Genomic DNA, 57,141 nt, shown 5'->3' on the forward strand with positions numbered 1-57,141 from the left:
GTTTGCAAGAGCGCCAGGCCGAGATGCTGCGCGAGAAGATCAAGGGCCTGGAGCACCGCATCATGGACATGGTGCGCAACAGCACCGAAAACGCCGCCATCGCCCACAAGGTGCACCAGTGGACGGGCGCGCTGCTGCAGATCAAGGACCCGATCGACCTGCCCCAGGCCGTGGCCGAGGGCGTGCGCACCCTGTTCGACGTGCCCCAGGCCGCCGTGCGCGTGTGGGACGTGGCGGGCCCCTACATCGACGCAGACTTCACCCGTGGCGCCAGCGAGGATGCACGGGCATTTGCCTCGTCGCTCACCATGCCGTTCTGCGGCCCCAACCTGGGTTTCGAGCCCGCAGGCTGGTTGGCTGGCGAGGCGGGCGAGCCTGCCCAGTCGTTGGCCCTGCTGCCGCTGCGCGAAGGCGCCATCGACAGCGCCACACCCGCCTTTGGCCTGCTGGTGCTGGGCTCGCACGACCCAGAGCGTTTTGAAGCCACCATGGGCACCGACTTCCTGGCCCGCATGGCCGAGCTGGCGAGCGCCGCGCTCTTGAGACTCAAATAAGGTGATGACGCCCGACCCGCAGGTGCTGCGCTATCTGGAGCATGTGCGGGTCGAAAAGCGGCTGGCGGCGCGCACGCTCGCGCTCTACACCCTGGACCTGGAAAAGCTCGCGCAGTTCGCTGCGGGCGTCAACCTGCCTTTGCTGCAACTGACGAGTGCGCACATCCGCCGTTTTGTGGCGCAGATGCACAGCGGCGGGCGCAGCGGGCGGGGCATTGCGCTCATTCTTTCGGGCTGGCGCGGCTTTTTTACCTGGGCCGGGCGGCAGGGGCTGATTCCGCACAACCCCGTGCAAGACGTGCGCGCCCCCAAGGCGCCCAAGCCGCTGCCCAAGGCCCTGGGGGTGGACGACGCGGTGCGCCTGGCCGAGTTCGACCACACCGGCGCCGACCCCTGGCTGGAGGCGCGCGACGCGGCCATGGTCGAGCTGCTGTACGGCTGCGGCCTGCGCGTGGGCGAGCTGGCGGGGCTGGATGCCCTACCCAATGCCGACACCCAGCGCCAGGGCCGGGGCTGGGTGGATTTGCAGGCGGGCGAAGCCCATGTGTTCGGCAAGGGCAGCAAGCGCCGCAGCGTGCCCGTGGGCCGCGCAGCCACCGAGGCGCTGCAGGCCTGGCTGCAGCTACGGGCCACGCCGTTTGGTGGCGAGGGCTCGGCGCGGCTCGATGCCGCGCTGTTCGTCGGCCAGCGCGGCAAGCGGCTCACGGCGCAGTCGATCTGGCTGCGCCTGCGCCAGCGCAGCCAGCAGGCCGGGCTGACCACGCCGGTGCACCCACACATGCTGCGCCACTCGTTTGCCAGCCACCTGCTGCAAAGCAGCGGTGACCTGCGCGCCGTGCAGGAGCTGCTGGGCCACGCCAACATCACCACCACACAGGTCTATACGCGGCTTGATTTTCAGCACCTGGCCAAGGTGTATGACGTGGCGCATCCCAGGGCTCGGCGCAAGCCCGATTCAAAGTAGGTCAGGTGGCGGTCGCAGGCTGCGCGGCAATAAATGCCGCCACGGCCGCCAGGTCCAACGGCCGGGCAAAGTAGAAGCCCTGCCCGGTTACGCAGCCCAGGCGCTGCAGCAGGCGGGATTGCTCGGCGGTTTCGATGCCCTCGGCGGTGGTCTCCATGTGCAGCGCCCGCGCCAGCTCGATCACCGTGAGCACGATCGCCTCCGATTCGGGGCTGCTCTGGATTGGTGCGATGAAGGACCGGTCGATCTTGAGCCGGTCGAAGGGGAAGCTGCGCAGGTAGGCCAGCGAGGAATAACCGGTGCCGAAATCGTCCAGCGCGATGCGCACACCCGCATGGCGCAACCGGTGCAGCGTGGCCATCACGTCGTCGGTGTCCTGCAAAAAGACCGATTCGGTGATCTCCAGTTCCAGCCGCGATGGCGGCAGGCCAGAGCGCTCCACGACCGCAAGGATTCTGTCGGCCAGCAACGCGTCGTCGAACTGGCACACCGAGAGGTTGACCGACATCACCAGCCCAGCCGGCAATTCGCGCGCTGCCAGGCAGGCACGCTCCAGCACCCACAAGCCGATGTCGCGGATCAGGCCTGCTTCCTCGGCCACCGGGATGAACTCCGCTGGCGATACGCTGCCAAAACGCGGGCTGTTCCAGCGCAGCAGGGCCTCCAGCCCCGTCACCCGGCCCGATGTGAGGTGCCACTGGGGCTGGAAGGCCAGGTGCAACTCGTCGTGCGTCAATGCGTTGCGCAGCCCGTCTTCCAGGGCAATGCGCCGGTGGGCGCGCTGGTCCATCTCGAGCGAGAAGAACTGCGCCTGACCGCGCCCGGCCAGTTTGGCTTCGTAGAGGGCCAGGTCGGCGTGATGCAGCAGGGCATCCACATGGTTGCCGTCGCGTGGCAGGAAGGCGATGCCGATGCTCAGGTGCGGCGTGACGGCCATGCCAGAGAGGTTGCAGGGCTGGTCAACGGCGCGCATCAGGCGGTCGCAAAACACCTGCACCTCGGCGCGGGTGCTCGCCCCGTCGAGCAGGATGGCAAATTCGTCGCCGCCCAACCGGGCCACCAGGTCGCGGCTGCGCACCTGCTGGGCCATGCGTTGCGCCACAGTTCTGAGCAACAGGTCGCCGTTGCCATGGCCGTAGGCATCGTTGACGCGCTTGAAATTGTCCATGTCCAGGCACAGCAGGGCCGCGCTGCTGGCCCCCACGCCGTCGAGCGCACATTGCTGCTGCAAACGGTGCTGGAAGTGGCGGCGGTTGGCCAGGCCGGTCAGGGAATCGAAGTGCGCCAGCCGGTGCATTTCGTCTTCTGCATGCTTCTTGAGGGTGATGTCCACCCCCACGCCGCGCCAGTCCTGCTGGGTCTGGTCCAGCCGCCAATTGGGCTTGGCCGTGAGCGCCCACCAGCGCAGCTGGCCTGCGATCACGATGGGAACGAGCAGGTCGCGAAACGGCTGCGGCCCTTGGAGCGCCGTTTGTAATGCTTGCAGATGGGAGGCCGGGTCCACGCCGTGGGTGGCGCCGTGGTGGGTGCGTGCTATCAGGTCCACCAGGCTGCGCTGCGCATCTTCGCTGCGGCGGTAGTTCAGGGCATGGTCCAGCCGGCTCGACGAATGGCGCAGCAGTCCTTCGCGGGAGACCTCCCAGAGAAAGTCGCTGGTGTTTTCTTCGAAGTCGCGCAGCAGCAGGCCCACGATTTGTTGCTGGTGGGCGGCCTCGGCCTCGGCGGTCAGGCGCGAACCATAGGAGCGTGCCATCACGCGCACCGAGGCGATCACCACCAGGCTGTAGGCCACCAGCAGCACCAGCAGGGTGACCGAGCCCTCTTGATTCAGCGCTCTTGCCAGGCCCGTGGCCGCGCCCCCTGTCAGCAGCGCTACGTAGCTCAGCGCCGCCTCGGGAACGGTGACCAGGGCAAAACCACCGGCACAGGTCATGCCGCAGCAGATCGCCACGATCATCAACTGGTCTGGGGCCGTTGCAGTGGTGTAGAGGGCTGCAGGCACCACGCCCCACAGCAGGCCCAGCAAGCCCGCATGGCGTGCTGCACGGTGAATCGCTTTTTTCGACGCCAGCGGACGGGGTGGTTGGTGGCGGGCACGCTGCCAGGCGCGCAGCCCTTGCACCGCCACGAACAGCAGTGCCAGCATCCAGGCCCAGAGCCAGGGGGCGTCATCCGTCAGGCTCCAGGTAACGACGCCGCCATTGAAGACATTGACGACCATGGACAGCGGCGTCAGCCGCAGAATGGCCTGTAGCTGCTGTGCGCGAAAGCTCGCGGCCAGCGGCTCATCTGCCTCGTACGGGGCCAGCCATTGCTGCAGGCGCGCGGGTAGGAGTGTCAAAAGGCGGGGTTCTGCCATGCAGGCGGGTCCGTTAGGGGGCAGCCACCGGCTCCATGGGCTCGGGTGGTTGCTTCGTCACACAGGGTTCGGCAAAACACACTTTGCAACCATTGTGCACTCTCGGCTGTGCGCCTGCCCAGGGGCCAAGCCTGGGGCTATGGCCGTCCGGCGCGCCGACCGATCGTGCGGCGCACGCATTGCCAACTGGGAACCTTTGGCCCCATGGCGGGCTCCGAGCGGTGTGTCCGTGCGGTGCAGGGACGCACCCAAAACCGTTCAAGAGACAACCCGAGGAGAAGAACCGATGGGACGCTGGATCAAGGCCAACAAGGGATTTTTGGTGCTGCTGATGTGCTTCGGCCTGTTTCGCACGGCTGTGGCGGACTGGAACCCCATTCCATCGGGCTCCATGCGGCCCAATCTGGTCGAGGGTGACGTGGTGTTCGTCAACCGCCTGGCCTACAACGTGAAGATTCCGCTGACCGACGTGGTGTTGGCCCAGATCGGTGAGCCACGGCGCGGGGATGTGGTGACCTTCTCTTCGCCGCAGGATGGCACGCGCCTCATCAAGCGCCTGGTTGCGGTGCCCGGCGATACGGTGGAGATGCGCGACGAAGTGCTCATCATCAATGGCGAAGCCGCCCGCTACGAGGCACCGCAGGCGCTGCAGGAGGCCGTGAGTCTGGGCCACACCGTCGACGCCACGCGCCTGACCGAGCAAGTGCTGGGCCATGAGCGCCGCGTGCAGTGGCTGCATGGCGTGACGGCGCGCAGCAGCTTTGACCCCGTGACCGTGCCCGAGGGCGAATACCTGGTGCTGGGCGACAACCGCGACAACAGCGCCGATTCGCGCTACATCGGCCTGGTGCCGCTCCACCTGCTGATCGGCCGGGCCGTTGGCGTGCTGGTGTCGGCCGATACCGACCGCTACTTCATGCCGCGTTTCGAGCGCTTCGGCCAAAAGCTGTAATCGAGCCGCTTGTTGGGCGGGGGGCGGGTGCCAACGGCGCGACAATCGGGACCATGAAAACCCTTCGTCTTCGCCCTGGCAAAGAGCGCTCGCTCTTGCGCCGCCATCCCTGGATCTTTGAATCGGCCATCGCCAAGGGCGGCGGCGACAGCGGCGAGACGGTGCGCGTGGAGTCGCACGAGGGCCAGTTTCTGGCCTGGGCCGCGTTCAGCCCCAGCTCGCGCATCCGCGCACGGGTGTGGAGCTTTGACGAGGCACAGCGCATTGATGCTCCTTTTTTTATAGCTGTTTGCGCACGTTCTATCATCGCCAGAGCCCGTTTTGATGTGCAAAGCGATGGCGTGCGCCTGGTGCACGGCGAATCCGATGGCCTGCCCGGCCTCATTGTGGACCGCTATGGCGACACGCTGGTGGCGCAGTTCACCAGCGCGGGCACCGAGCGCTGGAAGGATGTGATCGCCGACGCGCTGCTGCGCGAGACGGGCCTTGCCAAGCTGTACGAGCGCTCGGACGCCAGCGTGCGTGCGCTCGAAGGGTTGCAGCCCGCGACGGGCTGGCTGCGCGGCGGCACACCCGCCCAGGCGGGTGAAGGGCCGCCCCCGCTGGAGCTGACCATCCAGGAGCACCAGTGGCGCCTGACGCTCAACATCGCCGAAGGCCACAAAACCGGCTTCTACTTGGACCAACGCGACAGCCGCAAGCGCTTTGCCGACTACGCCCGGCGCCTGGGTTTTCAGCGCGTGCTCAACTGCTTTTGTTACACCGGGGGCTTCAGCGTGGCCGCGCTGGCGGGCATGCGAGCCGCTGAGGCAGCCTCAGGTGTGGCGGGTGGGCAGGTGATCTCGATCGACTCGTCGGGCCCGGCGCTGGAGCGGGCGCGCAACCATGTGGCGCTCAACGGGTTTGATCTGAACCGGGCCAGTTTCATGGATGCGGACGTGAACGCCTCGCTGCGCCAGTTCCTGAAAGAAGGCCAGCGTTTTGACGCCATCGTGCTCGACCCGCCCAAGTTCGCCCCCACGGCGGCGCATGCCGATCGCGCCGCGCGGGCCTACAAGGACATCAACCGGCTGGCGCTGCAACTGCTGTCGCCGGGCGGCGTGCTGTTCACCTTCTCGTGCTCGGGCGGCATCAGCGCCGACCTGTTCCACAAGATCGTGGCCTCGGCCGGGGCAGATGCAGGCGTGGACGGCTTTGTGCTGGAGCGCCTGGGCGGCGCGCCCGACCACCCGATGACGCTGGAGTTTCCGGAGGGCGAGTACCTCAAGGGCTTGGTGGTGATGCGCAAGGGCTGAGTTTTCTGGCCCCTGCAGGGGCTTGACAGCCTCGGTACACTGAAAAAGCGCCCCCTTGTGCGGGGCCCTGCAGCCTGCAGCGCAAGTATTTGATCCCCTTGAAAGACAGATTTATGGCATTGATCCCCGTCACCATCCTTACCGGCTTCCTGGGCTCGGGCAAAACCACTTTGCTCAAGCGCCTGCTCTCCGAAGCCCATGGCCAGAAGATCGCCGTGATCGAGAACGAGTTTGGCGAAGAAAACATCGACAACGACATCCTCGTGACCGAGTCCAAGGAGCAGATCGTGCAGATGAGCAATGGCTGCATCTGCTGCACCATCCGCGAAGACCTGCGCGAGACGCTGCAACTGCTGGCCTCCAAGAGGCGCAAGAACCTGCTGGAGTTCGACCGCATCGTGATCGAGACCACCGGCGTGGCCGACCCCGGCCCGGTGGCGCAGACCTTCTTCATGGATGAAGAAATCGCCGAGACCTATCTCATCGACTCCATCATCACCCTGGTGGACGCCAAGCATGCGCCCCAGCAGCTCAACGACCGCCAGGAGGCGCGCCGCCAGGTGGGCTTTGCGGACCAGATTTTTCTGTCCAAAACCGACCTCGTCTCCAAGGAGGAGACCGAGGCGCTGATCCATCGCCTGAAGCACATGAACCCGCGCGCGCCCATCAAGGCCGTGCATTTCGGCGAAGTCCCCCTCAAGGAGGTGCTGGACCTGCGCGGCTTCAACCTCAATGCCAAGCTGGATATCGACCCCGACTTCCTCAAGGAAGAAGGGGATGGCCATGGCCACGAACATGACCACCACGACCATGACCACGAGCATGGCGAGCACTGCAACCACCCCTCGCACCAGCACGGCCACGGGCATGGCCACCACCATCACCACGACGATGATGTGAAAAGCTTCGTCTTCCGCTCGGACCGCCCGTTCGACCCCGCCAAGCTGGAAGATTTCCTCGGAGCAATTGTTAACATTTATGGCCCGCGCATGCTGCGTTACAAGGGCGTGCTTAATATGAAGGGCACGGAGCGCAAGGTGATCTTCCAGGGAGTGCACCAATTAATGGGCAGTGACCTGGGGCCACAGTGGGCTGAAGGCGAGGTGCGCACCAGCAAGATGGTCTTCATCGGCATTGATTTGCCCAAGGACATCTTTCTGCAAGGGCTGGAGCAAAGCCTGGTCTGATTTGTCCGCCGGTGTTGGGGAGCTGGTTTGACTCGATCTGTGTTGTATCCGCAACGTTTCTGTTTGTAGCAGTCCAGGTCGATACAATCGCGCCCCGGTAAAACCCCGGAAGGCTTGCCACCCGCCCTTGGCTGCGAACGCGGCTGGGGCCCGCCCGTACAGCGAGGAGACCAGGAAGTGAAAGCCGACACCAGCAAATCCAAGGGAGCCGCCAAGGCAACCCCTGCCGCGGCCAAAAGCGCCGCAGCCCCCGCAGCGGGATCAAAAACGGCTGCAAAGGCGGCCGCGGCCCCCAAAGCTGCTGTGGCCCCCAAGGCAGTCGCCGCATCCAAGGCTGCCTCAGCCAGCCCCGCAGTGGCGCCACCCCCTCCGGCACAGGTGCTTCAAGCGGGTTCACAGGTACCCGTGCGCACAACCCGGCCTTCTTCCCGATTGGCCCAATTGACCGTACCATCCATGGCACAGGCAGTGGCTTCAACCGCTGCCAAAGCCAGTTATTTACATACCATGCCCACGACCGTGCAAGCGCAGCCCACCTTTACGGCTGCCAAAAAAGACCCCAAGCTGGCGAACAACTGGAAAACCAAGTCCGCCGCTGAGTTGACCGACGCTGAAGTCATGGCCATGCCTGACAGCGAGTACATGAACGACAAGCAGATGGCGTTTTTCCGCCTGAAGCTCGTTCAGCTCAAACAAGAAATCCACAACAGCGCGGGCGAGACGACCGAACACCTGCGTGAAGACACCGTGGTGGTGCCCGACCCCGCAGACCGCGCCACGATCGAGGAAGAACACGCCCTGGAGCTGCGCACGCGTGACCGCGAGCGCAAGCTGCTCAAGAAGATCGAGCAATCCATCGCACGCATCGATGCAGGCGACTACGGCTACTGCGACGAAACCGGCGAGCCCATCGGCGTGGGCCGCCTGATTGCCCGCCCCACCGCCACGCTGTCGCTGGAAGCGCAGCAGCGCCGTGAACTCAAGCAGAAGATGTTCGGGGATTGATCTGGCCACGGTCTTGCGATCACCACCACGCGCACCCCTCTGCACCTGAGCCATGAGCAAGGAAGAAACCCCTCCCGCAGGCTTGTTGTCCAAGGTGGTTCGGTTCGTGAAGAATCCCACGGTCAACTGGACGGAGCTCGACTCCCTCGGGGACGACCGGGAGAGCCAATACAGCAAGCAGATGCTCAAGGAGATGATCGAGCGCAAGCGCCGCAACGACTTCGTGCGGCGCCGCGAGTTCGATCAACTGCGCAAGCTGCGCCAGCGCGAGGTGCTGCAAGGCCATCGTGTGGAAGACGCGGCAGGGCGCCCTTCGTTCTTTCAAAGCAGCATGGCCTCGCCCGACGAGCGCGCCGTCACGCTCAAAAAGATCGACGAGATCGAAGCGCAGATGTCGCAGCAGTGGTGGAAGAGCAAGCAGGCAGGGGGCGACGCGCCCACCCAGCCCGGCGTGCTGCCCGAATCGAAGGCAGAGCCGTCAGAGTCGGCCCATGCCAGGGCCTATGCCCCCACGGCACCCGGCAGCCTGCCTACGCCGCTGGACAATAAAGCTCCAGTTCAGCCGCTGTTTGCCGATGACAGTATGGCCATTGGCAAATTTGGTGGCACTGATGCGCAGATGCTCCCAGGCACCACCCCCCACGTGGAAGCATCCTTCAGCCCTGAGGCCGCCGCGGCACAGCCCGCGCCCGCATTCGAACCGGAGGAATTTGTGCACGAACCCGATCTAGAAGAGGCCGCCATCCGGTTCGCCAATGGAGACCAAGCGGGCGCGGAGTCTGGTCTGCTGGACGTGCTGGCCCAGCACCAGCAGGATGAGCCCGAGCAACAGCTCGAAATCTGGATGACGCTGTTCGACTTGTACCGCGCCACCGGACAGCACGACCGATTCGATGCGCTGGCCATTGATTTCGCGGCCCAGTTCAGCCGTTCGGCACCCCTGTGGTTCTCGATGCCCGAACTATTGGGCCTGGCCGTTGCCGCGCCGGCAGCCAGTGGTGGTGCCCAGGCAGCGCCCGAGGCGCCCATGCGCCGCGATTTCAGCTGGAACGCACCCCCAACCCTGGCCGTGTCGTCCGTGGCGGCGCTGCAGGCATCACTGGCGCGTGCAGCCGCGCCCTGGACGCTGTCCTGGTCGCGCCTGACAGCGATCGAAGATGCGGCCGTGCCCTTGCTTGCAGACCAGATCACCCATTGGGCCGACCTGGACGGCCAAATCGTGTTTTCCGGGGTGGAAAAGCTCAACGTTCTGCTTGAAGCCAAAACCCAGTCCGGCGACCGCTCCAGCAGCCCCGAATGGTGGCGCCTGCGCATGGCTGCGATGCGGCTCATGGGCAAGCCCGACGAATTTGAGCTGGTGGCGCTGGATTACTGCGTGACTTACGAGGTGTCGCCCCCCTCCTGGGTGTCGCCGCGTTGCGGGTATTCCGACAACGAGGGCGTGTCCTCCGGTACTGCCCCTCTGGCGGCCGACAGCGACTTCATGGCCTCCGATCTGGGCGAGCTTTCGGCCCCCGCACCGCTGGATGCGGGGCCGGTGGCGGAACTGAGCGGCCATGTCGATGGCGATGCCACACCGCTGCTGCAGCCGTTTGAGGCCTTCCTGCGCCCTGGGGTGCCCTTGACCATTGCCTGCGACAAGCTCATCCGCGTGGATTTTGCTGCAGCGGGATCGGTGCTCAACTGGGCAGCCGAACAGCAGGGCCATGGCCATGTGATCCAGTTCCACAACCTGCAGCGGTTGGTGGCGATTTTCTTCAACGTGATCGGCATCAACGAGCACGCCTGGGTCGCCCCCCGCAAGAACTAGCCGGGCGGTGGTGCTGCGATGCAGGGAGGTGCTTGCAAAACGCATTGCCGCCCCCACATGCCGCAGCTATGGACTCCTCATCTCAAGACACCCCGGTGTTTCACGGCACCACCATCCTCAGCGTGCGCCGCCAGACGCCTGAAGGCATCCAGGTCGCCATTGGCGGCGACGGCCAGGTCACCCTGGGCCACATTGTGGTCAAGGGCACGGCGCGCAAGGTGCGCAAGCTCTACCACGGCAAGGTGCTGGCGGGCTTTGCGGGCGCCACGGCCGATGCGTTCACGCTGTTCGAACGCTTTGAGGCCAAGCTGGAAAAGCACCAGGGCCACCTGACCCGCGCCGCCATCGAGCTCACCAAAGACTGGCGTACAGACCGCGTGCTGCGCCGCCTCGAAGCCATGCTGGCCGTGGCCGACGCGAGCGCCTCGCTCATCATCACGGGCAACGGCGACGTGCTGGAGCCCGAGCAGGGCATCGTGGCCATTGGGTCGGGCGGTGCCTATGCGCACTCGGCCGCCAAGGCGCTGCTGGTGAACACCGACCTCTCCGCGCAGGAGATCGTCAAAAAGTCGCTCGAGATCGCGGGCGAGCTGTGCATCTACACCAACATGAACCACACCATCGAGACGCTGTGAGCGTGGCGGCGGGTGCGGGCTGCGCGTTTTGATGCTGTTTTGCTTCGTTTTTTATAGCTGCTAGCGCTTTATGAATAAGCGCTAGAGCCATTTTTGATGCCAAAGGGACTGCTATGTCGTCCATGACCCCCCAGGAAATCGTCTCCGAACTCGACCACCACATCGTGGGCCAGGCCAGCGCCAAGCGCGCCGTGGCCATTGCGCTGCGCAACCGCTGGCGCCGCCAGCAGGTCGAAGGCAGCCTGCGTCAGGAGATCACGCCCAAAAACATCCTCATGATCGGTCCCACGGGCGTGGGCAAGACCGAGATCGCGCGGCGCCTGGCGCGCCTGGCCGATGCACCCTTCATCAAGGTCGAGGCCACCAAGTTCACCGAGGTGGGCTATGTGGGCAAGGATGTGGACGCCATCATCCGCGACCTGGCCGAGATGGCCGTCAAGCAGACGCGCGAGGCCGAAACAAAAAAGGTGCGCACCCGCGCCGAGGACGCCGCCGAGGAGCGCATCCTGACCGTGCTGGTGGGCAATGCGGTCCCCGACAGCTCCGCACGCCAGGTGTTCCGCAAGAAGCTGCGCGAAGGCGAGCTGAACGACAAAGAGATCGAGATCGACGTGGCCGAAGCCCGTGCCCCGCTGGAGATCATGGGTCCGCAGGGCATGGAGGAAATGACCGAGCAGCTGCGCGGCATGTTCAGCCAGATGGGCCAGGACAAGCGCCGCACGCGCAAGCTCAAGATCGCCGAAGCCATGAAGCTGCTCACCGACGAAGAGGCGGGCAAGCTGGTGAACGAGGAAGAGATCAAGACCCGCGCCATCGCCAATGCCGAGCAGAACGGCATCGTCTTCATCGACGAGATCGACAAGGTGGCCACGCGCCAGGAGAGCAGCGGCTCCGACGTGTCGCGCCAGGGCGTGCAGCGCGACCTGCTGCCGCTGGTGGAGGGCACCACCGTGTCCACCAAATACGGCATGATCAAGACGGACCACATCCTGTTCATCGCCTCGGGCGCGTTCCACCTGTCCAAGCCCAGCGACCTCATCCCCGAGCTGCAGGGGCGCTTTCCGATCCGGGTGGAGCTCGACTCCCTGTCGGTCCAGGATTTCGAGGCCATCCTCACGCAGACCCATGCCTCGCTGGTCAAGCAGTACCAGGCGCTGCTGGCCACCGAGGGGGTCACCCTGGACTTCCTGCCCGAAGGCATCACGCGCCTGGCGCACATCGCCTTCGAGGTGAATGAGCGCACGGAAAACATCGGCGCGCGCCGCTTGTCCACCGTCATGGAGCGCCTGCTGGACGAGGTGAGCTTTGATGCCGCACGCCTGTCGGGCCAGACCATCACCGTCGATGCCGCCTATGTGAACGCCCGCCTGCAGACCTTGAGCCAGGACGAAGACCTGTCGCGCTACATCCTGTGACCACTAGGCCAGGCCTTGAGAGGTCACTTTCATAGGCCCCTCTAAGTGCTTATTTTTTAACAGCTTTTGGCGCTTTGGCGTCTGCAAAGTCGCGCCTAAGTTGTTGATTTCATTGCAAAACTTTGTGAGACACCCCCTTGCTTGGTGTGCTTTTCCTGCTACAGTGCAAAAAAGTGCAATTAAGTGGTGAAAAGTGCCCTCAAGGTCCATTGCACGGATCCGCGAGGCGCAAAACCGAAGTGGGAATCTGTCCGTGTTTCAAGGTGCCTCGTCGCTGAGTCTGGATGCGAAGGGTCGGCTGTCCGTGCCGACCCGGCATCGTGACGTGCTCGCGGCCACCGCATCGGGCCAGCTCACCATCACCAAACACCCGCACGGCTGTCTCATGGTGTTCCCCCGCCCCGAGTGGGAGAAGTTCCGCGAGCGCATCGCCCAGTTGCCCATGTCCGCCCAGTGGTGGAAGCGCATCTTTCTGGGCAACGCCATGGACGTGGAGATGGACGCCACGGGCCGCGTGCTGGTTTCGCCCGAGCTGCGCGCCGCAGCCGGTATTTCCAAGGACACCATGCTTTTGGGCATGGGCAACCATTTCGAACTCTGGGACAAGGCCACCTACGACGCGCAGGAAGCCGAAGCCATGCAGGGCGAGATGCCGGATGTCTTCAAGGACTTCTCCTTCTAAGGCCCACCGTGACATCTTCTCCTTCTTTGCAACACACCACCGTTCTTCTCGACGAAGCCGTGGACACCCTCCTCGGAGGCGCTGGCGCCGAGCCGGCGGGCACCTTCGTGGATGCGACCTTTGGGCGCGGAGGGCATTCGCGCCTCATCCTTCTGCGGCTGGGGCCAGAAGGGCGTCTGGTGGCCTTTGACAAGGACCCCGAAGCCATCGCCGAAGCAACGCGCATCACCGATGCGCGTTTTTCCATTCGGCACGAAGGTTTTCGCCACCTGGCCGACCTGCCTGCGGGCAGCGCTGCGGGCGTGCTGATGGACCTGGGCGTGAGCTCGCCCCAGATCGACAGCCCCGAACGGGGCTTCAGTTTTCGTTTTGACGGCCCGCTGGATATGCGCATGGACACCACGCGCGGGATCAGCGTGGCCGATTGGTTGGCCACGGCCGAAGTCGGTCAGATTGCGGAGGTGATACGTGACTACGGTGAAGAACGGTTTGCTGGCCCCATTGCAAAGGCGATTGTTGCGCGGCGCGAAGAACGGGGCGCTCTTGCAACCACCGCCGAACTGGCCGATCTCGTGGCTGGCGCGGTCAAAACCCGCGAGCCGGGCCAGAACCCTGCAACGCGCACATTTCAAGCTCTTCGGATTTTCATCAACGCCGAGCTTGAAGAGCTGCAACAGGCGCTAGAGGCCAGCCTCTCGGTGCTGCAGCCGGGTGGGCGGCTGGTGGTGATCAGCTTCCATTCGCTCGAAGATCGCATCGTCAAGCAGTTCATCGCTAAGCACTCCAAAGAGGTGTTCGACCGCCGTGCGCCATTCGCCAAGCCACAGCCCATGAAGCTCGTGGCCCTGGACCGCATCAAGCCGAGCGCTGCCGAGGTGGCGGCCAATCCCCGTTCGCGCAGTGCCATCATGCGCGTAGCCGAGCGGACAGAGGTCTGAAAGCATGACCCGGTTGAACCTCGTCCTGTTGGTGGCCGTGCTCGCCAGCGCCCTCTATCTGGTGCACACCCAGTACGAGTCGCGTCGCCTGTTCACCGAACTGGACCGAGCCACGGTGGAGGCCCGCCGCCTGGAAACCGAGCACCAGCGCCTGCAGGTCGAAAAGCGCGCGCAGGCCACGCCGCTGCGCGTGGAGAAGATCGCGCGCGACCAGTTGAAGATGCGCACGGCCACGCCCGCCATCACGCAGTACGTGTCCGACCCGCAAGGGGTGGTGGCAGCCGCCAGTGCGCCCGTGCAACCCGGGGGCACGCAACCATGAGCCGCAGCGTGGTTTACACCGCAAGCCCGCTGCTGGCCAGCAAGACGCCGGTCTGGCGCAGCAAGTTCATCGTGGCGATGATCGCGCTCGGGTTTGTGGGGTTGGGGGCACGCGCCGCCTACGTGCAGGTGTTCGGCAACGAGTTCTTCCAGCGCCAGGGCGAGGTGCGTTTTGCGCGCACGCTGGAGCTGCCCGCCAACCGCGGCAAGATCCTGGACCGCAATGGCCTGATCCTGGCCTCCAGCGTGCCCGCGGCCAGCATCTGGGCCATCCCCGAGGACGTGGACCAGGAAAAGCCCGAGGTGCGCGCCAAGCTCAAGCAACTGGCCAAGCTGATGGGCATGACCCAGGCGGAGTTGTCGAAGAAACTGGCCGACGAGGACAAAACCTTTGTCTGGATCAAGCGCCAGCTCGACTGGGACGTGGGCCAGCAGATCGCGGCGCTGGACATCAAAGGCATCTACCAGCGCAAGGAATACAAGCGCCAGTACCCCGAGGGCGAGGCCGCCGCGCACGTGGTGGGCTTCACCAACGTCGAAGACCATGGCCAGGAGGGCATGGAGCTGGCCTTCGACAAAGACCTGGCGGGCAAGCCAGGCTCGCGCCGCGTGATCAAGGACCGGCTGGGCCGCGTGGTGGAAGGCGTGGGCGAAACCGTGCCCCCGGTGGACGGCAAGGACATGCAACTGTCCATCGACAGCAAGGTGCAGTTTTTTGCCTACCAGAAGCTGCGCGACCAGGTTGCGCTGCACAAAGCCAAGGCGGGCAGCGTGGTGGTGCTCGATGCGCACACGGGCGAGCTGCTGGCGTTGGCCAACTACCCCAGCTACGTGCCCGACAAGCGCCAGAACCTGACCGGCGAGCAGTTGCGCAACCGCGCGCTCACCGACGTGTTTGAGCCCGGCTCGACCATGAAGCCCTTCACCATTGGCCTCGCGCTGGAAACCGGCCGCGTGCGCCCCGAAACGCCGGTGGACACGAACCCCGGCCGCATCACCATTACCGGCTCCACGATTTCAGACACGCACAACTACGGCCTGCTCACCGTGGAGGGCGTGATTCAAAAATCCAGCAACGTGGGCACCACCAAGCTCGCCATGCAGATGCCTGCGCGCGAGATGTGGGAGACCTTCTCGGCGGCGGGCTTTGGGCAAAAGCCGCAACTGCACTTTCCTGGCGTGGTGACGGGCCGCCTGCGGCCCTACAAGAGCTGGCGCCCGGTGGAGCAGGCCACCATGTCCTATGGCTACGGCCTGTCGGCCAGCCTGTTCCAGATGGCGCGCTCGTACACCGTGTTTGCCAATGGCGGGCGGGTGATCCCGGCCACCATGCTCAAGACCAACGAGATCGCGGTGGGCGTGCCCGTGTTTTCCGAGCGCACGGCCGACCAGGTGCGCAAAATGCTGCAGATGGCCGCAGGCCCCGGCGGCACGGGCCAGAAGGCGCAGACCGTGGGCTACTCGGTGGGCGGCAAGTCGGGCACGGCGCGCAAGCAGGTGGGCAAAAACTACGCATCGGGCAAATACCGCGCCTGGTTCACCGGCATGGCGCCCATCGACAAGCCCCGCATCATCGTGGCGGTCATGATCGACGAGCCCGGTGCCGGTGTGATCTACGGCGGCGCCGTGGCCGCGCCCGTGTTCAGCGAAGTCGTGCAGCAGACGCTGCGCATGATGGGCGTGCAGCCCGACATGGCTGTCAAGCCGCAGATCGTGGCCAACGCGGTGGAGGAGTCGCTGTGACCCAGGCACCGCTCCACATCCTGCAGTCCGCCAACGAGGCCGTGCAATGGCTGCGCGCGCGTGTCACAGGCACCCTGCACACCGACAGCCGCCAGATCACCCCTGGCGACGGCTTCATCGCCTGGCCCGGCGCGGCCACCGACGGTCGCGCCCATGTGGCCGATGCGCTGGTGCGCGGCGCCACCGCCTGCCTGGTGGAGCAGTCCGGCGTGGAGGCATTCGATTTTTCGGGCGAACACCTGGCCGCTTTGCACGGCCTCAAAGCTGCCACGGGGCCCATTGCGGCGCAGTGGTTTGGGCAACCCAGCGCACAGCTCGATGTGCTGGCCGTGACCGGCACCAATGGCAAGACCAGCACCGCGTGGTGGCTGGCCGGCGCCTTGAATTTGCTATCAAATAATGAGCTGTCGGCGCTTGATCAGTGCGCGCTGGTAGGCACTTTGGGTATAGGAGTCCCCCCCGCGCTGGCATCCACCGGCATGACCACCCCCGACCCGGTGCGCCTGCAGCGCGCGTTCGGCCAGTTTGCCGAGCAGGGGCTCGGCGCCTGCGCCATCGAGGCGTCCTCCATCGGCCTGGCCGAGGCGCGGCTCGATGGCACGCAGATCCGCGTGGCCGTCTTCACCAACTTCACGCAGGACCACCTCGACTACCACGGCAGCATGGCCGACTACTGGCTGGCCAAGCGTGTGTTGTTCGACTGGCCCGGTTTGCGGGCTGCGGTCATCAATGTGGATGACCCGGTGGGCGCTCAATTGCACGCCGAGCTCGCCGACGGGGCGCTGGACCTGTGGAGCGTTTCCGCCCAAGGCGTCGCGCGCCTGGCTGCGCAAGACATCGCTTTGGGCGAGCAGGGCCTGCGCTTCACGGTGATCGAAGGGGCCGAGCAGCAACTGCTGCAAACGCGCGTGATCGGCCACTACAACGTGCAGAACCTGCTGGGCGTGCTGGCCACGCTGCGTAGCCTGGGCGTGCCGCTGGCCGATGCCGTCCGCGCCTGCGCCAGCCTGCAGCCCGTGCCGGGCCGCATGCAGCGGCTGGTAGCAGCGGGCCAGCCGCTGGTGGCGGTGGACTATGCCCACACCCCCGATGCATTGGAAAAAGCCCTGCAGGCCCTGCGCCCCCTGGCCGCCGAGCGCGGCGGCCAACTGTGGTGCGTGTTTGGCTGTGGCGGCGACCGCGATGCGGGCAAGCGCCCCCTGATGGGCGCCGTGGCGCAGCAGCAGGCCGACCAGGTGCTGGTGACCAGCGACAACCCCCGCAGCGAAGACCCGGCCGCCATCCTGCACCAAATTTTGCAAGGCACGATTGCGGGCGGCACCGTGCGTGCCGAGCCCGACCGCGCTGCCGCCATTGCGCAGGCCATTGCCGAGGCCGCACCCGCCGACGTGGTGCTGGTTGCCGGTAAAGGCCATGAAGACACCCAGGAAACGGCGGGCGTGCGCCTGCCGTTCTCCGACATGGCCCACGCGCGCAGCGCGCTGCAGGCCCGAGGAGCCCACACATGGGCATGACAAACAGTTCAAGCACTGCCATGACCTTGCAGCAGGCCTTTGCGCTGCTGCAGCCGCGCATTCCCACCGCCCGACTGGTGGGCGACGGCGCCACGTCGCTGGCGCGCGTGCATACCGACACACGCACGCTGCAGGCCGGTGATCTTTTCGTGGCCCTCAAGGGCGAGCGCTTCGATGCCAACGCCTTCCTGGCCGATGCCCGCGTGGGCGGCGCATCGGCAGCCATTGCCCATGGCGGCCTGGCGGCTGCTGGCCTGCCGGGCATCGAGGTGCCCGACAGCCTGGCAGCGCTCGGAGCGTTGGCAACGGGCTGGCGTGCGCAGTTCGCATTGCCACTGATCGGCGTGACCGGCAGCAACGGCAAGACCACGGTGACGCAGATGATCGCGTCCATCCTGCGCGCCTGGCAGGGTGACGCCGCCTTTGCCACGCAGGGCAATTTCAACAACGACATTGGCGTGCCCCTGATGCTGCTGCGCTTGCGCGCGGCCCACCGCGCGGCCGTGATCGAGATGGGAATGAACCATCCGGGCGAGATCGCCCAGTTGGCCGCCATGGCCCAGCCCACGGTGGCGCTGGTCAACAACGCGCAGCGCGAGCACCTGGAGTTCATGCACACCGTGGAGGCCGTGGCGCGCGAGAACGGCTCGGTGTTTGCCAGCCTGCCCGCCGATGGCGTGGCGGTGTTCCCGGCGGGCGATGCCTACACGGGCCTGTGGCAGTCGCTGGCCCAGGCTTTGCCGGGCCGCCGCGCGGTCACCTTTGGCGACGGCGGCGATGTCCGCTGCGAGCGGGCCGTCTGGGAGCACGGCGCCTGGGCTGTGGTCCTGTCCACGCCGCAGGGCGAAGTCGCCACCCGCCTGCACATCGCTGGCCGCCACAACGTGACCAATGCCCTGGCCGCAGCCGCCTGTGCGCTGGTTGCGGGCGCGCCGCTGGCCGCTATTGCACAGGGGCTCGACGATTTCACGCCGGTCAAGGGCCGCTCGCGCGCGTTCAGCGTGGCTGTCGCAGGCCGCGAGATCACCGTGGTGGACGACACCTACAACGCCAACCCCGACTCCATGCGCGCCGCCATTGATGTGTTGGCCGAATTGCCCGGCCCGCAGCTTCTGGTGATGGGCGATATGGGCGAGGTGGGTGACCAGGGGCCGCAGTTCCACGCCGAGGCTGGGGCGCATGCCCGCGAGGCGGGCATTCCCCTGCTGTTTGCGCTGGGTGCGCAATCGGTGCATGCCGTTTCTGCCTATGGCAGCGGCGCCAGGCATTTCAACGACATGGGCGTGTTGCTCGACGCCGTGCGCCAGGCCCTGCTCACCGTGGGCAGCGTGCTGGTCAAGGGCTCCCGGTTCATGAAGATGGAGCAAGTGGTCGAGGCCATCGTTGCTGCCACGCAGCCCCACGAACAACAACAAAAGCCGATGCAATCGCAGGAGGAACGCCATGGCGCAACGCATTGAAATCACCCGCACGGCGTTCCTGCCTCTCCTTGCTGGAGGTGCCGCATGCTGCTGATGCTGTCGCAATGGCTGCAGGGCCTGTCGCCCGAGTTCGGTTTCTTCCGGGTGTTTCAGTACCTCACCTTTCGCGCGGTGATGGCCGCCATGACGGCGCTGCTCATCGGCCTGGTGGCGGGCCCCAAGGTGATCCGTGTGCTCACCTCGCTCAAGATCGGCCAGCCCATCCGTGGCTACGCCATGCAGTCGCACCTGTCCAAAAGCGGCACGCCCACCATGGGGGGCGTGCTCATCCTGCTGTCGATCGCGATCTCCACCCTGTTGTGGTTCGACCTGTCCAACCGATTCGTGTGGATCGTGCTCATCGTCACGCTGGGTTTTGGCGCCATCGGCTGGGTGGATGACTGGCGCAAGGTGGTCAATAAAGACCCCGAAGGCATGCGTTCGCGCGAGAAGTATTTCTGGCAGTCGGTGATCGGCCTCATGGCCGCTCTGTACCTTGTGTTCAGCATTTCCGAAAGCTCCAACGCCAAGGTGTGGGAGCTGTTCGTGGGCTGGGTGCAGTCGGGTTTCTCGCTCGATCTGCCGCCCAAGGCCGGGCTGCAACTGCCTTTCTTCAAGGAAGTGAGCTACCCGCTCGGGGTGCTGGGTTTCGTGATCCTGACCTACCTCGTGATCGTGGGCTCCAGCAATGCGGTGAACCTGACCGACGGCCTCGACGGCCTGGCCATCATGCCGGTGGTGATGGTGGGTTCGGCCCTGGGCGTGTTCGCTTACGTCACGGGCAGCTCGGTGTACTCCAAGTACCTGTTTTTTCCGCACATCCCTGGCTCGGGCGAGTTGCTGATTTTTTGCGCCGCCATGGCGGGCGCGGGGCTGGCGTTTCTGTGGTTCAACGCCCACCCGGCCCAGGTCTTCATGGGTGACGTGGGCGCGTTGGCGCTGGGCGCAGCCCTGGGCACCATCGCCATCATCGTGCGCCAGGAGATCGTGCTGGCCATCATGGGCGGCATCTTCGTGGTCGAAGCCCTGTCGGTGATGCTGCAGGTGACCTGGTTCAAGTACACCAAGCGCCGCTACGGCGAAGGTCGGCGCCTGCTCAAGATGGCACCTCTGCACCACCATTTTGAAAAGAGCGGCTGGAAGGAGACGCAGGTGGTCGTGCGCTTCTGGATCATCACCATGCTGCTGTGCCTTGTTGGCCTGTCCACCCTGAAACTGCGATGAATCCGAACGATCCCTCCGTCCTCCCTGGCGCACCCGGTGCGCCCGACGCCGTGCCTGACGAGGCCAGCGCGGGTGTGGGCGTGCCCGAGGTGGCCGTGGATGCAGCGGGTGCCGCTGAGCAGCCATCCGAGTCCGCGCCGGTGGCTTCCCCCCCGCCTGCGGCCGCAGCTTCTGGCACAGCATGGAACCCCGAGGCCGTGCCCGCCGTCTCTGCCGCCAAGGCCGCTGCCGATTTTGTGGCGCAAATTTTTGCGGAGGTGTCGGCCCCCGAAACGGACGCGGAGCACAGTGCCGTGCAAGCGTCGGATACGGTCACTGACGATGAGCCTGCCGAACCCATCGGCAGCCCGCGCGAGGCCATGGCGCAACTGCTGCAGGGCCAGAACATCCTCATTCTGGGCCTGGGCGCATCGGGCCTGGCCATGGCGCGCTGGTGCGCACGCTGCGGGGCCGATGTCACCGTGGCCGACACGCGCACGGCACCGCCCCAACTGTCTGTGCTGCAGCAGGAGCTGCCCCAGGCCCGCTTCGTGGCGGGCGCCTTCGATGCCAGCCTGGTGGACGGGCAGAACCTGCACGCGGTGTACCGCTCGCCGGGGCTGAGTCCGCAGCAGGTTGCTCCTGTTTTGGACGCGGCTACCGCAAGCGGAATAAGCGCTGGGGGTGAATTAAGCTTGTATGCAGCGGCGCTGGCCGCGCTGCGCGCATCGCACGCCTATGCGCCTGCGGTGCTGGCCATCACGGGCACCAACGGCAAGACCACCGTGACCTCGCTCACCGGCCAGTTGGTCGAGCGCTCGGGCAAGCGGGTGGCCGTGGCGGGCAACATCGGCCCGACCCTGCTCGACACGCTGGCCGCGCACCTGGATGCCGACACCCTGCCCGATGTATGGGTGCTGGAGCTGTCGAGTTTTCAGCTCGACGGCGTGACCGGTTTCGAGCCCACCGCCGCCACGGTGCTCAACATCACGCAAGACCATCTGGACTGGCATGGCGACATCAACGCCTATGCCGCCGCCAAGGCCCGTATTTTTGGCCAGACGGGCCTGATGATCCTGAACCGCGAAGACGCGGCGGTGATGGCGATGCTGCCGCCGCCCGGCCGCCCGAAGGCGGCAGCGGCCCCCTCGGGGGGCAGCGCAGCACACGCAGTGGCAAGCGTGGGGGCTGCCCAGCCTGTGCCGCCGCCCGTCAAAGCCAAGCTGCAAAAGCCGCAGGTGCGCGCGCACCTCACCTTTGGCAGCGACATGCCCCGGCGCCCCGGTGACTTCGGTATCGAAGTCGTGAGCGGAATGCCCTGGCTGGTGCGCGCCATGGATGCCGACGAAACCCGCAAACGTGGCCGCAACGAGGTTGAGGAAGACCTGCACATTCAGCGGCTCATTCCGGCCGATGCGCTGCGCATCCGGGGGCGCCACAACGCATCCAACGCACTGGCCGCGCTGGCGCTGGCTGCCGCAGCGGGCTGCCCCTTGGCACCCATGTTGTACGGCCTGCGCGAATACCGGGGCGAGCCGCACCGTGTGGAGCCCGTGGCCATCATCAACGGCGTGGAGTATTTCGACGACAGCAAGGGCACCAACGTGGGTGCGACGGTGGCTGCCCTCACCGGACTGGGCGCTGAGCGCCGCCTGGTGGTCATTCTGGGTGGCGAGGGCAAGGGGCAGGACTTCGCTCCCCTGGCCGCACCGGTGGCGCGCCATGTCCGCGCGGCAGTGCTGATCGGCCGCGACGCGCCGTTGATTCGCGCCGCCCTGCAGGATGCTGGCGTGGCGCTGCTCGATGCGCCCACGCTGCCCGAGGCGGTGGCGCTGGCCACCGAGCGCGCGCATGCGGGCGATGCGGTGCTGATGTCCCCTGCCTGCGCCAGCTTCGACATGTTCAAGGACTACGAGCACCGTGCACAGGTGTTCCGTGACACCGTGCATGCGATGGCAGACGACGCGGGCCAACCAATGGGGGGCATGGCATGACGGCTCCCGCCAGCACCCTTTTGCAGCGCGTGACCGGCTGGTTCGGTGGCCTGCCCGGCAAGGCTGCCGACGTGCTGCCTGTGCGCGTGGGCGGCACCGAATACCGCCAGTCCTCCAGCACCCCCGCCAGCGTGCTGGGGTTCGACCAGGCGCTGCTGTGGGTGGTGGTGGCGTTGCTCGCCTGGGGGCTGGTGATGGTGTATTCGGCCTCCATCGCGATGCCGGACAACCCCCGTTTTTCCAACTACGCATCGACCCATTTCCTCACCCGCCACATGATGTATCTCGTGGTGGGCTTCGTGGCGGCACTGCTGGCCTTTCAGGTGCCCATGCTGCTCTGGGAGCGCGTGGCGCCCTGGTTGTTTGTGGTGGCGCTGCTGCTGTTGGTGGCGGTGCTGATTCCGGGCGTGGGCAAGGTGGTCAACGGTGCGCGCCGCTGGCTGTCGTTCGGGCCCATCGGGTTCCAACCGTCCGAGGTGGCGAAATTTGCCGTGCTCATCTACGCGGCTGACTACATGGTGCGCAAGATGGACGTCAAGGAGCGTTTCTTCCGCGCCGTGCTGCCCATGGGGGCGGCCGTGGCCATCGTGGGCGTGTTGCTGCTGGCTGAGCCGGACATGGGCGCCTTCATGGTGGTGGCCGTGATCGCCATGGGCATTTTGTTCCTGGGCGGGGTGAACGCCCGCATGTTCTTTCTGATCGCCGGGGTGCTGGTGGGCGCCTTTGCGCTGATGATTGCCAGCTCGCCTTGGCGCCGCGAGCGCGTGTTTGCCTATCTCGACCCGTTCAGCGAGCAGCACGCGCTGGGCAAGGGCTACCAGCTTTCGCACTCGCTGATCGCCATCGGGCGGGGCGAGATTTTTGGCGTGGGCCTGGGCGGCAGTGTGGAAAAACTGCACTGGCTGCCCGAGGCGCACACCGACTTCCTGCTGGCCGTGATCGGCGAAGAGTTCGGCCTCGTGGGCGTGCTCGCGCTCATCGTGCTGTTCTTCTGGATGATCCGCCGCATCATGCACATCGGTCGCCAGGCCATTGCGCTCGACCGCGTGTTCTCGGGCCTGGTGGCGCAGGGCGTGGCGATCTGGATTGGATTTCAGGCTTTCATCAACATGGGCGTGAACCTGGGTGCGCTGCCGACCAAGGGGCTCACGCTCCCGTTGATGAGTTTTGGCGGGTCGGCGATCCTGATGAATCTGGTGGCGTTGGCCGTGGTTCTGCGTGTTGATTACGAGAACAAACTCCTCATGAGAGGGGGGCGCGTATGACGCAGAAAACCGCATTGATCATGGCGGGTGGCACTGGCGGCCATATTTTCCCGGGCCTCGCCGTGGCGCAGGAGTTGCGCGCACGCGGCTGGCGCGTGCATTGGCTGGGCGCGCCGGGCAGCATGGAGTCGCGCATCGTGCCCACACACGGTTTTGCGCTGGAGCTGATCGATTTTTCGGGCGTGCGCGGCAAGGGCCTGCTCACGCTGGCCCTGCTGCCGCTGCGCCTGTTGCGTGCCTTCTGGCAAGCCTTGCAGGTGGTGCGGCGCGTCAAGCCCGACGTGGTGGTGGGCCTGGGCGGCTACATCACCTTTCCGGGCGGCATGATGGGCGTGCTGGCGGGCAAACCGCTGGTGCTGCACGAACAGAACTCGGTGGCTGGCATGGCCAACAAGGTGCTGGCGGGTGTGGCTGACCGGGTGTTCACGGCCTTCCCCAACGTGCTCAAAAAGGGCCAGTGGGTGGGCAACCCGCTGCGCACCGCGTTCACGCAACAGGCCGGGCCCGCCGAGCGGTTTGCCGGGCGCACCGGCCCGCTGAACCTGCTGGTGGTGGGTGGCAGCCTGGGTGCACGTGCGCTCAACGAGATCGTGCCGCAGGCCGTTGCGCTGATGCCCGCCGGGCAACGGCCCACCGTGGTCCACCAAAGCGGCGCAGCGCAGATCGACGCCTTGCGCGCCAACTACGCGGCCGCCGGGGTCGATGCCGAGCTCACCCCTTTCATCGACGACACCGCCAGCGCGTTCGCAGCGGCCGACATCATCGTCTGCCGCGCGGGCGCCAGCACCGTGACCGAAATCGCCGCTGTGGGGGCCGCGTCCATCTTTGTTCCTTTCCCGTCGGCGGTGGACGACCACCAGACCACCAACGCCCAGTTCCTGGTGGATGCCGGGGGCGGTTGGCTGGTGCAGCAACGCGACCTGACGCCCGAGGGGTTGTCACAAATGCTATTGAATATGGAGCGCTCCACGCTGGTGGATAAAGCGCTGAAGGCCAAAAACATGCAAAAAATCAACGCCACCCGCGAGGTGGTGACTGCCTGCGAGGAGTTGGCCCAGCCATGAAACACGCCATTCGCCACATCCATTTCGTCGGCCTGGGCGGCGCTGGCATGAGCGGCATCGCCGAGGTGCTGTTCAACCTGGGCTACCGCATCTCGGGCTCCGATCTGTCCGACAGCGTCACGCTGCGCCGCCTGCAGGGCCTGGGCATCCACACCTGTCTGGGCCATGCGGCAGCGCACATCGATGGCGCCGACGCCGTGGTCACCTCTACCGCCGTCACGGCCGACAACCCCGAGGTGCTGGCCGCCCGCGCCAAAAAAATCCCCGTGGTGCCGCGTGCGCTCATGCTGGCTGAGTTGATGCGCCTGAAGCAGGGCATTGCCATTGCGGGCACCCACGGCAAGACCACCACCACCAGCCTGGTGACCAGCGTGCTGGCCGAGGCCGGGCTGGACCCGACCTTCGTGATCGGCGGCAAGCTCAACAGCGCGGGCGCCAATGCCAAGCTGGGCAGTGGCGACTACATCGTGGTCGAAGCCGACGAGTCCGATGCCTCGTTTTTGAACCTGCTGCCCGTGATGGCCGTGGTGACCAACATCGACGCCGACCACATGGAGACCTACGGCCACGACTTCGGCCGGCTCAAGGGCGCGTTTGTCGATTTCCTGCACCGCATGCCGTTCTACGGCACGGCCGTTTTGTGCGTGGACAGCCCAGCCGTGCGCGACATCCTGCAGAGCGTGACCTGTCCCATCACCAGCTACGGTTTTTCGGAAGACGCCCAAGTGCGCGCCGTGAACGTGCGCCCCGATGCAGGGCAGATGCGCTTTACGGTGCAGCGGCGCAACGGCGTCACCCTGCCCGACTTGGACATCGTGCTCAACCTCGCGGGCGAACACAACGTGCTCAACGCACTGTCGGCGATTGCCGTGGCGGTGGAACTCAATATCCCTGACGAGGCCGTGCAGCGTGCGCTGGCGGGCTTCAAGGGCGTGGGCCGACGCTTCCAGCGCTATGGCGACCTGCCCGCCAAAGGTGGCGGTACGTTCACCGTCATCGACGACTACGGCCACCACCCCGTGGAGATGGCCGCCACGCTGGCGGCCGCGCGCGGCGCCTTTCCGGGCCGCCGCCTGGTGCTGGCCTTCCAGCCCCACCGCTACAGCCGCACGCGCGATTGTTTCGAGGATTTCGTCAAGGTCATCGGCAACGCCGACGCGGTGCTGCTGACCGAGGTGTACGCAGCAGGCGAGGCGCCCGTGGTTGCAGCCGACGGCCGCTCGCTGGCCCGCGCCTTGCGTGTGGCGGGCCGGGTGGAGCCTGTGTTCGTCGATGCCGTGGCTGATTTGCCGCAGGTCATTGCCGACAACGCGCGCAACGGCGACGTGGTGATGTGCATGGGCGCGGGCTCCATTGGCGCCGTGCCGGGCAAGGTGGTTGAAATGCTACAAAATAGTGAGCTTAAGGCGCTTGAAGGGAGCGCGCAATGACCATTTTTGATTCAAATATTGATGTGAAATCGCTGGGCAAGGTGGCCGTGCTCATGGGCGGCGCCTCGGCCGAGCGCGAGGTGTCGCTGATGTCTGGCAGCGGTGTGCTGCAGGCTCTGCGCGCGCGCGGCGTGGATGCACATGCATTCGACCCCGCCCAAAGCGACCTGAGTGATCTCAAGCGCGACGGCTACGCCCGCTGTTTTATCGCGCTGCATGGCCGCCATGGCGAAGACGGCACGGTGCAGGGCGCGCTGGAGTTGCTGGGCATCCCATACACCGGCCCCGGCGTGATGGCATCGAGCATCGCCATGGACAAGATCATGACCAAGCGCATCTGGCGCTTCGAAGGCCTGTCCACCCCCGACTGGCGCCTGGTCTCCAGCGCGCAGGAGACTGTGCAGGCCCTGGAGGCGCTGGGTGCGCCCATGATCGTGAAGCCATCGCGCGAGGGCTCCACCATCGGCCTCACCAAGGTCACCTCGGCCGCGCAGTGCGAGCAGGCCTATCTGCTGGCGTCGAAGTACGACCCTGAAGTGTTGTGCGAGCAGTTCATCGAGGGCGACGAGACCACCTGCCCGGTGCTGGGCGAAGGCGCGGGCGCCCATGCGCTGCCCGTGATTCGCATCGTGGCGCCCGAGGGCAACTACGACTACCAGAACAAATACTTCACCGACGTGACGCAGTACCACTGCCCCAGTGGCCTGCCCGAAGCCGAGGAGCGCGAGATTCAGCGCCTGGTGGTGCAGGCGTTCCGCGCGCTGGGCTGCCGGGGCTGGGGGCGTGCCGACATCATGATCCGCGCGAGCGACCGCCAGCCTTTCCTGCTGGAGATCAACACCTCGCCGGGCATGACGGGCCACTCGCTCGTACCCATGTCGGCGCGGGCCTCGGGCATTAGCTACGAAGACCTGTGTGTGGGCGTGCTGGGCACGGCCACGCTGGACACGCCGCCAGGCGCCACCCTAGGAGCCGCCAGCGCATGACCGCCTCCCTGCCAGCACCTCTGGACGTCAAGCTCATGAACCTGACCGCAACGGTCCTGTTCGTGGGCTTTGTCGCGTTCGTGCTGGCGGCGGGCGCGTGGTGGGTACTGCGCTATCCGGGGTTTGCCATTGCCCGCATCGTGGTGCAGGGCGAGTTGACCCACAACAACGCCGTGACCTTGCGGGCCAATGTGGCGCCCCACCTGGCGGGCAATTTTTTCTCGGTCGACCTGCGCGCCGCCCGCGAGGCTTTCGAGCAGGTGCCCTGGGTGCGCCGTGCGCAGGTGCAGCGGGTGTACCCCGGCAGCCTGCGTGTGGATCTGCAGGAGCACGACGCCGTGGCGTACTGGGGTGCTGAGTCTGGCTCGGCGCTGGTCAACAGCCAGGGCGAGGTGTTCGAGGCCAATGTGGACGATGTAGAGCAGGAAGGCCTGCCGCGCTTGCGTGGCCCAAAGGGCAGCTCGGCCGAGGTGCTGCAGATGTATGGCCTGCTGGCGCCCGTGTTCGAGCCGCTGGGGCTGGACGTGGCGGAGCTGGAGCTCTCCGGCCGTGGTGGCTGGCGCGCCACGCTCGACAGCGAGGCCGTGGTGGAGCTGGGCGGCGGAACGCCGGTGGAAGTGGTGCAGCGCACGCAGCGTTTTGTGCGCACGCTGACCCAGGTGGCAGGCCAGTACGGCCGCCGGGCGGATGCGCTGGAGTCGGCAGATTTGCGCCATGCCGGGGGCTATGCGCTGCGCCTGCGCGGCGTGACCACCACCGTGAACGCGGATGCGGCTGGCGGCGGCGCCAGCGGCGTGCGCAGGAGGTAATGGCATGGGCTGGCTGATGAAACTGCGGCGGATGGCGGAGCGGGGCGTGACTGAGCGGGCGGGGCGGGCCGAGGGGCCGCGGGCAAGAACAGAGAAGGGCAGAGACTGATATGGCAAGAGAATACAAAGACGTTGTCGTGGGGCTGGACATTGGCACCGCCAAGGTCATGGCCGTGGTGGCCGAGGTCCTGCCCAATGGCGAGCTCAAGCTCGCAGGCCTGGGCGTGGCCCCGAGCAATGGCCTCAAGCGCGGCGTGGTGGTCAACATCGACGCCACGGTGCAGAGCATTCAGCAGGCACTGAAAGAGGCCGAGCTGATGGCCGACTGCAAGATCCAGCGCGTGTACACCGGTATCACCGGCAGCCACATCCGGGGCCTCAATTCGAGCGGCATGGTGGCCGTGAAGGACAAGGAAGTCACCTCGGCTGACGTGGCGCGCGTGGTGGAGACCGCCAAGGCCATCAACATCAGCAGCGACCAGCGTCTGCTGCTGGTGGAGCCGCAGGAGTTCGTGATCGATGGGCAGGATGTGAAAGAGCCCATCGGCATGAGCGGCATCCGCCTGGAGGCCAAGATCCACATCGTGACCGGTGCGCAGAGCGCGGCCGAAAACATCATCAAGTGCGTGCGCCGCTGTGGCCTGGAGGTCGAGCAGCTCATGCTCAACCCGCTGGCCAGCAGCCAGGCCGTGCTGACCGATGACGAGCGCGAACTGGGCGTGGTGGTGGTGGACATCGGCGCGGGCACGACCGACGTGGCCATCTTCACCGGCGGCGCGATCCGCCACACGGCGGTGATCCCGATCGCGGGTGACCTCATCACCAGCGACATCGCCATGGCGCTGCGCACTCCGACGAAGGACGCCGAGGATATCAAGGTTGAGAGCGGCTACGCCAAGCAACTGCTGGCCGACCCCGAGGCGCAGGTGGAAGTGCCCGGCCTGGGCGACCGCAGCCCGCGCATGCTGAGCAAGCAGGCGCTGGCGGGTGTGATCGAGCCGCGTGTGGAGGAAATTTTCTCGCTCGTGCAGCAGGTGGTGCGCGAGTCGGGCTACGAAGAAGTGTTGTCCTCAGGGATCGTGCTCACGGGCGGCAGCTCGGTGATGCCCGGCATGATCGAACTGGGCGAAGACATCTTCTTGAAGCCCGTGCGGCGCGGCATTCCCAAATATTCCAGCGCCTTGGCCGACATGGTGGCCCAGCCCCGTGCTGCGACCGTGATGGGCCTTTTGGAAGAAGCGCGGCTGGCCAGGCTGCGCGGCTTCAAGGTGGCGCAAAAAAGTGGCTCCATGAAGACCGCGTTCGGGCGCTTCAAGGACTTCATTGTGGGGAATTTCTGACCATGAAATACCCACTGTGGTTAGCGCGAGGCAGCCCCCCAAAAACGTCGCGTGAGCGATGGCGATGTACAGGACCGCCAGGCACTCAAAGATCCAAGGACACTTTCACCATTTGGCAATTGCATACAGATTTAGAAACAGGAGCTCCAAGATGACCATCGAAATGATCGAAGCCGAAGAATTCAACCAGGGCACCCAGATCAAGGTGATCGGTGTGGGCGGTGGCGGCAGCAATGCCGTTGAGCACATGATTGCCCGCAGCGTGCAGGGCGTGGAGTTTGTGAGCGCCAACACCGACGCGCAGGCGCTGACGCGCAGTTCGGCTCATCGCGTCATCCAGCTGGGCGGCAGCGGCCTGGGCGCGGGCGGCAAGCCTGAAAAGGCCCGTGATGCGGCCGAAGCCGCCGTGGAAGATATCCGCGATGCCATTCAGGGCGCGCACATGCTGTTCATCACCGCCGGCATGGGCGGCGGCACGGGCACGGGGGCTGCGCCAGTGATCGCCCGCATTGCCAAGGAGATGGGCATCCTGACCGTGGGCGTGGTCACCAAGCCTTTCGACTGGGAAGGTGGCCGCCGCATGAAGAACGCCGATGATGGCCTGACCGAGCTCGAAGCCAACGTGGACTCGCTGATCGTTGTGCTCAACGAGAAGCTGCTCGACGTGCTGGGCGACGACATCACCCAGGATGAAGCGTTTGCGCATGCCAACGACGTGCTCAAGAACGCCGTGGGCGGCATTGCCGAAATCATCAACGAGTACGGCCAGGTGAACGTGGACTTCGAAGACGTGCGCACCGTGATGGGCGAGCCCGGCAAGGCCATGATGGGCACGGCCACCGCCAGCGGCCCGGACCGCGCACGCATCGCCGCCGAGCAGGCCATCGCCTGCCCGCTGCTCGAAGGCATCGACCTGTCGGGCGCCAAGGGCGTGCTGGTGCTGGTCACGGCGAGCAAGGGCAGCCTCAAGCTGTCCGAGTCGCGCCAGGCCATGAACACCATCAATGCCTACGCCTCGACAGACGCGCACGTCATCTTCGGCGCTGCCTATGACGAAACCCTGGGCGATGAGATCCGCGTGACCGTGGTGGCCACGGGCCTGTCGCGCGCCAATGCGCGCCGCCAGCCTATCTCTGTGGTGCAGGGTGGCCTGCGCACGGGCACGGACAACATGGCCTACCAGATGCCAGTGACCGGCGTCGGCGCCATGGGTGCGGCAGCGGGCGGCGTGCAGGGCGGCCATGCAGGCAGCGCGCAGGCCGACTACGGCAGCATGTCGGTGCCTAGCGTCTGGCGCACCAACCGAACCCAGGCCGCAGCCCGCGTGGATGCGCTGTCGTCGGGCGGCATGGACGACCTGGAGATCCCGGCCTTCCTGCGCAAGCAAGCTGACTGAGCGGACCGGTACTCACAAAAAAGCCCTGCCAGCGAATGCTGGCAGGGCTTTTTTACTTGGTAGAGGCGCGCCGACTTTACCCGTCAACGCATTACCTCTCACCGCCTCAGAAGGACTCCCAATCGTCGTTGTTGTCGGCCGCAGGCTTGGGGCTGGCCTTAGAGGGCAGCGCTGCGGCGGGGCGGGGGGCTGGTGCGGCCTTGGCCAGGGCAGGGCGTGGCGCTGCAGCACGCGCTGGTGCCGCTGGCGCAGGGCGGGGGGGCGCAGCCAGGGGGCGGTTAGCGGGCGCGGGCACCGAGGTGTTGCCGTTCACGCGGAACAGGGCCACTACCTCGGTGAGCTTCATGGCCTGCTCACGCAGGCTGTCGGCTGCGGCGGTGGACTCCTCCACCAGCGCCGAGTTCTGCTGGGTCATCTGGTCGAGCTGGTTCATGGCTGTGTTGACCTGCGCAATGCCCTGGCTTTGCTCGGAAGTGGCCGCGCGAATTTCGCCAATGATGTCGGTCACGCGCTGAACGCTGGCCACGATCTCGGTCATGGTGGCGCCTGCATTGCCCACGAGCTGGGTGCCGGACTCGACCTTCTCCACGGACGCGCCGATCAGCGTCTTGATCTCCTTGGCGGCTTCTGCGCTGCGTTGGGCCAGGTTGCGCACTTCGCCCGCCACCACGGCAAAGCCCCGGCCTTGCTCGCCCGCGCGGGCGGCCTCTACGGCGGCATTGAGCGCGAGGATGTTGGTCTGGAAGGCAATGCCGTCGATCACGCCAATGATGTCGCTGATCTTTTTGCTGCTGGCGTTGATCTCCTGCATGGTGGAGACCACCTGCGACACCACCTCGCCGCCGCGTGCCGCCACTTTGGCGGCCGAAGTCGCCATCTGGTTCGCGGTCTGGGCCGAGTCCGAGGTCTGCTTGACGGTGCTGGTCAGCTCTTCCATGCTGCTGGCCGTGGTCTGCAGATTGCTGGCCGTGTCTTCGGTGCGGTGCGCCAGGTCGTTGTTGCCCTGGGCGATTTCGCTCGAAGCGGTGGCAATGCTGTCGGTGGCCGAGCGCACCTCGGTGACCAGCTTGCGCAGCGAGGTGACCATGTGGGCCAGCCCGTCGAGCATGGAGCCGGGGTGGGCGGTGGGAATCTGGGCGTCGAGGTTGCCCTCGGCGACCTCCTGCATGATGGCGATGGCGTCGGCGGGCTCACCACCGATTTGGCGCAATACAGATCGCGACACGACCCAGCCGATGGCACCCACGACCAGAAACACGATCAGCACCACTGCCAGGCTGGACCAGAGCGCCTTGCGCAGCAGGGCGTCCACGTCGTCGGTGTACAGGCCGGAGCCGACCATCCAGTTCCAGCCATCCACCCTCACGATGTACTGCAGCTTAGGCACGGTTTCCTGCTGGCCGGGGCGCGCGAACATGGTGGATACAAACGCCTTGCCATCCTTGCTGGCGCGCAGGCCGTTCACCAGCAGACCGATGATGTCCACCCCTGAACCGTCCTTGACCTTGCCCAGCATGTCCTGATCAGCCCACTCGGGCTTGAAGGGGTGCATGACACCCACGCCTTCGGTGGTCCAGATGTAAAAGTATTCGGTCTTGCCTTCGGCGCCGCCATAACGGGCGATGCGCAAGGCCTCCTTGGCGGCCTTCTGGGCTTCTTCTACCGGCATGGCGCCACTGGCGGCCTTGGCCTGGTAGGCGGCCACGATGCTGTGGGCAGACTGGACGGCCGTGGTCAGCATGTCCTTGCGCGACTCGATGATGAGCCGTCGTTCTTGCAGCAGGGACATGATGGCCATGATCAGCAGCGCAGCCAGTGCGGTGCCGATCATGAGCATGATTTTCATTTTGAAGCTGAGCTTGCTCATGGTGTGCGTTCTCCAGTGGGGCGGCGTCTATATCTGTATCGCTGAAAGTCTATCTACATCTGCCTTGCGGCGTGCCGGGGTGCTGTCATACCCGAGACGGAGCAAGCCGATGCTGCCCCGGTAGTTCTAGCCGTTGGAGAATTGTGCGTAGAGGCTGGCCCGAGGGCAGTAGGTAAAAACACGGCGGTAGCACTACGTATGGACTGCCGCAGGCGGCACGGCAAGACCTGCATGTGTGCGGGGCGGGACATCAGAAACTAAAATACAGAGATGCTCCAGCAACGCACCCTCAAGACACTGACCCGCGCCGTAGGCGTCGGACTGCACAGCGGCCAGCGGGTCGAGCTGACCTTGCGGCCTGCACAACCGGACACTGGTATCGTGTTTCGGCGGGTGGACCTGCCCCAGCCCGTGGATATTCCGATCCGGGCCGAGGCCGTCACCGACACGCGGCTCGCCTCCACCATCGCGGTGGGCAATGCCAAGGTGCACACGGTGGAGCACCTGATGTCGGCCTGCGCGGGCCTGGGGCTCGACAATCTCTATGTGGACATCACCGCCGAAGAAGTGCCCATCCTCGACGGGTCTTCGGCCTCTTTCGTGTTTTTGCTGCAAAGCGCCGGGGTGGAACTGCAGAACGCCCCCAAGCGCTTCATCCGTGTCACCCGGCCCGTGGAGGTGCGCGAGGGCGAGGGCGCCAACGCCAAGTGGGCGCGCCTCACGCCCTACCACGGTTACAAGCTCAGCTTTGAAATCGACTTTGACCACCCGGCCGTGGATTCCACCGGCCAGCGTGTGGAGTTCGACCTGGGGCAAGGCAACTACAGCCGCGACATCGCCCGCGCCCGCACCTTTGGCTTCACGCGCGATGTAGAAATGATGCGCTCCAACGGCCTGGCGCTGGGCGGCGGGCTGGACAACGCCATCGTCATGGACGACTACAAGGTGCTCAACAGCGATGGGCTGCGCTACGACGACGAGTTCGTGAAGCACAAGATCCTCGACGCCATGGGCGACCTGTACCTGATCGGCAAGCCCCTGCTCGCGGCCTACAGCGCGTTCCGCTCGGGCCACGCCATGAACAACCTGCTGCTGCGCGAGCTGCTGGCCCAGCGCGATGCCTGGGAGGTGGTTACCTTCGAGGACGAACGCCAAGCCCCTACGGGTTTTGCGCAGCCCGCTCGCGCCTGGTAACGCGGGCCCACCACCACCATGCTGATCTTTCGCTGGCTGGCCATGCTGCTGCTTCTGGCTGCGGCTGTGTCGTTTGCGTTTTATGCGGGCACGGGGGAGGCGCGCTACAAGCGCCTGGGGCTGGTCATCCTCAAATGGACGGTGATCGCTGCCGTCTTCTTTTTCGCAGTGATCTTCATCGGGCGCCTGGCCTGAGTGCACGAATCTCCCGCTGGCCTATACTCGCGCCTGCTCCGGGGTGTGCTGATGCGCTGAGATGCGAGAGGCCTGAAGAAATTCAGGCGAACTTGCGAACCCGACGAACTTGATCCGGTTCATACCGGCGGAAGAAGAGCCGACCTCCTTGTCCCCGTGCCCGCAGTCCCTGTGGGCACGCCATGCCCCAGGCGCTGCCGCACCTGGGGGGCGCACAGGTCCATTCCGGAGCAGACCCCACCGCCACCGGAACCAGGAGACCTGCCCCATGAACGCCCCCGACCCCCACGCCAAGCTGGCCGCCCCCGAGAAGTTCGCCGAGTTGCTCGCACGCACGCGTGAGCCCTTTCCCGCATCGCGCAAGGCCTATATCCCCGGCCAACTGCACGCCGACCTGCGCGTGCCTGTGCGCGACATCGCTCTCACCAACGGCGAGCTGGTCAGTGTGTACGACACCTCCGGCCCCTACACCGACCCCGAGTCCGTGATCGATGTGCGGCGTGGCTTGGCCAGCGTGCGTGGCGGCTGGATCACCGGCCGTGGCGACGTGGAACACTACGAAGGCCGCGCCCCCGTGGCGCTGGACGACGGCCAAAAAAGCGAAGACGCCACCCGCCTGGCCCAGCTGCGCGCCGAGGCAGCCGCACTGCAGCGCAAGCCCCTGCGCGCCAAAAGCGGCGCTAACGTCACGCAGATGCACTACGCCAAGAAGGGCATCGTCACCCCCGAGATGGAGTACGTGGCCATCCGCGAAAACGGCAAGCGCGAGTGGATGCAGCAGTACATGGCCGATGCGGGCCGCGAGCAGCGCCTGATGGGCAACCCCATGGGCGCGAGCATCCCGCGCATCATCACCCCGGAATTTGTGCGCGACGAAGTGGCCCGGGGCCGCGCCATCATCCCCGCCAACATCAACCACCCCGAGGTGGAGCCGATGGCGATTGGCCGCAATTTCCTGGTCAAGATCAACGCCAACATCGGCAACTCGGCCGTCACGTCCAGCATCGAAGAAGAAGTCGAAAAGCTCGTGTGGGCGATCCGCTGGGGCGCCGACAACGTGATGGACCTCTCGACCGGCAAGAACATCCACACCACGCGCGACTGGATCGTGCGCAACTCGCCCGTGCCCATTGGCACCGTGCCGATCTACCAGGCGCTCGAAAAAGTGGGCGGCGTGGCTGAAGACCTCACCTGGGCGATCTTCCGCGACACACTGATCGAGCAGGCGGAGCAGGGCGTGGACTACTTCACCATCCACGCTGGCGTGCGCCTGGCCTACATCCACCTCACGGCGCAGCGCCGCACGGGCATCGTCTCGCGCGGGGGCTCCATCATGGCCAAGTGGTGCATGGCGCACCACCGCGAAAGCTTTTTGTACGAGCACTTCGAGGACATCTGCGACATCATGAAGGCGTACGACGTGTCGTTCAGCCTGGGTGACGGCCTGCGCCCCGGCTGCGCGTCCGATGCCAATGACGAAGCGCAATTTGCCGAGCTGCACACGCTGGGCGAGCTGACCCAGGTGGCCTGGAAACACGACGTGCAGACCATGATCGAAGGCCCTGGCCATGTGCCCATGCACATGATCCAGGCCAACATGACCGAGCAGCTCAAGACCTGCCACGAGGCCCCGTTCTACACCCTGGGCCCGCTGACCATCGACATCGCACCCGGCTACGACCACATCGCCAGCGCCATCGGTGCCGCCATGATCGGCTGGATGGGCACGGCCATGTTGTGTTACGTGACGCCCAAGGAACACCTGGGCCTGCCCGACCGCGACGACGTCAAGCAAGGCATCATTGCCTACAAGATCGCCGCGCATGCGGCCGACGTGGCCAAGGGCCATCCAGGCGCCCGCTCGCGCGACGATGCACTCAGCCAGGCACGTTTCGACTTCCGCTGGCAGGACCAGTTCAACCTGGGCCTGGACCCGGAGACGGCCAAGGAATACCACGACGAAACCCTGCCCAAGGACTCGGCCAAGGTGGCGCATTTCTGCTCGATGTGCGGCCCCAAGTTCTGCTCGATGAAGATCACGCAGGAAGTGCGTGACTTTGCCGCGCAAAAGGGCCTGGCCGAGGCGGAAGCCTTGACCCAGGGCATGGAAACCAAGGCGGCCGAGTTTCAGCGCGGGGGCGGCGAGTTGTACATCCCTCTCAAACCTGTCTGATTAGCGCAACTACTGGCCCTGCGGATTCGCTTCAAAAAATCCGTGGGGCCGTGCTTACCCTGTGCGGCGGCGGCGGCGGCCGGGCCTATAGTCCCGCCTAACTTCCGGTCCAGAAGGCCGGAGGATGGGTGCGGCACTAAATTTGCTGTGCTTGACGATCTCTCACAAAAACCTAAGGAAGAGCCATGAATGCTCTCGGCCGCTTCTCCATCCGTACACGACTCTACTTTGGTACCGTCTTTTCCCTGATTCTTTTGATCGTTATCGGAGCCATGGGTTATGTGGCCCTGGACCGCACGCGCGGCACGCTGCAGGTGCTGTTTTCCGAGCGGGTGCAGACGCTGACCGACATGTCCGACCTGCGCACCACGCTGGGCGACCTGCGCCGGGTCGAAAAGGACATCATCATCAATTTCAACAACACGGTAGAGGTTTCCGCACTGCGCGAAACCTGGGCCAAAACCCTGGCGGCGCTGCGCAAGAGCCTGGCCGATGTGCGCCAGGTGCAGTCGGACGAGCCCGCTTTTGTCGATTCCATCGACAAGTCGCTGGCCGAGATCAAGCTGTATGAAACCGGTATCGTCCCCATCTTTGCGCAGATCGAGCAGGCGCAACTCGACGGCGCGGGCGGCGGCGCCTATGCCAACCGCCTCAAGGTCCACATGGACGCCACCGACCAACTGTTCTCCAGCCTGGCTGCGTCGGCCCGTGCGCAGATGGACGAGGCTCGCGCGGGTGTGGAGCTGCGCACCTCCACCATGTCGGCGCTTATCGGCATCGGACTGGTGTTGGGGCTGGCGGTGCTGATTCCGCTCACCTTCTTCAGCGTGCGCTCCATCACCAAATCCCTGGGGCAGGCCCAGGAACTGGCCGAGCGCATTGCCAGCGGCGACCTGTCGCACGACGTGGCTCCCATGAACCAGGACGAGGTGGGCCAACTGGTGTCGGCCATGGGCCGCATGCAGGACTCGTTGCGTGGCCTGGTGCGCCAGGTGCAGGACGCGGCGGGCAACATCTCCACCGCCAGCTCCGAGATCGCCAGCGGCAACCATGACCTGAGCCACCGCACCGAGCAGACGGCGGCCAACCTCGAAGAAACTGCCTCATCGATGGAGGTGCTGACCAGCACGGTGCAGCAAAGCGCACAGTCCTCGCGCCAGGCCAGCGACTTCGCTTCGTCGGCCGCCGAAGTGGCGGCGCGCGGCGGCGCCGTGGTGTCGCAGGTGGTGACCACCATGGACCAGATCACCACCAGCTCACGCAAGATCGCCGACATCACGGGTGTGATCGACTCCATCGCCTTCCAGACCAACATCCTCGCGCTCAACGCCGCTGTGGAGGCCGCGCGGGCCGGTGAGCAGGGCCGGGGTTTTGCCGTGGTGGCCAGCGAGGTGCGCAACCTCGCGCAGCGCAGCGCCGAGGCCGCCAAAGAGATCAAGGGCTTGATCGGTTCGTCGGTGGAGCGGGTGGAAGACGGCTCGCGCCTGGTGAGCCAGGCGGGCCAGACCATGACCGAGATCGTGAGCAGCGTGCGCCGCGTGTCCGACATCATTGGCGAAATCACCGCCTCGTCGGCCGAGCAGAGTGACAACATTGGCCAGATCAGCCAGTCGGTGTCGCAACTCGACCAGATGACACAGCAGAACGCCGCGTTGGTGGAGCAGTCCACCGCCGCGTCCGAATCGCTCAGGGAGCAGGCGCACCAACTGACCGGCGCTGTCAGCCAGTTCAAGCTGCAGGAGGGCGCATTCTCGGCCGCTGGTGTGTCAGCGCCTGCTGCGCCAGCCGTGGTCTCTGCGGCACGCCGGCCTGCGTTGCAGATTCCGGTAGGTTGATGGTGTTTTTAGCTGCTAGCGCTTATTGAATAAGCGCTAGCAGCTATTAAAAATATAGCGACTTCAATCCCGCGTCACACGCAACACCTCTTCGCGGCTGGTGATGCCCGCGGCGATCAGGCGCTCGGCGTCCTCGCGCATCAGGGCCATGCCGTCGGCCATGGCGGCGGTGCGGATGTCGGCCTCGGAGGTCTGGTTGTGGATCTGCGCGCGGATGGCGTCGGTGGTCACCAGCAGCTCGAACACACCGGTGCGGCCGGTGTAGCCCGTGTGGCCGCAGGCATCGCAACCCGCGCCGTGGCAATGGCTGCAGTATTTGCGCACCAGGCGCTGGGCCAGCACGCCCAGCAGGGATGACGACAGCAGGAAGGGCTCCACGCCCATGTCGGTCAGGCGCGTCACGGCGCTGGCGGCGTCGTTGGTGTGCAGGGTGGCCAACACCAGGTGACCGGTGAGCGAGGCCTGGATGGCGATCTGCGCGGTCTCGAAGTCGCGGATTTCGCCGATCATGATGATGTCCGGGTCTTGCCGCAGGATGGCGCGCAGGGCCTTGGCAAAGGTCAGCTCGATCTTGCTGTTGACCTGGGTCTGGCCCACGCCCGGCAGCTCGTATTCGATGGGGTCTTCCACCGTCATGATGTTGTTGCGCGTGGCATCAAGCCGCCCCAGGCCTGCATACAGCGTGGTGGTCTTGCCCGAGCCCGTGGGGCCGGTCACCAGGATGATGCCGTGCGGCTGGTTGATCAGGCCTTCAAAGCGCCGCAGCGTTTCGCCCTGCATGCCCACGGCTTCCAGGCTGAGCTTGCTCTCGCTCTTGTCCAACAGGCGCAGCACGGCGCGCTCGCCATGGGCGCTGGGCAGGGTGGACACGCGCACGTCGATGGCGCGGGTGCCCAGGCGCAGGCTGATGCGGCCGTCTTGCGGCAGGCGTTTTTCCGAAATATCGAGGTCGGCCATGATCTTCAAGCGCGAGATCAGCGCGGCGTGCAGCGCGCGGTTGGGCTGCACCACCTCGCGCAGCGTGCCGTCCACCCGAAAACGTACGCTGCTGTGGCGCTCGTAGGGCTCGATGTGGATGTCGCTCGCGCCGTCGCGCGCGGCCTGCGTGAGCAGGGCGTTGAGCATGCGGATGATGGGCGCGTCGCCCGCCGACTCCAGCAGGTCTTCCACCGCAGGCAGCTCCTGCATCATGCGCGAGAGGTCGGCGTCGCTTTCGACCTCGCTCACCACGGTGGCCGCACTCGATTCGCTGTGCGAATAGGCCGCGCTGATGCGCTGGGCCAGGCCGGGCGCGTCGAGCGGCAACAACTGCTGCACGGGGTGCTTGCGCAGCACCTCGGACAGCGCGCCCGCATCGGGGCTGGGGCCGTGCCACAGCACCAACTGGTGGCCGTCGTCCTCCAGCAGCAGTTGGGCGGTGCGCGCAAAGGCGTAGGGCAGGGGGTGGCGCATGCGTCGTGGGCCCTTCAGCGTGGCGTGGTGGCGGGCTCTGGGGCCAGCAGGGGCTGCGCGGGCACGGCAGCGCTGGCCGCAGGCTCGGCGCGGGCGGGCAGCGGGGGCAGCACCGGCGCACCCGACACCGACCGCAGCATGGTGCTCGGTGCGGGCTGCGTGGCTTGCTGCAGCGCCCGGATGGCCTCGTAGCGGTCCACCATCAGCGCGTCGCTGGTGGCGGTGTCGCGCACCACGATGGGGCGCAGGAACACCATCAGGTTGGTTTTGTTGCGTTTGCGGTTTTCGCTGCGGAACAGGCCGCCCACCACGGGCAGGTCGCCCATCACCGGCACCTTGTCTTCGCCCTGCGAGTAGCTGTCTTCCAGCAGGCCGCCGATCACGATGATGCTGCCGTCGTCCACCACCACGTTCGACTCGATGGAGCGTTTGCTGGTGGTGGGGCCGTTCACGGCGCTCAGGGTGTTGCCGTCGATCTTGGAGACCTCCTGGTAGATCGCCATCTTCACCGTGCCGTTTTCGCTGATCTGCGGGCGCACCTTGAGCATCAGGCCCACGTCCTTGCGCTCTACGGTAGTGAACGGGTTCACTGCACCGCTATTGCCCCCGGTGTTGGCATAGGAGCCGGTGACGAAGGGCACGTTGTTACCGATGATGATGCGCGCCTCTTCGTTGTCCAGCGTCATCAGGTTGGGGGTGGAGAGCACGTTGGCATCACCGCTGTTTTGCAAAAAGTTGGCCAGCGCGCCCAGGTAGTACTGGCCGTTGATGCGCGGTGCCAGGCCGAAATTCAAACCGTTGCTCAGACCACTCGATCCTGTTAGGCCCGAGACATTGCCTGTGGCCAGAGCGGCCGCAGCGGTCAGGATGTTGGCGCCAGAGACGCTGGAGTTGGTGCCGATCACGCCAACCGTGCCGTCGCCCTGCTTGCCCAGGATGCCCTGCCACTGGATGCCGAATTCGGCCACCTTGTTGGCCGAGACCTCGACGATCAGGCTTTCCACCAGCACCTGCGCGCGGCGGCCGTCGAGTTTGTCGATCACGCTGCGCAACTGGCGGTACAGCGGCTCGGGCGCGGTGATGATGAGCGAGTTGGTGGTGGGGTCGGCCTGGATCAGGCCGCCGGTGGACGGCTGGTTGTTGTTGGTGCTGCTGGTGCCCATGCTGCCCGCGCCAAAGCCCAGGCCGGAGTTGCTGCCACCGGAGTTGGCAGCGCCGCTGGTGTTCAGTATGCCGCCCGCGCTCAGCCCGGTGCTGGGCGCCGGTGCGCTGCCGCCGCCGCTGGCACCGGCACCGCCGCTGGCGCCGCCCATGGCCGCCATGGCGGCGCGCAGCGTGGTGGCCAGCTTGGTGGCGTCGGCGTTCTTCAAATAGACCACGTGGATGTTGCCGTTGGCCGCGCTGCTGCCGGGGGCGGGCGGCTGGTCGAGCCGCTCCACCAGCGCACGCACCTGGGCCACGCGGGCCGGGTTGGCTGCGCGCAGGATGAGGGAGTTGCTGCGCGGCTCGGCGATCAGCGCGGTTTTGAACGAGGTGTCGGCCTGGCCGGGCACCGCTGCGGGGGCGCCGGCGCCGCTGCCGCCGTCGATGAGGCGGGCCACCAGGGGCGCCAGGTCGGAGGCGATGGCGTTGCGCAGCGGAATCACCTCCACGTCGCTGGCGTTGGAGACGTCCATCGCTGCCACGATGCGTGCCAGGCGCTGTAGGTTGTCTGCGTAGTCGGTGATCACCAGCGAGTTGTTGCCGGGGTTCACGTTGATGGTGTTGTTAGGGCTGATCAGGGGGCGCAGCACCGGCACCAGGTTGGCGGCGTTCTCGAAGTTGAGCTTGAAGATCTGGGTGACGATCTGCCCGCCGCTCGGTGCACTGCCCGCGCTGCCTTGCACCACGCTCACGCTGCCGCCCTGCAGCTTGGCGTCTGCCTCGGGCACCACCTTGTACAGGCCCGCGGCCTCCACCACCGTGAAACCTTGCAGCCGCAGCGCCGCCAGGAACTGCTGGAAGGCTGCGGCGGGCGTGACGGCGCGCTCGGTCACCAGGTTGAGCTGGCCTTTCACGCGCGGGTCCACCACCACGTTGCGGCCGGTGATGGTGGCCATGGTGCGGGCCACGGCCTCGATCTCGGCGTTGGCGAAGTTCAGCGTGACGGGTTCGCTGGGGCGCACGCTGCCCGTGCGGGTGTCGATGGCGGTTTGTGCGCCAATTTGGCCGCTGGCGCTCGCTAATAAAGCGCTGGCAGCTATTGTTTTAATAGTAAAACGCAGGCGTGGTGAAAGCAGGAAAGTCATAGGTTCAACCCACGGTGATGATGGAGCGCGCGCCGTTGCGCCGTCCGATGATGTTCAGAAGATTCGACAGCGCCGCTTCGCGCTCGGGGGCGGCGCTGGCTTCGCCCGCGAAACGCAGGCGCTGGCCCACCCATTGGCCGGTGCCGCTGAGCTGCAGCGCGCCGTCCAGCGTGCTGAGCGTGAGCGTGGGCACCTCGCCGCCCTGCAGGGCCAGCCGGTAGCTGCCCATGGGCCGCAGAGTGGACAGGCGCGAGGACATGGCCCGCGCATCCAGTTGTACCTGGCCGCCCAGCACCATGCGCCCGGCGGTCCAGCGCATCGTGAGGGCGCGGGTCTGCAGCGCCAGTTGGCCCTGGGGCTGCAAGGTGTTCCAGGGTGTGCCCAGGCCTGCGAGCAGTGCAGCGGGCCACTGGCTCTGGCCGTCGGCCACGTTCACTGCCATGCCGGCCCAACGGGCCTGCACCTGGGCGCGCAGGGGTTCGGGGGTGCAGCAACTGGCCCGCAGTTGCGCGCTCAGGCCAGTGAGCGCGGGGCGCAGCCGCCAGTCCACGCGGCCGGGCAATGCGGCACTGTCTTTGCTGGCGTTGCCACCCGTGAGCACCAGTTGGGCCGAGCCGGTCCAGACCGTGCCCCGCGCCTGCAGCAGTTGCACTTGGCCCTGGGTGGCGCGGGCCACGCCCTGGGCCAACCAGTGGGCAGGGGCAAAGGCGACCATGGCGGGCAGCCCCCCGGCCAGGGCGCCCGCCAGTGCCCAGCCCCATGCGGGGCGCGGGGCAGAGCCAGGGGCGGAGCGTGTACGGTGGTGGGTGCGGGTCACAGGCGGTTGGGCTCGGCGATTCAGCGGGCAGCAGCGGCGGTTGGCAGGGCCAGCACCAGGGTGCCGTCCCAGCGGGGCATGGCGATGGGTGCGCTGCCCAGGGTGGCGGGAGCGGCGGGGGCTGCCGCAGCGGCGCTGCGGGTCAGGCGCGCTTCGAGCGGGGTGGCGCGTGCATTGCTGCGCGCCTGGGCCAGCCACTGGGCCAGCGCATCGGCCGATGCGCCCTTGAGGGTGATGGTGGCACGGTCGCCCGCCACATTGAGCTGCGCCGTGTTGCCCAGGCGCTGCGTCAGGGCGCTGCGCAGCGCGCCGGTGGTGTCGCCAGGGGGGCTGGCGGGCGCGGCCTGCAGTTGTTGTGCCTCGGCCTGCAGGCTGTGCATGCGCTGCAGTTGGGCGTCGAGCGCGGCGTGGCGTGCGGGGGCGGCGCGCAGCGTGGCCAGGGCGGGGGCAATGGCTACCCACCACAGCAGGGCCAGCGCCACCAGGGCACCGGCGGCCAGCACCAGGTTTTGCTCGCGCGGGGCCAGGGCTTTCCAGCGCTCCTGCAGCGGGGAGGATGCGGGTTTTGTCGTCATGGGCTCACCTCGGGGCGCAGCAACAGGCTGCCATCGTCCATGCGTGCCCGGTAGCCTGCGGCCTGCAGGCGGGCCGACAGAGCGGTTTCTTCATCGGGCGCCAGTGCCACGCCGCGCAGGCGCAGCTCGCCAGGGGTGTATTCGATGCCGCTGGGCAGGCGGCCGTCGGGCAGCGCGGCACCTGCGGCGGCCAGCAGGGGCTCCAGGTCGCGGGCCGAGACGCTGCCTGCGGCCTGCCGCAGTTGGGCCAGTTCACGCTCCATCTGCACGGGCGCATCGACCACCACCTGCACCTTGGGGAAGGTCTGGGTGAGCGCGGCGCGCACCCCGGCCTGCTTGGCCGCCAGCGCCTGGCGCTCTTGCCAGGCCCAGGCGTTGAGTCCTACCAGGTGCGCCAGCACCAGCAGCGCGGCGCCCCAGCGCGCGGCGCGCCATTGCGGGGCGTTCAGCAAGGTGCTGACCAGGCTGCCTGCCTTGCGCAGGGCGCGGGAGCGGCTGGAGCTGGCCAGATCGAACTGGGCCAGGTCCCAGTCGCCGCGTGCGGCGTCCAGGGCGCGCTGGCTGGTGGTGTACAGAGTCGCGCGCTGCCCCAGTATCTGCTCGGTCAGCGCCGCCACGGCGGGTTCGGCCCGCACGGCCAGGGCGTCGTCGTCAGGGTGGGCCGCATCGGCGGCGGGCATGCCAGCGCGCGCCAGCGCCAGGGCCATGGGCGCCAGGGGCAACACGGCCACGCCCTGGTCTGCGCCTTGGCCGGTGAGCACCACGAAGGCTTCTTCAGGGGTGCCCAGCGCACACAGTTCGGGGCTGCCACTGGCGGTGGGGCCGGGGGCGAATTCGGGCACCACGCGGGCCACGCGGCGGCCTGCGGCCTCCAGTGCCTGCAGGTGCTCGCGCAGCCAGGCGCGGTCGCACACGGCCACCCACACGGGCGCGCCGCTGTGTGCACCGGGCTGCAGGGCGAAGTGCAGTTGGGCGGCATCGTCGAGCACGCGGTCTTCGAGCAGGCCTTCAAGCACCGAGCGCAGGCGCGGCGTTTGCTGGCCCGCGCCCAGGGGCACGCCTGCGGGCATCTGCACGCGCTGCCACGACAGCGCGCGTGCGGGCACCACGGCCACCACTTCGCCGCCGGGGCGTGTGGGCTCGGGCAACAGGGTGGCCGGTGCGGTGGCATGGCGCAGGGCGGAGTGGCCGTCTGCCGTCAGCGTGTAGCTGTATTCGGTGGCGGTCCCCGGCCGGGCGGGCGGCAGGAAAAGGATGAGGGTGCTCATGAACAGGTTTTGCGGGCCATTTTAGGGGGCGGGCGGCGCGTCAGCGCTGAGGCTCGGGGCCTGTGTCCCGGTCGAAGGCGCCGCGCTCGCGCCACAGCGTGACGACATCGATGCCCTGCTTGCGGACCAGCGAGCGCTCGTCCACCATGGCATCGCCCAGGCGCAGGCGGCCCCGCACTTCAAAGTAAGAGGACGCAACGGTCAGTGCCACGTCGGGGATGTCAATGCTGGCGCCCACCAGGTCGCGCACCTCGCTGAGCGTGCGAAAGTGCCGTGCCTCGCGGGCCTGCACGATTTTTTGGGCGCTGGCGGCGTCCAGCCCGTCGATGGCGGCCATCACCACCTCGATGTCGGCGGTGTTGATATTGACGCGCGTGCGCACCGGCAGCAGGGCCACGTGGGGTGCGAGGGCGGCCACGGTGTCTGGGGTCAGGCCCAGCCATCCCAGTTGGGAGATGGTGGGGGGCATCAGCGGGGCGGCGCTGCTCTCGCTGCCCGCACCGGCCTGGGCCCTGCGCATGCCATCCACCAGCAGGCTCAACTGCTGGGCGGGCAGGTTCAGGCGCTCGAACAGGCGGGAGAACTGGCGCAGGGGCAGCTCCTGCACCTGCCCGCCTTCCACCAGGTTGGCGATGTTCAGGCGGCCCTGCATGTCGGTGATCTGGCCCGAAAGGAAGGCCTCTGTGGTGTCGGTGCTGGCGTCGTCCACCTGTGCCACGTTGCGGTCTGCCGCCAGAAAGGTGGACAGGCGCGCCTCTTGCAGCGGCACGGCCCAGGGCTCGGCCAGGTGGTCGGCGCCGCCCGATCGGCCGTCTTCGCGCAGGATCAGCCGCGACCAGTCGAGCGCGCCGATCAGGATCCAGGTGGACTGCACATGGCCGCGCTCGGCGGTTTCGACCTCCACCGCTCGCCACTGCTGCCACATGGCGGCAGCAGCGAAGGTGGCGACCAGCGTGACGGTGAGCATGGCGGCGAGCAGGGCGGCGCCCGCCTGGGCGACATGCAGTGTGCGACCGTTGGGGCTGATCATGACCTGCCTCCACCCAAAACCGGATTGACCCAGTCGCGGGTGAGTTGGCCGGCCAGCGCCTGGCCCGGCGGCAGCGTGATCTGCAGGCGCACGCCGTCAGGGATGGCTGCCGTGCTGTCGCCCGGCGTGGTGCCTGTGCTGGACAGCGGGTTGGACCAGGCGCCGCCCCGGTAATAGAAGATCTGCCAGTTCTCGAGCGGCAGCAGCGTGATCTCGCGGCGCCGTTCGGCGTCGCCCGGCGTGCGCGCCCACTGGGCGGCCTGCTGCCAGGCCTGTTGCCATTCGGCGCGCGTGCGCACCGGGGGCGATTGCCAGCGCAGCCACTGGCCTGTGCCGCTGGCATTACGGCGCGTCCAGGCCACCACCAGCGCACCCTCGTCGGGCACCGCGCTGCTGCGGCGCGTGAGGCGCAGCACCTGGCCGTCCCAGTCGAGCGGCGTGGTGTTGGCAATGGGCATCAGCGCGTCCAGGTCGGTGCCCCATTGGCCGAGCGCGGCCTGCAGCACCAGCATTTCATCGGCGCGCTGGCGTGTGGATTCCTGCGCCCGCACCATGCCATCCAGCCCGCGCCAGCTCAGGATGGCGATCAGCGCCATCACGCCGATGGCCACCAGCAGTTCGATGAGGGTGAACCCGTGTTGCTGGTGAGCCGATGGGGTGGCCCTGTTTCGCCGCCGGGCTGCCCCAAGGCGAAACGCGGCCCCCTCGGGGGGCAGCGACGGCACGCAGTGCGGGAGCGTGGGGGCCATTTCAATACCGCCCGATGATGGTGGAAATGCGCAGGATGGAGTTCTCTCCATCCAGCACCTGCGCGTCGATGCGCCGAAAACTCGGGTTGGGCGTGGGGCGCACGATGGTCAGCACCTGCAACTGGCGTCCGGCCTGCTCGCAGGTCTGGCTGCTGTCGCCCACGCTGGGCATCTGGCGCGAGAGCCGGGCTTTGACCAGCTCGTTTTCTGCGCAGAGCTGGGCCAGCACGATGTCGGATTGCCGCAGGGCGTTGCGGGTGAGCGCCGTGGTGGCCTGCAGCCCCGCCATGAGCGCAATGGCCACGATGGCCAGCGCCACGAGCACTTCCACCAGGGTAAAACCGCGCTGCCTGCCGCGTATGGTGGTGTTGGCGGTCACTGCGCCGCGTCCACAGAAAACGGCCGCACGCCGTCGGTGGCAATGCGCAAGCTTCGTTCGGGGTGGGACTGGTGGGTGATCAGCACCTGCTGCGGGCCGATCAGGGGCTCGGGGCCCAGTTGCAGCACGGCGGGCCCGCGCACGGTGGTGCCTGCGTCCAGCCACTGGTTGGGCAAGGCCGCCTGCGCGCTGGGTGGCAGGCCGTCGAACCGGAAACCCTGCGGCACCGCGCGCCAGCGCACCGGGATGCCCCCGGCGCGCGACTGCGCACGGGCGGATTCGAGCAGCGCGGCCAGCCGGGCGGCTTCGCGTTCGAGCTGCGTCTGCCCGCTGTCGCGCAAAGCCAGCCCCACGCCCGCCGTGGCCAGGGCCATGATGCTGATGACCACCAGCAACTCAAGCAGGGTGAAGCCGCGTGGGCGGTTCATGAGATGGGGTGCAGCGGGGCTGCCGCAGTCACGGCGCCTGCAGAGGGCGTGCGGTCGCAGCGCCGGGCCGCCCCAAGCAAGGCCCGGCCCCCTTGGGGGGCAGGGAGCGACACGCAGTGCGCGACCGTGGGGGCACGGTTTCGCCGCCGGGCCGCCCCAAGGCGAAACGCGGCCCCCTCGGGGGGCAGGGAGCGACACGCAGTGCGCGACCGTGGGGGCCACATTTCTTTACTGCCAGCTGCCAATGTCGGCGTCCTTGCCCTCGCCGCCCGAGACCCCGTCGGCGCCGAACGACATCACGTCGATCTCGCCCTTGATGCCGGGGTTCAGGTATTGGTAGGGACGGCCCCAGGGGTCGTTGGGCAGTTTTTCGAGGTACAGCTTCCAGTTGCCCGGCACCGGGCCCGAGGTGGGCTTGATGATCAGCGCCTGCAGGCCCTGCTCGGCCGTGGGGTAGCGCTGGTTGTCCAGGCGGTAGAGCTTGAGCGCCTGCATCACGTTGGTGATGTCGGTGCGGGCGGCCGTCACGCGGGCGTCGTCGGCGCGCTCCAGCACGTTGGGCACGATGAGCGCGGCCAGCACCCCAATGATCACGAGGACCACCATCAGCTCGATGAGGGTGAAACCACGGGCCGCCTTCTTGGCAAGGCGGCGGCTGGCGGAGCGCACGAAGAGGGGAAAAGATGTGTTCACTGCAGGCGGTCTCTCGGGATGGTCGAATCGCGTGAATCATAATCGCCGCATGGTGACCAATTCGTACAGCAAATGGGGCGTCCGCCTGGGAACCCTGGCGCTCTGGGCCGCGGCCGGTGCCAGCCTGGTTTTCTGGGGGCTGCGCCTGTCTGCGCCCTCGGCGTCGGCCATGGCGCCCGTGGTGGCGCCCGCCGCCGTGGCGCTCGACGCCCAGGCCCTGTCGCGCCTGCTGGGGGCGCAGCCCTCGGCGCCCGGTGCCTCTCCCCTGGCGCCGGTGGCATCGCTGGCGAGCCGGTTCACGCTGATCGGAGTGTTGTCGGGCCGCAGCAGCGGTGGCGGCGCGGCGCTGATTGCGGTGGACGGCAAGCCCGCCAAGCCGTTTCGTGTGGGTGCGGCCGTGGACGATGGGCTGGTGCTGCAGGCCTTGGGGCCGCGCCAGGCCCAGTTGGGCGGCCAGGTCGGCGGGCCCGCTGCGGTGACGCTGGACATGCCGCTCAAGCGATAGATCGCCTTGCGGCGGTGGCCCGTCAGGGCCTTCTCAGCCCAGATCCCGAATTTCCCATTCCCCCCAGCCCGGCGCCGCCACGGGCCAGTCTTCCGAGCGGGGCATCACGCCCTCGCCATGCAATTGCAGCCAGGCCACACAGCGCGCCACGCCTGCATGGGTGATCCACACCACGTCTTGGCCGCCGCTGTCCACTTGGCGAGCGGCCGCCAGCGCCGATGCAACGCGCGCCAGCATCGCCGCCAGGCTTTCGCCTCCGCCGGGCGCGTGGGTGGCAAAGGCGGCCGTCCAGGCGTCGATGTCGCGTTTTGCGATGGTGCTCCAGACCCGGCCTTCCCACGCGCCGAAATCCATTTCGCGCAGGCGAGGGTCAGGGTTTGGTGCCAAATCAGGCCTTAGCGCTTGCAGGGATTGCGCTAACTGCTCACATCTTTGTAGCGTTGAGGTGTGCAGCGACGCGCCATGTGGCAAGGCATCGGCCAGTGCGCGGGCGGCCAGCGCAGTTGCCGTGGGGTCGGCGGGCATGTCCAGCGACCCGTAGCAGGTGCCCGGTGCCACTTGGGGGGCGGCGTGGCGCACCAGCCACAGGCGGGTGCCGAGGTGGGAGGTCATGTTGCCCAGCGCAGGCTCAGCGCGGCCCCCAGGTAAAAACCGATCTCGCTGACCTGCTGCGTGGCGCCCAGGCAGTCGCCCGTGAAGCCCTGCAATCGGCGTGCAAACCAGCGCGCCATCCAGGCAGCGGCGAGTCCACTCACAGTGATGGATGCTATCAAATAAATAGCTGATAGCGCATATCCAACAAGCGCTAGCGGCAAAAAACACCATAAACCTGCTGCCACCAGGGCGTGGCCGGCAATCTGGTCGGCCAGTGGCTTGCTTTTGGAGCGCGCCGTGTCGCCCACATGCGGCAGGCTGCGCACGATAAGGAGGGGCCAAAAACGCGACAGCACATGCGCGCCCACCAGGGCCGCAAGAGCGGCCTGCAGGCTGTGCGTGCCCAGCAGCGCCAGCAGGCTCAGCTTGGCAAGCAGGGCCAGCACCAGCGCCATGGCGCCATAGGCGCCGATGCGCGAGTCCTTCATGATGTCGAGCGCGCGCTCGCGGTCGGCGCTGCCGCCCAGGCCATCGGCCACGTCGGCCAGGCCGTCTTCGTGAAAGCCACCCGTCATCAACACGGTGGCGATGGTGCTCAACACGGCCGCGACGGCGGGTGCCAGCGGGTTGGGCGCCAGCGCCAGGGATAGCCCCGCATAGACACCCACAGCCAGCAGGCCTGCCAGCCAGCCGATGCCGGGGAAATGCGCGGCGCTGGCGCGCAGCATGGCCGGACTGAAACCCACCCAGGCCGCCAGCCGCCCGGTGACGGGGATGCGGGTGAAGAACTGCACGGCCAGCAGGTAGTGGCGCAGGGCTTGCATGGCGCGTGGTGTCAGTTTGCTTCTAATTTGATAGCTGCTTGCGCTTATTGATCAAGCGCTAGCGGCCATTTTTGTCATGAAGATTGCTTGGCGCGCAGAAACAGCCGGTAGGCCGGGTTCTGCGTTTCTTCTACGCAGGGGTAGCCCAGCGTGGACAGGAAGGTGTCGAAGGCGGCCGTGTCGCCGGGCGGCACTTGCATGCCCACGAGAATGCGGCCGTAGTCCGCACCCTGGTTGCGGTAGTGAAAGAGCGAAATGTTCCAGTTGGGCTGCATCAGGCTCAAAAACTTGAGCAGCGCGCCGGGGCGCTCGGGGAAGGTGAAGCGCATCAGGCGCTCGTCCTGTGCCAGGGCCGAGTGGCCGCCCACCAGGTGGCGCAGGTGCTCCTTGGCCATCTCGTCGTGGGTGAGGTCCAGTGTCTCGAAGCCATGGCGGCCGAAGTTCTTGGCGATTTTTTCCGATTCGCCCCGGCCATTGGTCGTGAGGCCTACGAACACGTGGGCCTGGGTGGAGTCGCTGATGCGGTAGTTGAACTCGGTCACGTTGCGCGCGCCGCCGGGCAGGCTGCCCACTACCTCGCAAAAACGGCGGAAGCTGCCGCGCTCCTCGGGGATGGTGACGGCGAACAGGGCTTCGCGCTCCTCGCCCACCTCGGCGCGCTCGGCCACGAAGCGCAGGCGGTCGAAGTTCATGTTGGCGCCGCACAGAATGGCGGCGTAGGTCTCGCCCTTGGTCTTCTTCGCGGCCACGTACTGCTTGATGGCGGCCACGGCCAGCGCGCCTGCGGGCTCGACGATGCTGCGCGTGTCCACGAATATGTCTTTGATGGCGGCGCAGACGGCGTCGGTATCGACGGTGATGAATTCATCCACCAGGCCCTGGGCCACGCGGAAGGTTTCCTCGCCCACGAGCTTCACGGCCGTGCCGTCGGAGAACAGGCCCACGTCGGGCAGCGTGACGCGCTGGTGCGCGTTGACGGACTGGATCATGGCGTCCGAGTCATTCATCTGCACACCAATCACCTTGATCTCGGGCCGCACGGCCTTGATGTAGTTGGCCACGCCCGACACCAGGCCACCGCCGCCAATCGCCACGAACACCGCATCGAGCTGGTTGCTGCCCAGGCTTTGCAACTGGCGCAGGATCTCCATGGCGATGGTGCCCTGGCCCGCGATGACCAGGGGGTCGTCGAAGGGGTGTACGAAGGTCAGGCCCTGCTCTTTTTCGAGCGTCACCGAGTGGCCGTAGGCGTCGGAATAGCTATCGCCAAACAGCACCACCTCGCCGCCCAGCGTCTTGACCGCGTCAATTTTGAGCTGTGGCGTGGTGGTCGGCATGACGATGACGGCGCGCGTGCCCAGCTTGTGGGCGCTCATCGCCACGCCCTGGGCGTGGTTGCCGGCCGAGGCGCAGATCACGCCGCGCGCAAGCTGCTCAGGCGTGAGGTGCGCCATCTTGTTGTAGGCGCCGCGCAACTTGAAGCTGAACACGGGCTGCTGGTCCTCGCGCTTCAGGAGCACCTTGTTGTGCAGGCGGCGGCTGAGGTTCTTGGCAGGCTCCAGCGCCGACTCGACGGCCACGTCGTAGACGCGGGCGGTCAGGATTTTCTTCAGGTAGTCGGCGGGGGTGAGGAGGTGCTGGGTCATGGCAGAGGCTGGGGAGTGCCCGCTCGGGCGCTGGGGGTCCACATCATAGGGGGTTGCCCTTGCGCGGCCGTGGATGCAGGTGGGGCAGGGGTGTCCGGGGCGGCACAGGCAAAAAAAAGCCCCGGGCCGTGAGGCCTGGGGCTAATCCATCCTTTGAGGAGATGGAGGAGACAATCGGTGCGGGGCAGGAGGCCAGGACAATGGGTCGGGGCTTTCTGCCATCTGCTTGTCATTCACTGAAAAGCAGCGCTTGTCGAGAAGTTTAGCGCGAGTCTTGCTGCAATGCAGCAAAATTCTTATCAAATTGATTTCGCCGAACCATTTCGTGCGAAAAAAGCCACGGGTCACAAAGGAGAAACACACATGGAATGCACAGTCAGTTGGACGGGCGGGGCCGGAACCCGGTCCGGCATGGGTTTTGTGGCCGAAACCGGCAGCGGCCATGTTTTGGCCATGGATGGCGCTCCGGATGCCGCCAACCCCGCCAACGGCGGCCAGAACCTGGCCCCTCGCCCCATGGAAACTGTGCTGGCGGGCACCGGTGGCTGCACGGCCTATGACGTGGTGCTGATACTCAAACGCGGCCGCCATGACGTGCGCGGCTGCAGCGTGAAGCTGACCACGGAGCGCGCCGAGATCGACCCCAAGGTTTTCATCAAAATCCACATGCACTTCACCGTCACCGGCAAGGGAATCCCCATCGCCGCCGTGGAGCGGGCCATTGCCATGAGCCATGAGAAATACTGTTCGGCCAGCATCATGCTGGGGAAAACAGCAGACATCACCACCGGGTTTGAGGTGCTGGAGGCCTGATCCAGGGGGGGCGGAGCGCCCGGGCCCTTTGGATTTAGAGATAGTGCGCTGTCGTGGTCATCACCTTGGCCGCGGCCTTCATGGCCAGGCGCGCAGGTGCGGGCAACTCCAAAGCGCCGGATGCTCGGGCTTGCGCGGCATGCCGCTCTTCATCGTCTTTCATGCGGGCCACCACCGCCCGCGAGGCCAGGTCCTCTTGCGGCAGCCGCTCCAGATGGCTTTGCAGGTGGGCCGCCACCTGGTTTTCCGTCTCCACCACAAACCCCAGGCTGGCGCGGTCGCTCACCTTGGCCGCCACCAGGCCCAGGGCAAATGCCCCTGCAAACCACAAGGGGTTGAGCAGGCTGGGGCGGGCACCCAGTGCATCGAGCCGCTGTTGTGTCCAGGCGAGGTGATCGGTTTCCTCCCTTGCCGCCTCTTGCAGATGGGCACGCAGATGCGGGTCGCGCGTCACGGCGGCCTGGGCGGTGTACAGCGCCTGCGCACACACTTCGCCCACGTGGTTGACGCGCATCAGAGCGCCCGCCAACTTCTTCTGCGCGGGGTCCAGCGCCGCCTCTGCCACACCATGGGCAGGGGTTCTCTCGGTGGCGCGGGGTTGGGCAAAAAGCGTGCGCAGTGCGCTGTCTGCGGCGGTCAGGAGGGAATCCATGGAAGCCTCTGGGTGTGGCAAGGGCGTCGAAACAAAAATTGCACTTTGATACAAAAAATCAAAAACAGGAAACAAGGACCAGATGGTCCAAAAGCGATTCTGCCAGCCCGCACTGGAATGTTGCAACGTTGCAACGAATTTTCCCTTTCGGGGGCTTTGTGGGTGAATTCCTTTGCGAAACCTGGCCGGGTCTGGTGCAATAAGAGCAACTTCCCCACCAGGAGGTTGGCCCGGGAAACCGGCGGGACTGTGCAGGTGCTTTCACCATAGACCCCCCGTACCGGAGCCCGATGTTTAACCTTGGAGTAACTCGCAATGAAAAAATCCCTGATTGCCCTGGCTGTGCTGGCTGCTTCCGGCGCTGCAATGGCTCAATCCTCCGTGACCCTGTTCGGCGTGGTTGACGCAACCTATGCCTACGGTTCCGGCAGCGTCGCTAACAAGTCGCAACTGACGAACTCCGGCTACAACAGCAGCCGTCTGGGTTTCCGCGGCGTTGAAGACCTGGGTGGCGGTCTGTCCGCTTCGTTCTGGCTCGAAGCTGGCGTGAACAACGACAACGGCACCGGCGGCGTTACCAACAGCAACAACCAAGCAGCTGCCAGCACCGGCGGCGGCCTGACTTTCAACCGTCGTTCGACGGTTAGCCTGAATGGCGGCTTCGGTGAAGTCCGTCTGGGCCGTGACTACACTCCCCAATTCTGGAACCTGACCGTGTTCGATCCGTTCGGCACGAACGGCGTGGGCACGACCCAAACCCTGAGCTCCAGCCTGGGTGGCCCAACCACCGTGCGCGCTTCGAACTCCATCGGTTACTTCCTGCCCGGCAAGCTGGGCGGCTTCTACGGCCAAGCCCAGTACTACATGGGTGAAAACCTGAGCAACGCAGCCAACAAGAAGGACGGCAACGGCCTGGCAGCTCGCTTTGGTTACGCCAATGGCCCTATCAACGCTGCTATCGCATTCTCCGAAACCAAGTTCCTGGCTGGCAACATCAAGTCCTGGAACCTGGGCGGCCAGTATGACCTGGGCGTGGCCAAGATCATGGCTCACTACAACCAAGACAAGATCAGCGGCGGCAACGACGGTAAGGGCTTCCTGATCGGTGGTCTGGTGCCCGTGGGCGCTGGCGAAATCCGTCTGGCTTACTCCACCTACAAGATCGACACCGTCGGTGCTGATCCCCGTTCGAACAAGCTGGCTCTGGGCTACGTGCACAACCTGTCCAAGCGCACGGCTCTGTACGCAACGTACGCTCACGTGAACAACAAGAACGGTGCCGCTTCTTCGCTGAACGGTTCCGTGACTGCTGCAAACGACAACTCCAACGGCTACGACTTCGGTATCCGTCACAGCTTCTAATATCGAAGACTGGCTTTTGGCCAGTTGTCGATATCAAAGCAAAAAAAGCCGCCTTCGGGCGGCTTTTTTTTGTGCGGCTTTTTGGGAGTTAAAGGGCATACCCGGTAATTCTTTCCGCGAAGACGCTTTCACTGTCTGAAACCGAAGTGTTGTGATGAGGGGGGCTGACCTGGGGTCATGCACTGGAAATGATGTAACCGAAGGCACATGAATGGTGGGGAAGGCGGCAAGGGGTGCCTTTATGGCCTCGCATTCCGCCCAATGCATGCAGGCCGCGAGGCTGAATTGCCTGGCACCGTCCTTGCATGAGAATCGAGCCAAAACAGCAGTAATAGGCCCTTCAACGCACCTGGGATTCAGGGATTTCCCGTTGGCTATAGAGCAACCTTTACTGCATAGTAAAACTTTTATTCAAGAGGGTTCCATGAAACTCAAATACAGTCTTTTGTCGGTGGCTGCGGCTGCCGCGCTGTTGTTTGCGCCTGCGTTGCAAGCCAAGCCTTTCAAGTGGGCAAGCCAGGGAGAAATCGCGACTTGGGATATTCATTCCCAAAACAATGCGCTTCAAAATGGCATTCATGCCAATGTGTATGAGAGCCTGGTTTACTACAACAGCAAGACGTTTGATGTGGAGCCCGTGCTGGCCACCTCCTGGAAGGAAATCAGCCCCACGCAGGTGCGTTTCACGCTGCGCCAGGGCGTCAAGTTCCAGGACGGATCGCCGCTGACGACTGATGACGCGGTGTACTCGATCCAGCGCGCCATGGCCAAGACATCGAACTTCACGCCCTATGTCCAAGGCATCAGCAAGGTCGCCAAGGTGGATGGGCAAACCCTGGACGTGTTCCTGTCGGCGCCCAACCCCGTGCTGCTGCGCCAGATGACCGAACTGCGCATCATGAGCAAGGCATGGGCAGAGAAGAACAAGTCGGTTGAGCCCAAGGACATCAAGGGCACGGACGAGAATTTTGCCCACCGCAATGCCATGGGCACGGGCCCCTACACGCTGGAATCGTGGCAGCCCGATGTGAAGATGGTCTTCAAGCGCAATCCCAACTGGTGGGGCAAGATGGACGGCAACGTGACCGAAATCGTCTACACCCCCATCAAGTCGGCGGCCACGCGCATTGCCGCGCTGTTGTCGGGCGAAGTGGACATGGTGCTCGACCCTACGCCGCAAGACTTGGGCCGCCTGCGTGCCAATGGCGACCTGAAGGTGATCGACGGCCTCGAAAACCGCACCATCTTCCTGGGCATGGACCAGTTCCGCGAGGAATTGCCCGGCTCCAACATCAAGGGCAAAAATCCGCTCAAGGATGTGCGTGTGCGCAAGGCCCTGTACCAGGCCATCGATGCAGAGACGATCTCGCGCAACATCATGCGTGGCTTGGGCAAGCCCACCGGCACCATCGTGGCGCCCCAGGTGGCGGGCTACACCGAAGCCGTGGGTAAGCGTTTCCCCTACAGCGTCGAGGCTTCCAAGAAGCTGCTGGCCGAAGCGGGCTATGCCGACGGCTTTGAGGTGGACTTTGCCTGCCCGAACAACCGCTACATCAACGATGAAGCCATCTGCCAGGCCGTGACCGCCATGTGGTCCCGCGTGGGGGTGAAGGCCAAGCTGCGCACGCTGCCGCTGGTGAACTACTTCCCGATGATCCAGCGCAACGAAGCCAGCATCTACATGCTGGGCTGGGGCGTGCCCACCTTTGATGCGCTGTACAGCCTGCAATCGCTGGTGCGCACCGTGGGCCAGGGTGGCGACGGCAACTACAACGTGGGCCGCTACAGCAACCAGCGCATGGACTACCTGGTGGATCGCATCAAGGCTGAAACCGATGCCCCCGTGCGCACCCGCATGCTGACCGAGGCACTGCAACTGTCCAACGACACCGTGTCACACATTCCGCTGCATGACCAGGTGATTCCATGGGCCGTGAAGAAGAACGTGGAGCTGGTCCATCGCGCTGACAATCGCGTGGATATGCGTACGGTCAAGGTGAACTGATTTATTCTCTGCACATGGAGAACAAGGGCCCTGAGGCCCTTGTTCTCTTTGGTTTAGTTTGACGACGTATTGCCAAACGGCGCCCGTGCCATCAAAAGTGGCTGTGGCGCCTCTATCGAACATTCACTCGACTTTCCGATGCTTGCCTTTATATTGCGCCGCCTGATCCAGGCTGTGATTGTCATGGTCACGGTGGCCTTCATCTCCTTCATGCTGTTCCAGTACGTGGGAGATCCCGTGGTGTTCCTGCTGGGCCAGGATGCCACCCCTGAACAAATTCGCGACCTGCGCGCTTCCCTGGGTCTCGACAAACCCTTCTTCGTACAGTTCTGGCACTTTCTGGTGAATGCGGCACAAGGCGAATTCGGCCTGAGCCTGCGCCAGGGGGCCAAGGTGTCCCGACTCATCGCCGAGCGTTTCCCCGCCACGTTGGAGCTGGCCCTGGTAGCCGCCTTCCTGGCCCTGGTCATCGGTGTGCCGATGGGTGTGTATGCAGCGCTCAAGCGCGGCACGTTCACCAGCCAGATGTTCATGACGCTTTCTCTGCTGGGTGTGTCGCTGCCCACGTTCCTCATCGGCATCTTGCTGATTCTGGTGTTTGCCGTGCACCTGGGCTGGTTCCCGAGCTTCGGGCGTGGCGAGGTGGTGCAGATGGGCTGGTGGAGCACCGGCCTGCTCAAGGCCAAGGGCTGGCACCACATCATCCTGCCGGCTGTAACGCTGGCCATCTTCCAGCTCACGCTGATCATGCGGCTGGTGCGTGCCGAAATGCTGGAAGTGCTGCGCACCGACTACATCAAGTTCGCACGTGCCCGTGGCTTGTCCAATCGGGCCATTCACTTTGGCCATGCGCTCAAGAACACGCTGGTGCCCGTGATGACTATCACCGGCTTGCAACTCGGCGGCCTGATTGCCTTTGCCATCATCACTGAAACGGTGTTCCAGTGGCCGGGTATGGGCCTGCTGTTCATCCAGGCTGTGACCTTTGCCGACATCCCCGTGATGGCCGCTTATCTGTGCCTGATCGCCCTGATCTTCGTGGTGATCAACCTGGTGGTCGATCTGTTGTATTTCGCAGTGGACCCCCGCCTGCGCGTTGGCAAGGCAGGAGGCCACTGATGCAAGGCCCCCGCCTGAAAGCTGGCGGCCGGGCATTTGCCCACATTGCGCAGTTCCACCCTGAACTGACGGCGTTGCGGCGCGACCTGCATGCCCACCCGGAGTTGGGCTTTGAAGAGATCTATACCGGTAACCGGGTGAAAGAGGCTCTCAAAGTTTGTGGCGTGGACGAGATCCATGACGGCATTGGCCGCACAGGCGTCGTTGCGGTGATTCGCGGGCGCAGCACCTCCAGCGGCAGCATGATAGGTCTGAGGGCCGACATGGATGCGCTGCCATTGGCCGAGCACAACGACTTCTCCTGGAAGTCGTGCAAGCCCGGCCTCATGCACGGCTGCGGCCATGACGGCCACACCG

General features: G+C 65.9%; 50 protein-coding genes and 1 riboswitch (2 of these 51 running past the window's edge). Of the genes, 34 read left to right on the forward strand and 16 right to left on the reverse strand.

Annotated features, from left to right (window positions below; all coding sequences use genetic code 11):
* Together Q0105_RS19875 and Q0105_RS19880 are read left to right on the forward strand one after the other, a co-directional pair.
* Nucleotides 1-554, forward strand: partial view of a DUF484 family protein gene (locus Q0105_RS19875; protein WP_298214322.1) — the 3' portion only. The gene continues 136 nt to the left of window position 1, outside the view; the window shows 554 of its 690 coding nt (coding positions 137-690); the start codon falls outside the window, past its left edge; its stop codon occupies nt 552-554.
* A gap of 4 nt (nt 555-558) precedes the next feature.
* A complete protein-coding gene (locus Q0105_RS19880; protein ID WP_298214324.1) occupies nt 559-1,518 on the forward strand; it encodes a tyrosine recombinase XerC in 960 nt (319 codons plus the stop codon).
* Between the two features lies 1 nt (nt 1,519).
* Here Q0105_RS19880 and Q0105_RS19885 read toward each other — a convergent pair whose 3' ends face one another.
* Entirely contained in the window at nt 1,520-3,877 is a 2,358-nt protein-coding gene (locus tag Q0105_RS19885; RefSeq protein WP_298214326.1) for an EAL domain-containing protein, read from the reverse strand.
* Nucleotides 3,878-4,163: 286 nt separating this feature from the next.
* Between Q0105_RS19885 and lepB the strand changes: the two genes are divergently transcribed.
* The 22 genes from lepB to ftsZ all read left to right on the forward strand — a co-directional run bounded on the left by lepB (nt 4,164) and on the right by ftsZ (nt 30,321).
* Nucleotides 4,164-4,829 carry a signal peptidase I gene (gene lepB, locus Q0105_RS19890; RefSeq protein WP_298214328.1) on the forward strand — a complete coding sequence of 222 codons (666 nt, stop codon included), beginning with the start codon at nt 4,164-4,166 and terminating at the stop codon, nt 4,827-4,829.
* A 53-nt stretch (nt 4,830-4,882) separates the two neighbouring features.
* Nucleotides 4,883-6,124, forward strand: coding sequence for a class I SAM-dependent methyltransferase (locus Q0105_RS19895; protein ID WP_298214330.1), 1,242 nt, complete (start codon nt 4,883-4,885; stop codon nt 6,122-6,124).
* A gap of 113 nt (nt 6,125-6,237) precedes the next feature.
* The gene (locus tag Q0105_RS19900) at nt 6,238-7,311 is read left to right on the forward strand and encodes a GTP-binding protein (protein ID WP_298214332.1); all 1,074 of its coding nucleotides are present in this window, start codon (nt 6,238-6,240) and stop codon (nt 7,309-7,311) included.
* 177 nt (nt 7,312-7,488) lie between these two features.
* Complete coding sequence (dksA, locus tag Q0105_RS19905; RefSeq protein WP_298214334.1) at nt 7,489-8,316, forward strand: RNA polymerase-binding protein DksA; 828 nt, start codon at nt 7,489-7,491, stop codon at nt 8,314-8,316.
* 52 nt (nt 8,317-8,368) lie between these two features.
* Nucleotides 8,369-10,126, forward strand: coding sequence for an STAS domain-containing protein (locus Q0105_RS19910; protein ID WP_298214337.1), 1,758 nt, complete (start codon nt 8,369-8,371; stop codon nt 10,124-10,126).
* A gap of 68 nt (nt 10,127-10,194) precedes the next feature.
* Nucleotides 10,195-10,761, forward strand: coding sequence for an ATP-dependent protease subunit HslV (gene hslV / locus Q0105_RS19915; protein WP_298214339.1), 567 nt, complete (start codon nt 10,195-10,197; stop codon nt 10,759-10,761).
* Between the two features lie 113 nt (nt 10,762-10,874).
* Nucleotides 10,875-12,176, forward strand: a complete 1,302-nt coding sequence (gene hslU, locus Q0105_RS19920) for an ATP-dependent protease ATPase subunit HslU (RefSeq protein ID WP_298214341.1) — start codon at nt 10,875-10,877, stop codon at nt 12,174-12,176.
* A 253-nt stretch (nt 12,177-12,429) separates the two neighbouring features.
* Nucleotides 12,430-12,858, forward strand: a complete 429-nt coding sequence (gene mraZ / locus Q0105_RS19925; protein ID WP_298214343.1) for a division/cell wall cluster transcriptional repressor MraZ — start codon at nt 12,430-12,432, stop codon at nt 12,856-12,858.
* 8 nt (nt 12,859-12,866) lie between these two features.
* Nucleotides 12,867-13,796 (forward strand): 16S rRNA (cytosine(1402)-N(4))-methyltransferase RsmH, encoded by a 930-nt coding sequence (gene rsmH, locus Q0105_RS19930; protein ID WP_298214345.1) that lies wholly within the window; start codon nt 12,867-12,869, stop codon nt 13,794-13,796.
* A gap of 4 nt (nt 13,797-13,800) precedes the next feature.
* Nucleotides 13,801-14,118 carry a cell division protein FtsL gene (ftsL, locus tag Q0105_RS19935; protein ID WP_298214348.1) on the forward strand — a complete coding sequence of 106 codons (318 nt, stop codon included), beginning with the start codon at nt 13,801-13,803 and terminating at the stop codon, nt 14,116-14,118.
* Entirely contained in the window at nt 14,115-15,860 is a 1,746-nt protein-coding gene (locus tag Q0105_RS19940; protein ID WP_298214350.1) for a penicillin-binding protein 2, read from the forward strand. Before ftsL ends, Q0105_RS19940 begins: the two co-directional genes overlap by 4 nt.
* Entirely contained in the window at nt 15,857-17,374 is a 1,518-nt protein-coding gene (locus Q0105_RS19945) for a UDP-N-acetylmuramoyl-L-alanyl-D-glutamate--2,6-diaminopimelate ligase (RefSeq protein WP_298214352.1), read from the forward strand. The genes Q0105_RS19940 and Q0105_RS19945 overlap by 4 nt, the downstream gene beginning before the upstream one ends.
* A complete protein-coding gene (gene murF, locus Q0105_RS19950; RefSeq protein WP_298214354.1) occupies nt 17,365-18,834 on the forward strand; it encodes a UDP-N-acetylmuramoyl-tripeptide--D-alanyl-D-alanine ligase in 1,470 nt (489 codons plus the stop codon). Before Q0105_RS19945 ends, murF begins: the two co-directional genes overlap by 10 nt.
* Before the next feature lie 45 nt (nt 18,835-18,879).
* Complete coding sequence (gene mraY / locus Q0105_RS19955) at nt 18,880-20,058, forward strand: phospho-N-acetylmuramoyl-pentapeptide-transferase (RefSeq protein ID WP_298214356.1); 1,179 nt, start codon at nt 18,880-18,882, stop codon at nt 20,056-20,058.
* Complete coding sequence (murD, locus tag Q0105_RS19960; protein WP_298214358.1) at nt 20,055-22,031, forward strand: UDP-N-acetylmuramoyl-L-alanine--D-glutamate ligase; 1,977 nt, start codon at nt 20,055-20,057, stop codon at nt 22,029-22,031. Before mraY ends, murD begins: the two co-directional genes overlap by 4 nt.
* Nucleotides 22,028-23,296: a putative lipid II flippase FtsW gene (ftsW, locus tag Q0105_RS19965; protein ID WP_298214359.1), complete on the forward strand. Its 1,269-nt coding sequence runs from the start codon at nt 22,028-22,030 to the stop codon at nt 23,294-23,296. Before murD ends, ftsW begins: the two co-directional genes overlap by 4 nt.
* Nucleotides 23,293-24,360 (forward strand): undecaprenyldiphospho-muramoylpentapeptide beta-N-acetylglucosaminyltransferase, encoded by a 1,068-nt coding sequence (gene murG / locus Q0105_RS19970; protein ID WP_298214361.1) that lies wholly within the window; start codon nt 23,293-23,295, stop codon nt 24,358-24,360. Before ftsW ends, murG begins: the two co-directional genes overlap by 4 nt.
* On the forward strand, nt 24,357-25,790 hold the full coding sequence (gene murC, locus Q0105_RS19975; protein WP_298214363.1) for a UDP-N-acetylmuramate--L-alanine ligase: 1,434 nt from the start codon (nt 24,357-24,359) through the stop codon (nt 25,788-25,790). Before murG ends, murC begins: the two co-directional genes overlap by 4 nt.
* Complete coding sequence (locus tag Q0105_RS19980; protein ID WP_298214365.1) at nt 25,787-26,776, forward strand: D-alanine--D-alanine ligase; 990 nt, start codon at nt 25,787-25,789, stop codon at nt 26,774-26,776. The genes murC and Q0105_RS19980 overlap by 4 nt, the downstream gene beginning before the upstream one ends.
* A complete protein-coding gene (locus Q0105_RS19985) occupies nt 26,773-27,585 on the forward strand; it encodes a cell division protein FtsQ/DivIB (RefSeq protein WP_298214367.1) in 813 nt (270 codons plus the stop codon). Before Q0105_RS19980 ends, Q0105_RS19985 begins: the two co-directional genes overlap by 4 nt.
* 110 nt (nt 27,586-27,695) lie before the next feature.
* Nucleotides 27,696-28,925, forward strand: a complete 1,230-nt coding sequence (gene ftsA, locus Q0105_RS19990; RefSeq protein WP_015012559.1) for a cell division protein FtsA — start codon at nt 27,696-27,698, stop codon at nt 28,923-28,925.
* Between the two features lie 151 nt (nt 28,926-29,076).
* On the forward strand, nt 29,077-30,321 hold the full coding sequence (ftsZ, locus tag Q0105_RS19995; protein ID WP_298214369.1) for a cell division protein FtsZ: 1,245 nt from the start codon (nt 29,077-29,079) through the stop codon (nt 30,319-30,321).
* A 106-nt stretch (nt 30,322-30,427) separates the two neighbouring features.
* Here ftsZ and Q0105_RS20000 read toward each other — a convergent pair whose 3' ends face one another.
* Nucleotides 30,428-32,188: a methyl-accepting chemotaxis protein gene (locus Q0105_RS20000; RefSeq protein WP_298214371.1), complete on the reverse strand. Its 1,761-nt coding sequence runs from the start codon at nt 32,186-32,188 to the stop codon at nt 30,428-30,430.
* 270 nt (nt 32,189-32,458) lie between these two features.
* Here Q0105_RS20000 and lpxC point away from each other — a divergent pair, with 270 nt between their 5' ends.
* The 4 genes from lpxC to Q0105_RS20020 all read left to right on the forward strand — a co-directional run bounded on the left by lpxC (nt 32,459) and on the right by Q0105_RS20020 (nt 37,585).
* Nucleotides 32,459-33,382, forward strand: coding sequence for a UDP-3-O-acyl-N-acetylglucosamine deacetylase (lpxC, locus tag Q0105_RS20005; RefSeq protein WP_298214373.1), 924 nt, complete (start codon nt 32,459-32,461; stop codon nt 33,380-33,382).
* Nucleotides 33,383-33,400: 18 nt separating this feature from the next.
* A complete protein-coding gene (locus tag Q0105_RS20010) occupies nt 33,401-33,577 on the forward strand; it encodes a hypothetical protein (protein WP_298214375.1) in 177 nt (58 codons plus the stop codon).
* Between the two features lie 29 nt (nt 33,578-33,606).
* Nucleotides 33,607-33,730, forward strand: a riboswitch (TPP riboswitch).
* 142 nt (nt 33,731-33,872) lie between these two features.
* Nucleotides 33,873-35,750 carry a phosphomethylpyrimidine synthase ThiC gene (gene thiC, locus Q0105_RS20015; protein WP_298214461.1) on the forward strand — a complete coding sequence of 626 codons (1,878 nt, stop codon included), beginning with the start codon at nt 33,873-33,875 and terminating at the stop codon, nt 35,748-35,750.
* A gap of 185 nt (nt 35,751-35,935) precedes the next feature.
* Nucleotides 35,936-37,585 (forward strand): methyl-accepting chemotaxis protein, encoded by a 1,650-nt coding sequence (locus Q0105_RS20020; protein WP_298214377.1) that lies wholly within the window; start codon nt 35,936-35,938, stop codon nt 37,583-37,585.
* A gap of 63 nt (nt 37,586-37,648) precedes the next feature.
* On the opposite strand, the gene Q0105_RS20025 is transcribed toward Q0105_RS20020, so the two are convergent.
* The 10 genes from Q0105_RS20025 to gspG form a co-directional block, all read right to left on the reverse strand.
* Nucleotides 37,649-39,037, reverse strand: coding sequence for an ATPase, T2SS/T4P/T4SS family (locus Q0105_RS20025; protein ID WP_298214379.1), 1,389 nt, complete (start codon nt 39,035-39,037; stop codon nt 37,649-37,651).
* 14 nt (nt 39,038-39,051) lie between these two features.
* Nucleotides 39,052-41,325, reverse strand: a complete 2,274-nt coding sequence (gspD, locus tag Q0105_RS20030; RefSeq protein WP_298214381.1) for a type II secretion system secretin GspD — start codon at nt 41,323-41,325, stop codon at nt 39,052-39,054.
* A gap of 4 nt (nt 41,326-41,329) precedes the next feature.
* On the reverse strand, nt 41,330-42,073 hold the full coding sequence (gspN, locus tag Q0105_RS20035) for a type II secretion system protein N (protein WP_366145939.1): 744 nt from the start codon (nt 42,071-42,073) through the stop codon (nt 41,330-41,332).
* Between the two features lie 89 nt (nt 42,074-42,162).
* Nucleotides 42,163-42,717: a type II secretion system protein GspM gene (gene gspM, locus Q0105_RS20040; RefSeq protein ID WP_298214386.1), complete on the reverse strand. Its 555-nt coding sequence runs from the start codon at nt 42,715-42,717 to the stop codon at nt 42,163-42,165.
* Nucleotides 42,714-43,985, reverse strand: a complete 1,272-nt coding sequence (gene gspL / locus Q0105_RS20045) for a type II secretion system protein GspL (RefSeq protein WP_298214389.1) — start codon at nt 43,983-43,985, stop codon at nt 42,714-42,716. The genes gspM and gspL overlap by 4 nt, the downstream gene beginning before the upstream one ends.
* 40 nt (nt 43,986-44,025) lie before the next feature.
* Nucleotides 44,026-45,015, reverse strand: a complete 990-nt coding sequence (gene gspK, locus Q0105_RS20050; protein WP_298214390.1) for a type II secretion system minor pseudopilin GspK — start codon at nt 45,013-45,015, stop codon at nt 44,026-44,028.
* Nucleotides 45,012-45,764: a prepilin-type N-terminal cleavage/methylation domain-containing protein gene (locus Q0105_RS20055; protein ID WP_366145938.1), complete on the reverse strand. Its 753-nt coding sequence runs from the start codon at nt 45,762-45,764 to the stop codon at nt 45,012-45,014. Before Q0105_RS20055 ends, gspK begins: the two co-directional genes overlap by 4 nt.
* A 1-nt stretch (nt 45,765) precedes the next feature.
* Nucleotides 45,766-46,143 (reverse strand): type II secretion system minor pseudopilin GspI, encoded by a 378-nt coding sequence (gene gspI, locus Q0105_RS20060; RefSeq protein ID WP_298214392.1) that lies wholly within the window; start codon nt 46,141-46,143, stop codon nt 45,766-45,768.
* Entirely contained in the window at nt 46,140-46,571 is a 432-nt protein-coding gene (locus Q0105_RS20065; RefSeq protein ID WP_298214394.1) for a prepilin-type N-terminal cleavage/methylation domain-containing protein, read from the reverse strand. The genes gspI and Q0105_RS20065 overlap by 4 nt, the downstream gene beginning before the upstream one ends.
* Before the next feature lie 228 nt (nt 46,572-46,799).
* Complete coding sequence (gene gspG / locus Q0105_RS20070; protein ID WP_298214465.1) at nt 46,800-47,240, reverse strand: type II secretion system major pseudopilin GspG; 441 nt, start codon at nt 47,238-47,240, stop codon at nt 46,800-46,802.
* A 73-nt stretch (nt 47,241-47,313) separates the two neighbouring features.
* On the opposite strand from gspG, the gene Q0105_RS20075 reads away from it, so the two are divergent.
* Nucleotides 47,314-47,769, forward strand: a complete 456-nt coding sequence (locus Q0105_RS20075) for a type II secretion system protein N (protein ID WP_298214396.1) — start codon at nt 47,314-47,316, stop codon at nt 47,767-47,769.
* A gap of 33 nt (nt 47,770-47,802) precedes the next feature.
* Here Q0105_RS20075 and Q0105_RS20080 read toward each other — a convergent pair whose 3' ends face one another.
* The 3 genes from Q0105_RS20080 to ilvA all read right to left on the reverse strand — a co-directional run bounded on the left by Q0105_RS20080 (nt 47,803) and on the right by ilvA (nt 50,833).
* On the reverse strand, nt 47,803-48,381 hold the full coding sequence (locus Q0105_RS20080; RefSeq protein WP_298214398.1) for a histidine phosphatase family protein: 579 nt from the start codon (nt 48,379-48,381) through the stop codon (nt 47,803-47,805).
* A complete protein-coding gene (gene cobS / locus Q0105_RS20085; protein ID WP_298214400.1) occupies nt 48,378-49,187 on the reverse strand; it encodes an adenosylcobinamide-GDP ribazoletransferase in 810 nt (269 codons plus the stop codon). The genes Q0105_RS20080 and cobS overlap by 4 nt, the downstream gene beginning before the upstream one ends.
* A gap of 74 nt (nt 49,188-49,261) precedes the next feature.
* On the reverse strand, nt 49,262-50,833 hold the full coding sequence (ilvA, locus tag Q0105_RS20090; protein WP_298214402.1) for a threonine ammonia-lyase, biosynthetic: 1,572 nt from the start codon (nt 50,831-50,833) through the stop codon (nt 49,262-49,264).
* A gap of 363 nt (nt 50,834-51,196) precedes the next feature.
* Here ilvA and Q0105_RS20095 point away from each other — a divergent pair, with 363 nt between their 5' ends.
* Nucleotides 51,197-51,646, forward strand: coding sequence for an OsmC family protein (locus tag Q0105_RS20095; protein ID WP_298214404.1), 450 nt, complete (start codon nt 51,197-51,199; stop codon nt 51,644-51,646).
* 34 nt (nt 51,647-51,680) lie between these two features.
* Here Q0105_RS20095 and coq7 read toward each other — a convergent pair whose 3' ends face one another.
* Nucleotides 51,681-52,298, reverse strand: coding sequence for a 2-polyprenyl-3-methyl-6-methoxy-1,4-benzoquinone monooxygenase (coq7, locus tag Q0105_RS20100; RefSeq protein ID WP_298214406.1), 618 nt, complete (start codon nt 52,296-52,298; stop codon nt 51,681-51,683).
* A gap of 315 nt (nt 52,299-52,613) precedes the next feature.
* Here coq7 and Q0105_RS20105 point away from each other — a divergent pair, with 315 nt between their 5' ends.
* The 4 genes from Q0105_RS20105 to Q0105_RS20120 form a co-directional block, all read left to right on the forward strand.
* Nucleotides 52,614-53,660 (forward strand): porin, encoded by a 1,047-nt coding sequence (locus tag Q0105_RS20105; RefSeq protein WP_298214408.1) that lies wholly within the window; start codon nt 52,614-52,616, stop codon nt 53,658-53,660.
* Between the two features lie 424 nt (nt 53,661-54,084).
* Entirely contained in the window at nt 54,085-55,665 is a 1,581-nt protein-coding gene (locus Q0105_RS20110; RefSeq protein WP_298214410.1) for an ABC transporter substrate-binding protein, read from the forward strand.
* Nucleotides 55,666-55,803: 138 nt separating this feature from the next.
* On the forward strand, nt 55,804-56,784 hold the full coding sequence (locus tag Q0105_RS20115) for an ABC transporter permease (protein WP_298214412.1): 981 nt from the start codon (nt 55,804-55,806) through the stop codon (nt 56,782-56,784).
* A protein-coding gene (locus tag Q0105_RS20120) for a M20 aminoacylase family protein (protein ID WP_298214414.1) crosses the window boundary here: on the forward strand, nt 56,784-57,141 show its start. 860 nt of this gene lie beyond the right edge of the window; 358 of the gene's 1,218 nt are visible here — the first part of the coding sequence; it begins with the start codon at nt 56,784-56,786; its stop codon lies off the right edge, out of view. The genes Q0105_RS20115 and Q0105_RS20120 overlap by 1 nt, the downstream gene beginning before the upstream one ends.

Origin of the sequence: Acidovorax sp. (assembly GCF_027492855.1) — a bacterium.
Taxonomy (GTDB): domain Bacteria; phylum Pseudomonadota; class Gammaproteobacteria; order Burkholderiales; family Burkholderiaceae_C; genus Acidovorax.

Excerpts from the sequence above, each read along its gene's own strand:
- hslU (WP_298214341.1), top strand. The coding sequence starts at position 10,875 with ATGTCGTCCATGACCCCCCAGGAAATCGTCTCCGAACTCGACCACCAC.
- lpxC (WP_298214373.1), top strand. The coding sequence starts at position 32,459 with ATGCTCCAGCAACGCACCCTCAAGACACTGACCCGCGCCGTAGGCGTC.
- Q0105_RS19980 (WP_298214365.1), top strand. The coding sequence starts at position 25,787 with ATGACCATTTTTGATTCAAATATTGATGTGAAATCGCTGGGCAAGGTG.
- ftsA (WP_015012559.1), top strand. The coding sequence starts at position 27,696 with ATGGCAAGAGAATACAAAGACGTTGTCGTGGGGCTGGACATTGGCACC.
- Q0105_RS20025 (WP_298214379.1), bottom strand. The coding sequence starts at position 39,037 with ATGCGCCACCCCCTGCCCTACGCCTTTGCGCGCACCGCCCAACTGCTG.
- gspL (WP_298214389.1), bottom strand. The coding sequence starts at position 43,985 with ATGAGCACCCTCATCCTTTTCCTGCCGCCCGCCCGGCCGGGGACCGCC.
- Q0105_RS19880 (WP_298214324.1), top strand. The coding sequence starts at position 559 with ATGACGCCCGACCCGCAGGTGCTGCGCTATCTGGAGCATGTGCGGGTC.
- Q0105_RS20075 (WP_298214396.1), top strand. The coding sequence starts at position 47,314 with ATGGTGACCAATTCGTACAGCAAATGGGGCGTCCGCCTGGGAACCCTG.
- Q0105_RS20095 (WP_298214404.1), top strand. The coding sequence starts at position 51,197 with ATGGAATGCACAGTCAGTTGGACGGGCGGGGCCGGAACCCGGTCCGGC.
- hslV (WP_298214339.1), top strand. The coding sequence starts at position 10,195 with ATGGACTCCTCATCTCAAGACACCCCGGTGTTTCACGGCACCACCATC.
- murF (WP_298214354.1), top strand. The coding sequence starts at position 17,365 with ATGGGCATGACAAACAGTTCAAGCACTGCCATGACCTTGCAGCAGGCC.
- Q0105_RS20000 (WP_298214371.1), bottom strand. The coding sequence starts at position 32,188 with ATGAGCAAGCTCAGCTTCAAAATGAAAATCATGCTCATGATCGGCACC.
- Q0105_RS20080 (WP_298214398.1), bottom strand. The coding sequence starts at position 48,381 with ATGACCTCCCACCTCGGCACCCGCCTGTGGCTGGTGCGCCACGCCGCC.
- gspD (WP_298214381.1), bottom strand. The coding sequence starts at position 41,325 with ATGACTTTCCTGCTTTCACCACGCCTGCGTTTTACTATTAAAACAATA.
- Q0105_RS19885 (WP_298214326.1), bottom strand. The coding sequence starts at position 3,877 with ATGGCAGAACCCCGCCTTTTGACACTCCTACCCGCGCGCCTGCAGCAA.
- ftsL (WP_298214348.1), top strand. The coding sequence starts at position 13,801 with ATGACCCGGTTGAACCTCGTCCTGTTGGTGGCCGTGCTCGCCAGCGCC.
- murG (WP_298214361.1), top strand. The coding sequence starts at position 23,293 with ATGACGCAGAAAACCGCATTGATCATGGCGGGTGGCACTGGCGGCCAT.
- Q0105_RS20010 (WP_298214375.1), top strand. The coding sequence starts at position 33,401 with ATGCTGATCTTTCGCTGGCTGGCCATGCTGCTGCTTCTGGCTGCGGCT.
- Q0105_RS19895 (WP_298214330.1), top strand. The coding sequence starts at position 4,883 with ATGAAAACCCTTCGTCTTCGCCCTGGCAAAGAGCGCTCGCTCTTGCGC.
- Q0105_RS20065 (WP_298214394.1), bottom strand. The coding sequence starts at position 46,571 with ATGAACCGCCCACGCGGCTTCACCCTGCTTGAGTTGCTGGTGGTCATC.
- Q0105_RS19985 (WP_298214367.1), top strand. The coding sequence starts at position 26,773 with ATGACCGCCTCCCTGCCAGCACCTCTGGACGTCAAGCTCATGAACCTG.
- murD (WP_298214358.1), top strand. The coding sequence starts at position 20,055 with ATGAATCCGAACGATCCCTCCGTCCTCCCTGGCGCACCCGGTGCGCCC.
- Q0105_RS20105 (WP_298214408.1), top strand. The coding sequence starts at position 52,614 with ATGAAAAAATCCCTGATTGCCCTGGCTGTGCTGGCTGCTTCCGGCGCT.
- lepB (WP_298214328.1), top strand. The coding sequence starts at position 4,164 with ATGGGACGCTGGATCAAGGCCAACAAGGGATTTTTGGTGCTGCTGATG.
- Q0105_RS20115 (WP_298214412.1), top strand. The coding sequence starts at position 55,804 with ATGCTTGCCTTTATATTGCGCCGCCTGATCCAGGCTGTGATTGTCATG.
- Q0105_RS20020 (WP_298214377.1), top strand. The coding sequence starts at position 35,936 with ATGAATGCTCTCGGCCGCTTCTCCATCCGTACACGACTCTACTTTGGT.
- coq7 (WP_298214406.1), bottom strand. The coding sequence starts at position 52,298 with ATGGATTCCCTCCTGACCGCCGCAGACAGCGCACTGCGCACGCTTTTT.
- Q0105_RS19900 (WP_298214332.1), top strand. The coding sequence starts at position 6,238 with ATGGCATTGATCCCCGTCACCATCCTTACCGGCTTCCTGGGCTCGGGC.
- Q0105_RS20055 (WP_366145938.1), bottom strand. The coding sequence starts at position 45,764 with ATGGCCCCCACGCTCCCGCACTGCGTGCCGTCGCTGCCCCCCGAGGGG.
- murC (WP_298214363.1), top strand. The coding sequence starts at position 24,357 with ATGAAACACGCCATTCGCCACATCCATTTCGTCGGCCTGGGCGGCGCT.
- ilvA (WP_298214402.1), bottom strand. The coding sequence starts at position 50,833 with ATGACCCAGCACCTCCTCACCCCCGCCGACTACCTGAAGAAAATCCTG.
- gspM (WP_298214386.1), bottom strand. The coding sequence starts at position 42,717 with ATGACGACAAAACCCGCATCCTCCCCGCTGCAGGAGCGCTGGAAAGCC.
- gspK (WP_298214390.1), bottom strand. The coding sequence starts at position 45,015 with ATGATCAGCCCCAACGGTCGCACACTGCATGTCGCCCAGGCGGGCGCC.
- Q0105_RS19910 (WP_298214337.1), top strand. The coding sequence starts at position 8,369 with ATGAGCAAGGAAGAAACCCCTCCCGCAGGCTTGTTGTCCAAGGTGGTT.
- ftsZ (WP_298214369.1), top strand. The coding sequence starts at position 29,077 with ATGACCATCGAAATGATCGAAGCCGAAGAATTCAACCAGGGCACCCAG.
- ftsW (WP_298214359.1), top strand. The coding sequence starts at position 22,028 with ATGACGGCTCCCGCCAGCACCCTTTTGCAGCGCGTGACCGGCTGGTTC.
- Q0105_RS20110 (WP_298214410.1), top strand. The coding sequence starts at position 54,085 with ATGAAACTCAAATACAGTCTTTTGTCGGTGGCTGCGGCTGCCGCGCTG.
- Q0105_RS19940 (WP_298214350.1), top strand. The coding sequence starts at position 14,115 with ATGAGCCGCAGCGTGGTTTACACCGCAAGCCCGCTGCTGGCCAGCAAG.
- mraY (WP_298214356.1), top strand. The coding sequence starts at position 18,880 with ATGCTGCTGATGCTGTCGCAATGGCTGCAGGGCCTGTCGCCCGAGTTC.
- cobS (WP_298214400.1), bottom strand. The coding sequence starts at position 49,187 with ATGCAAGCCCTGCGCCACTACCTGCTGGCCGTGCAGTTCTTCACCCGC.